54 protein-coding genes, 2 tRNA genes and 1 riboswitch (2 of these 57 running past the window's edge) are annotated in these 57,671 nt (G+C 56.9%); of the genes, 37 read left to right on the top strand and 19 right to left on the bottom strand.

Annotated features, from left to right (window positions below; translation table 11 throughout):
* A protein-coding gene (locus AB3X55_03005) for a cobalamin-independent methionine synthase II family protein (GenBank protein ID MEX0502546.1) crosses the window boundary here: on the top strand, positions 1-147 show its final stretch. It extends 984 nt beyond the left edge of the window; the window shows 147 of its 1,131 coding nt (coding positions 985-1,131); its start codon lies off the left edge, out of view; it ends in the stop codon at positions 145-147.
* 245 nt (positions 148-392) lie between these two features.
* Here the strand turns inward: AB3X55_03005 and AB3X55_03000 are convergent, their stop codons facing one another.
* From AB3X55_03000 to AB3X55_02990, 3 genes are read right to left on the bottom strand one after another with little or no spacing between them, the layout of a single operon-like run.
* A complete protein-coding gene (locus AB3X55_03000) occupies positions 393-1,418 on the bottom strand; it encodes an ABC transporter substrate-binding protein (protein ID MEX0502545.1) in 1,026 nt (341 codons plus the stop codon).
* The gene (locus AB3X55_02995; GenBank protein ID MEX0502544.1) at positions 1,388-2,776 is read right to left on the bottom strand and encodes a sensor histidine kinase N-terminal domain-containing protein; all 1,389 of its coding nucleotides are present in this window, start codon (positions 2,774-2,776) and stop codon (positions 1,388-1,390) included. Before AB3X55_02995 ends, AB3X55_03000 begins: the two co-directional genes overlap by 31 nt.
* Positions 2,773-3,438 (bottom strand): response regulator transcription factor, encoded by a 666-nt coding sequence (locus AB3X55_02990; GenBank protein MEX0502543.1) that lies wholly within the window; start codon positions 3,436-3,438, stop codon positions 2,773-2,775. Before AB3X55_02990 ends, AB3X55_02995 begins: the two co-directional genes overlap by 4 nt.
* A 116-nt stretch (positions 3,439-3,554) precedes the next feature.
* Here AB3X55_02990 and AB3X55_02985 point away from each other — a divergent pair, with 116 nt between their 5' ends.
* Genes AB3X55_02985 through AB3X55_02960 form a run of 6 tightly spaced genes read left to right on the top strand, consistent with a single transcriptional unit; the run spans position 3,555 to position 8,594 of the window.
* A complete protein-coding gene (locus AB3X55_02985; GenBank protein MEX0502542.1) occupies positions 3,555-4,517 on the top strand; it encodes a Bug family tripartite tricarboxylate transporter substrate binding protein in 963 nt (320 codons plus the stop codon).
* Complete coding sequence (locus AB3X55_02980) at positions 4,517-4,954, top strand: tripartite tricarboxylate transporter TctB family protein (GenBank protein ID MEX0502541.1); 438 nt, start codon at positions 4,517-4,519, stop codon at positions 4,952-4,954. Before AB3X55_02985 ends, AB3X55_02980 begins: the two co-directional genes overlap by 1 nt.
* Before the next feature lie 4 nt (positions 4,955-4,958).
* Complete coding sequence (locus AB3X55_02975; protein MEX0502540.1) at positions 4,959-6,491, top strand: tripartite tricarboxylate transporter permease; 1,533 nt, start codon at positions 4,959-4,961, stop codon at positions 6,489-6,491.
* Positions 6,488-7,855, top strand: a complete 1,368-nt coding sequence (locus tag AB3X55_02970) for an acyclic terpene utilization AtuA family protein (protein ID MEX0502539.1) — start codon at positions 6,488-6,490, stop codon at positions 7,853-7,855. The genes AB3X55_02975 and AB3X55_02970 overlap by 4 nt, the downstream gene beginning before the upstream one ends.
* A complete protein-coding gene (locus AB3X55_02965) occupies positions 7,848-8,147 on the top strand; it encodes a DUF4387 family protein (protein MEX0502538.1) in 300 nt (99 codons plus the stop codon). Before AB3X55_02970 ends, AB3X55_02965 begins: the two co-directional genes overlap by 8 nt.
* Positions 8,148-8,207: 60 nt before the next feature.
* A complete protein-coding gene (locus AB3X55_02960) occupies positions 8,208-8,594 on the top strand; it encodes a type II toxin-antitoxin system HicB family antitoxin (GenBank protein MEX0502537.1) in 387 nt (128 codons plus the stop codon).
* 367 nt (positions 8,595-8,961) lie between these two features.
* On the opposite strand, the gene AB3X55_02955 is transcribed toward AB3X55_02960, so the two are convergent.
* Positions 8,962-9,147: a helix-turn-helix domain-containing protein gene (locus AB3X55_02955; GenBank protein MEX0502536.1), complete on the bottom strand. Its 186-nt coding sequence runs from the start codon at positions 9,145-9,147 to the stop codon at positions 8,962-8,964.
* A gap of 308 nt (positions 9,148-9,455) precedes the next feature.
* Positions 9,456-10,793 (bottom strand): MmgE/PrpD family protein, encoded by a 1,338-nt coding sequence (locus AB3X55_02950; protein MEX0502535.1) that lies wholly within the window; start codon positions 10,791-10,793, stop codon positions 9,456-9,458.
* Positions 10,794-10,931: 138 nt separating this feature from the next.
* Here AB3X55_02950 and AB3X55_02945 point away from each other — a divergent pair, with 138 nt between their 5' ends.
* The 5 genes from AB3X55_02945 (at position 10,932) to AB3X55_02925 (ending at position 15,533) form a co-directional block, all read left to right on the top strand.
* The gene (locus AB3X55_02945; GenBank protein ID MEX0502534.1) at positions 10,932-12,161 is read left to right on the top strand and encodes an ABC transporter substrate-binding protein; all 1,230 of its coding nucleotides are present in this window, start codon (positions 10,932-10,934) and stop codon (positions 12,159-12,161) included.
* A gap of 79 nt (positions 12,162-12,240) precedes the next feature.
* Entirely contained in the window at positions 12,241-13,119 is an 879-nt protein-coding gene (locus tag AB3X55_02940; protein ID MEX0502533.1) for a branched-chain amino acid ABC transporter permease, read from the top strand.
* Positions 13,119-14,102, top strand: a complete 984-nt coding sequence (locus AB3X55_02935; GenBank protein MEX0502532.1) for a branched-chain amino acid ABC transporter permease — start codon at positions 13,119-13,121, stop codon at positions 14,100-14,102. The genes AB3X55_02940 and AB3X55_02935 overlap by 1 nt, the downstream gene beginning before the upstream one ends.
* Complete coding sequence (locus AB3X55_02930; protein MEX0502531.1) at positions 14,095-14,832, top strand: ABC transporter ATP-binding protein; 738 nt, start codon at positions 14,095-14,097, stop codon at positions 14,830-14,832. Before AB3X55_02935 ends, AB3X55_02930 begins: the two co-directional genes overlap by 8 nt.
* The gene (locus tag AB3X55_02925; protein ID MEX0502530.1) at positions 14,832-15,533 is read left to right on the top strand and encodes an ABC transporter ATP-binding protein; all 702 of its coding nucleotides are present in this window, start codon (positions 14,832-14,834) and stop codon (positions 15,531-15,533) included. The genes AB3X55_02930 and AB3X55_02925 overlap by 1 nt, the downstream gene beginning before the upstream one ends.
* An 8-nt stretch (positions 15,534-15,541) precedes the next feature.
* Here the strand turns inward: AB3X55_02925 and AB3X55_02920 are convergent, their stop codons facing one another.
* Entirely contained in the window at positions 15,542-16,282 is a 741-nt protein-coding gene (locus AB3X55_02920; protein ID MEX0502529.1) for an SDR family NAD(P)-dependent oxidoreductase, read from the bottom strand.
* A 56-nt stretch (positions 16,283-16,338) separates the two neighbouring features.
* Between AB3X55_02920 and AB3X55_02915 the strand changes: the two genes are divergently transcribed.
* On the top strand, positions 16,339-17,103 hold the full coding sequence (locus tag AB3X55_02915) for an aspartate/glutamate racemase family protein (GenBank protein ID MEX0502528.1): 765 nt from the start codon (positions 16,339-16,341) through the stop codon (positions 17,101-17,103).
* A 33-nt stretch (positions 17,104-17,136) separates the two neighbouring features.
* Here AB3X55_02915 and AB3X55_02910 read toward each other — a convergent pair whose 3' ends face one another.
* Both AB3X55_02910 and AB3X55_02905 read right to left on the bottom strand, forming a co-directional pair.
* Positions 17,137-17,517: a nuclear transport factor 2 family protein gene (locus AB3X55_02910; protein ID MEX0502527.1), complete on the bottom strand. Its 381-nt coding sequence runs from the start codon at positions 17,515-17,517 to the stop codon at positions 17,137-17,139.
* Positions 17,514-18,074, bottom strand: coding sequence for a tautomerase family protein (locus AB3X55_02905; protein ID MEX0502526.1), 561 nt, complete (start codon positions 18,072-18,074; stop codon positions 17,514-17,516). The genes AB3X55_02910 and AB3X55_02905 overlap by 4 nt, the downstream gene beginning before the upstream one ends.
* Before the next feature lie 116 nt (positions 18,075-18,190).
* On the opposite strand from AB3X55_02905, the gene AB3X55_02900 reads away from it, so the two are divergent.
* The 7 genes from AB3X55_02900 to AB3X55_02870 are packed head-to-tail and all read left to right on the top strand — an operon-like array spanning position 18,191 to position 26,606.
* Positions 18,191-19,459, top strand: coding sequence for a 3-isopropylmalate dehydratase large subunit (locus tag AB3X55_02900; protein MEX0502525.1), 1,269 nt, complete (start codon positions 18,191-18,193; stop codon positions 19,457-19,459).
* Positions 19,460-19,462: 3 nt separating this feature from the next.
* Positions 19,463-19,975 carry a 3-isopropylmalate dehydratase gene (locus AB3X55_02895; GenBank protein MEX0502524.1) on the top strand — a complete coding sequence of 171 codons (513 nt, stop codon included), beginning with the start codon at positions 19,463-19,465 and terminating at the stop codon, positions 19,973-19,975.
* Positions 19,975-20,847: an oxaloacetate decarboxylase gene (locus AB3X55_02890; GenBank protein ID MEX0502523.1), complete on the top strand. Its 873-nt coding sequence runs from the start codon at positions 19,975-19,977 to the stop codon at positions 20,845-20,847. Before AB3X55_02895 ends, AB3X55_02890 begins: the two co-directional genes overlap by 1 nt.
* Before the next feature lie 6 nt (positions 20,848-20,853).
* A complete protein-coding gene (locus tag AB3X55_02885; GenBank protein ID MEX0502522.1) occupies positions 20,854-22,539 on the top strand; it encodes a hydantoinase B/oxoprolinase family protein in 1,686 nt (561 codons plus the stop codon).
* Entirely contained in the window at positions 22,536-24,587 is a 2,052-nt protein-coding gene (locus AB3X55_02880) for a hydantoinase/oxoprolinase family protein (GenBank protein ID MEX0502521.1), read from the top strand. Before AB3X55_02885 ends, AB3X55_02880 begins: the two co-directional genes overlap by 4 nt.
* Before the next feature lie 2 nt (positions 24,588-24,589).
* Complete coding sequence (locus tag AB3X55_02875) at positions 24,590-25,204, top strand: cysteine hydrolase family protein (protein MEX0502520.1); 615 nt, start codon at positions 24,590-24,592, stop codon at positions 25,202-25,204.
* 7 nt (positions 25,205-25,211) lie between these two features.
* Positions 25,212-26,606 (top strand): FAD-dependent oxidoreductase, encoded by a 1,395-nt coding sequence (locus AB3X55_02870; protein MEX0502519.1) that lies wholly within the window; start codon positions 25,212-25,214, stop codon positions 26,604-26,606.
* A 571-nt stretch (positions 26,607-27,177) separates the two neighbouring features.
* On the opposite strand, the gene AB3X55_02865 is transcribed toward AB3X55_02870, so the two are convergent.
* The 3 genes from AB3X55_02865 to AB3X55_02855 all read right to left on the bottom strand — a co-directional run bounded on the left by AB3X55_02865 (position 27,178) and on the right by AB3X55_02855 (position 28,837).
* On the bottom strand, positions 27,178-27,390 hold the full coding sequence (locus tag AB3X55_02865; GenBank protein MEX0502518.1) for a helix-turn-helix transcriptional regulator: 213 nt from the start codon (positions 27,388-27,390) through the stop codon (positions 27,178-27,180).
* Positions 27,387-28,565, bottom strand: a complete 1,179-nt coding sequence (locus AB3X55_02860) for a tyrosine-type recombinase/integrase (protein ID MEX0502517.1) — start codon at positions 28,563-28,565, stop codon at positions 27,387-27,389. The genes AB3X55_02865 and AB3X55_02860 overlap by 4 nt, the downstream gene beginning before the upstream one ends.
* A 182-nt stretch (positions 28,566-28,747) precedes the next feature.
* Positions 28,748-28,837: transfer RNA gene (locus AB3X55_02855), tRNA-Ser, on the bottom strand.
* Between the two features lie 224 nt (positions 28,838-29,061).
* Here AB3X55_02855 and AB3X55_02850 point away from each other — a divergent pair.
* The 14 genes from AB3X55_02850 (at position 29,062) to AB3X55_02785 (ending at position 46,780) form a co-directional block, all read left to right on the top strand.
* Positions 29,062-30,597, top strand: a complete 1,536-nt coding sequence (locus AB3X55_02850) for an efflux RND transporter periplasmic adaptor subunit (GenBank protein ID MEX0502516.1) — start codon at positions 29,062-29,064, stop codon at positions 30,595-30,597.
* Positions 30,597-33,776, top strand: a complete 3,180-nt coding sequence (locus AB3X55_02845) for an efflux RND transporter permease subunit (protein ID MEX0502515.1) — start codon at positions 30,597-30,599, stop codon at positions 33,774-33,776. Before AB3X55_02850 ends, AB3X55_02845 begins: the two co-directional genes overlap by 1 nt.
* 91 nt (positions 33,777-33,867) lie before the next feature.
* On the top strand, positions 33,868-34,728 hold the full coding sequence (locus AB3X55_02840; protein MEX0502514.1) for a hypothetical protein: 861 nt from the start codon (positions 33,868-33,870) through the stop codon (positions 34,726-34,728).
* A gap of 242 nt (positions 34,729-34,970) precedes the next feature.
* Positions 34,971-35,918: a lytic transglycosylase domain-containing protein gene (locus AB3X55_02835; protein MEX0502513.1), complete on the top strand. Its 948-nt coding sequence runs from the start codon at positions 34,971-34,973 to the stop codon at positions 35,916-35,918.
* Between the two features lie 11 nt (positions 35,919-35,929).
* Entirely contained in the window at positions 35,930-36,922 is a 993-nt protein-coding gene (locus tag AB3X55_02830; protein MEX0502512.1) for a septal ring lytic transglycosylase RlpA family protein, read from the top strand.
* 71 nt (positions 36,923-36,993) lie between these two features.
* Positions 36,994-38,160 carry a D-alanyl-D-alanine carboxypeptidase family protein gene (locus AB3X55_02825; protein MEX0502511.1) on the top strand — a complete coding sequence of 389 codons (1,167 nt, stop codon included), beginning with the start codon at positions 36,994-36,996 and terminating at the stop codon, positions 38,158-38,160.
* Positions 38,161-38,166: 6 nt separating this feature from the next.
* Positions 38,167-38,814 (top strand): dTMP kinase, encoded by a 648-nt coding sequence (gene tmk / locus AB3X55_02820; GenBank protein ID MEX0502510.1) that lies wholly within the window; start codon positions 38,167-38,169, stop codon positions 38,812-38,814.
* A gap of 21 nt (positions 38,815-38,835) precedes the next feature.
* Entirely contained in the window at positions 38,836-39,885 is a 1,050-nt protein-coding gene (locus AB3X55_02815; protein ID MEX0502509.1) for a DNA polymerase III subunit delta', read from the top strand.
* A 72-nt stretch (positions 39,886-39,957) separates the two neighbouring features.
* The gene (gene metG, locus AB3X55_02810; GenBank protein MEX0502508.1) at positions 39,958-41,532 is read left to right on the top strand and encodes a methionine--tRNA ligase; all 1,575 of its coding nucleotides are present in this window, start codon (positions 39,958-39,960) and stop codon (positions 41,530-41,532) included.
* Entirely contained in the window at positions 41,532-42,314 is a 783-nt protein-coding gene (locus AB3X55_02805) for a TatD family hydrolase (GenBank protein ID MEX0502507.1), read from the top strand. Before metG ends, AB3X55_02805 begins: the two co-directional genes overlap by 1 nt.
* Positions 42,311-43,087, top strand: coding sequence for an MBL fold metallo-hydrolase (locus tag AB3X55_02800; protein MEX0502506.1), 777 nt, complete (start codon positions 42,311-42,313; stop codon positions 43,085-43,087). The genes AB3X55_02805 and AB3X55_02800 overlap by 4 nt, the downstream gene beginning before the upstream one ends.
* 306 nt (positions 43,088-43,393) lie before the next feature.
* Positions 43,394-43,494, top strand: a riboswitch (TPP riboswitch).
* 73 nt (positions 43,495-43,567) lie between these two features.
* Positions 43,568-44,575, top strand: coding sequence for a thiamine ABC transporter substrate binding subunit (thiB, locus tag AB3X55_02795; protein ID MEX0502505.1), 1,008 nt, complete (start codon positions 43,568-43,570; stop codon positions 44,573-44,575).
* A complete protein-coding gene (locus AB3X55_02790; GenBank protein MEX0502504.1) occupies positions 44,551-46,179 on the top strand; it encodes an ABC transporter permease subunit in 1,629 nt (542 codons plus the stop codon). The genes thiB and AB3X55_02790 overlap by 25 nt, the downstream gene beginning before the upstream one ends.
* Entirely contained in the window at positions 46,172-46,780 is a 609-nt protein-coding gene (locus AB3X55_02785) for an ATP-binding cassette domain-containing protein (protein MEX0502503.1), read from the top strand. Before AB3X55_02790 ends, AB3X55_02785 begins: the two co-directional genes overlap by 8 nt.
* Positions 46,781-46,799: 19 nt before the next feature.
* Here the strand turns inward: AB3X55_02785 and AB3X55_02780 are convergent, their stop codons facing one another.
* The gene (locus AB3X55_02780; GenBank protein MEX0502502.1) at positions 46,800-47,831 is read right to left on the bottom strand and encodes a M48 family metallopeptidase; all 1,032 of its coding nucleotides are present in this window, start codon (positions 47,829-47,831) and stop codon (positions 46,800-46,802) included.
* A gap of 109 nt (positions 47,832-47,940) precedes the next feature.
* Positions 47,941-49,017 carry a YjgN family protein gene (locus tag AB3X55_02775; GenBank protein MEX0502501.1) on the bottom strand — a complete coding sequence of 359 codons (1,077 nt, stop codon included), beginning with the start codon at positions 49,015-49,017 and terminating at the stop codon, positions 47,941-47,943.
* A 475-nt stretch (positions 49,018-49,492) separates the two neighbouring features.
* On the opposite strand from AB3X55_02775, the gene AB3X55_02770 reads away from it, so the two are divergent.
* Positions 49,493-49,696, top strand: coding sequence for a hypothetical protein (locus tag AB3X55_02770; protein MEX0502500.1), 204 nt, complete (start codon positions 49,493-49,495; stop codon positions 49,694-49,696).
* Between the two features lie 166 nt (positions 49,697-49,862).
* Here the strand turns inward: AB3X55_02770 and AB3X55_02765 are convergent.
* From AB3X55_02765 to nrtS, 3 genes are all read right to left on the bottom strand, one after another.
* Positions 49,863-49,938 (bottom strand) — tRNA-Lys (locus AB3X55_02765).
* Between the two features lie 218 nt (positions 49,939-50,156).
* Positions 50,157-50,831, bottom strand: coding sequence for a GNAT family N-acetyltransferase (locus AB3X55_02760; GenBank protein ID MEX0502499.1), 675 nt, complete (start codon positions 50,829-50,831; stop codon positions 50,157-50,159).
* Between the two features lie 94 nt (positions 50,832-50,925).
* Positions 50,926-51,186: a nitrate/nitrite transporter NrtS gene (gene nrtS, locus AB3X55_02755; protein ID MEX0502498.1), complete on the bottom strand. Its 261-nt coding sequence runs from the start codon at positions 51,184-51,186 to the stop codon at positions 50,926-50,928.
* A 20-nt stretch (positions 51,187-51,206) separates the two neighbouring features.
* On the opposite strand from nrtS, the gene AB3X55_02750 reads away from it, so the two are divergent.
* Complete coding sequence (locus AB3X55_02750) at positions 51,207-51,503, top strand: transcriptional regulator (protein ID MEX0502497.1); 297 nt, start codon at positions 51,207-51,209, stop codon at positions 51,501-51,503.
* An 80-nt stretch (positions 51,504-51,583) separates the two neighbouring features.
* On the opposite strand, the gene coaD is transcribed toward AB3X55_02750, so the two are convergent.
* The 3 genes from coaD to ssb all read right to left on the bottom strand — a co-directional run bounded on the left by coaD (position 51,584) and on the right by ssb (position 55,437).
* Positions 51,584-52,087, bottom strand: coding sequence for a pantetheine-phosphate adenylyltransferase (gene coaD, locus AB3X55_02745; protein ID MEX0502496.1), 504 nt, complete (start codon positions 52,085-52,087; stop codon positions 51,584-51,586).
* Positions 52,084-54,738: a DNA gyrase subunit A gene (gene gyrA, locus AB3X55_02740; GenBank protein MEX0502495.1), complete on the bottom strand. Its 2,655-nt coding sequence runs from the start codon at positions 54,736-54,738 to the stop codon at positions 52,084-52,086. Before gyrA ends, coaD begins: the two co-directional genes overlap by 4 nt.
* Positions 54,739-54,918: 180 nt before the next feature.
* A complete protein-coding gene (ssb, locus tag AB3X55_02735; protein MEX0502494.1) occupies positions 54,919-55,437 on the bottom strand; it encodes a single-stranded DNA-binding protein in 519 nt (172 codons plus the stop codon).
* 176 nt (positions 55,438-55,613) lie between these two features.
* On the opposite strand from ssb, the gene uvrA reads away from it, so the two are divergent.
* A protein-coding gene (gene uvrA / locus AB3X55_02730; GenBank protein MEX0502493.1) for an excinuclease ABC subunit UvrA crosses the window boundary here: on the top strand, positions 55,614-57,671 show its 5' portion. Its footprint extends 906 nt past the window's final position; only the first 2,058 of its 2,964 coding nucleotides appear in the window; it begins with the start codon at positions 55,614-55,616; its stop codon lies off the right edge, out of view.

Genomic DNA, 57,671 nt, shown 5'->3' with positions numbered 1-57,671 from the left:
ATTGTTGGCGTGGACAGGGTTATTGCCAGTACCGATTGCGGTTTTGGCACCTTTGCCGGCTATGGCAAGATCGATCCGGGTGTGACCTGGAAGAAGCTTGCGAACCTGCGACAGGGCGCGGATCTGGCGGAAAAAAACTGCAGGTGATCCCGGCCGCTGATCTCGGTGGATCGTTTGGCTGGCTGTCACCTTCATTTGCTTCAGGCCGGTGTATTGGAATTGCAATGCACCCGCGACCGATCTTTCATGTCACGCTTGTCAGGATGATGTGAAAACAGGAACGATGCTGACCTGAAGCATGGTTGATATCAACCAGAAATTGAGGCTCCATCAATTACGGAAACAGAAGAATACCGTTTGGTATCAACGAATTATTAGAGCCTTCTCACTTGTTACTGAACAAGCGCAGCGTTCCATTCACGAAGAAAGTTTTCCCGCTTTAACCTATCCAGATAGACCAGTAATCCGGTGTTGAGGCCAATCGGCTTTGCATTTGTGATTTCAACTATCGAACTGTTGAAAATCGACGGCAGGCCTCCCTGTTGTTCAAGGATGACCTGACCTCTGCGACTGAGCAGGAAGTCCAGGAACTCGCCAGCTTGACGGGATTTCGGGCTGCGGCGGGGAATGAAGGCGGTGCGAAGCAGGATGTTGGTGTAGTCCTCGAGATGCACCACCTTGATATTGCCGTGTTTGGCGGCGCGGGCCTGTGCATAGGATCCAACAACATTGTAGGCTGCGGCCATCTCGCCACTCTCGACGCGGGCCAGCATCTCTCCCGAGCAGCAGGACACTCTGGTTCCCATCGACCCCATGACCTCGGACAACCGCCAGAACGTGTCGGACTGCCGGGCATCCTGGGTGGCAAACAGAAATCCAGTGCCGGAAAGGTTGACATCATAGGTCATCAGCCGATCACGGAAGATCGCTGGATTTGACCTGATTATTTCGAGGAAATGGCGACGGCTGGAGGGCGTCGGTAGCGCGGCGAAATCCCGGCGTGACACAACCAGAACAATTGGTTCGACGGCGAACCCGAAAAGCTGGTTGCGCCATATGGCCCAGTCTGGAAGATCCGCCGTTACAGGGCTTTCAAAACTGCCAGCATGGCCATCATTGACCAGTTTCATCTGCAGGTCCATGGCAGAGGAAATGACCAAATCATACTGCGCACCGCCGGTACCGATCTCGGAATAGATGTCGCGGCTTGATGCCAGGACATACTGGATCGCGACATTCGGTCTTGCAGCTACGAATGCCTCGATGACGGGCGCGAACAGCTCGATATCCGTCGAGGACAGGATGGTGAAGTCTTCCTTCGCCTGTTCAGCGCCGAAGCGCCGTTCCAGCTCGATTGTCATGCCTGTCGCCGGTCCCCACCAGCAGATCAGGGCCGCAATAATGACAGTGAAGCGCATAGTTGTCCCCCTTTTTCGAACTCGATCTCCAATGTGCCTCCAAGCGCCATCATTACCTCGCGCACAATGGCCAGCCCTAGACCCGACCCGACAACATCGGTGGCGTTTGCGCCGCGGCTGAACCTTTTCATCATCAACTCTGGATCGATTCCAATCATCGTTGCTGGCCGGTTTCGAACAGAAATCCTGCAGCTGTCTGAAAAGGCATTCAGGCTGATCGAGACCGTTGTCTCGGCAGTGGAATATTTCAGCGCGTTGTCGAGCAGATTGCGCAATGCCGTTTCCAGAAGTGTCTGGTCAAGATACAGTTCCAGTCCCTGTGAAATGTCGCTGTCGACAATGATCTCGATGTCACGCAGCTCGGCCGAAGGTGCAAAGCTGGAAACCATGTCGTTGACACATTGAAGCAGGCCTACCTTGCGCCGCGCGGGCTGTTCCATCCGGTACAGCACCATGGCGTGATCAAGCAGTTGGGTTGCCGAACGATTGGCCTGTTCGACCGATCTGACAATATTGCGAAGATGCGCCCGGTTTTCCGGCGTCCGAGCTTTGCGCAGGGCGAGTTCACCTTCCGACTTCACCGTTGCAAGTGGGGTGCGGATATGGTGCGCTGCCTCCGCGATGAAGATTTCGGTCTGCTTGAGAGCGCCACTAAGCCGCGAAATGAAGTCATTGAGCGCTGTCATCAGGGGTGCCAGTTCCTGCGGCGTGGGATGCTCTACCTGGCGAAGGTCATTTGGCCCGCGTCTGCCAACAGCATCAGCAAGCCGTCGAATGGGATTGAGCATCGAATTCACCGTCAGCGCCGCCAGAAGCCAGGCAAAAAGACAGAAACTCACCACGATGATCAGCAGGTTTTCTGTCAGCCTTGAAAGCAGTTGAGCCTGGAAATTCGATGTCTGGCCGATAAGGACGCGGATACGAATACTTTGCCCTTCCACAAGCACGGGTTTTTCGATTGCCGCCACCCGCAATATCTCTCCCTTATAGTCAATCGACGCAAAGCTAGGTGTTCTTTCATCACCATAGGAATTCGATACCGGAAGATCCTCATAGCCGGTCAGAAATCCCGAATTGGCATCAATCCGGTAAAAGATGCGATCTTCACCGATCGAGCCGAGGATTGTGAAGGTGTCATAGGGAAGGTCAAAAAACAGAGCGCCATCGCTGATCCTGACCTTTTCCAGAATGCTGACCGCCGCGGCCTTCAGCAGGCCGTCCTGTGCCGCGCTCACCGCCTGGCCGGTAAGAGTTCGCATGGAGACGAACAGAACCAGCGAGAACATGGCCACCAGAATGGCGAAGATCACCAGCAACCGGTTGCGAAGCGACAGCTGTACTGTCGAGGGTCGGATCATGTCGAAACGAGCCTGTATCCGATGCCGCGAACGGTCTCGATCCGTGCGTCACTGCCGGCGAGTTTCTTCCTCAAGCGGCCGATATAGACCTCTATGGCGTTCTCGGTCACCGATTCCGAGATCGAGAAAAGCCGGTCGGTAAGCTGCTCCTTTGTGAAATAGATTTCCGGAGAATTGAAGAAGACCTCAAGCAGGCGAAGCTCACGGTTGCGAAGCGAATGCGTCGTGCCGCCATGTTCAAGCGTTGCCAGAAGCGGGTGCAGAACAACCTGTCCAAACGCCAGTTGCAGCTGGCTTTGTCCCTTGTGCCTCCGCAGGACGGCACGGCAGCGTGCTTCAAGTTCCGCGAATTCAAACGGTTTCACGATATAGTCGTCAGCACCAATATCAAGAAGGTCAATGCGGTCTGATACTTCCGAGCGGGCGGTCATCACAATGACCGGTGAATCATCATTGCGGGAACGCATTTCATTGAGAAACCTCCGGCCATCACCGTCCGGAAGCATGATATCGAGAAGGATCATGTCATAATGTGAGACATCCATGAACTCCCTGGCTTCACCAAGAGTGCAGGCATGATCATTGGTGTGCCCATCCAGGCTGAAGAAATTCTTCAGTGGCTGGGCAAAGTCGCGTGCATCTTCAATTATAAGTACCTTCATAACGGAGCTGTCTCGTGTCAGGATGGTGTCAGGTTAATGAGGAATGCTGACAGCGTAAAGAACAAGCAAAATCCTTAACGGGTCTTGATCATTTACTGTTCATGGGAGGAATTGACATGAAACATATCCTGAAACTGTCACTTGCCGCCGTCTTCAGCGTCGGCCTGAGTGCGCAGTCATTTGCTGCCGAGTGTATTGCACCGGCAAACCCCGGGGGTGGATGGGACTTTACCTGCCGGACAATCACCAAGATCATGTCTGACATCGGTGCCTATGACGGCTCGATTCAGGTTACCAACATGGCTGGTGGCGGCGGTGGACTCGCCTTCACCCATGTCGTTAACGAGCGTAACAGTGACGCCGACCTGATTGTCGCCGCCTCGACCGCAACGGCGACACGGCTCGCGCAAAACGCCTATTCCGGCATGACTGCCGATCAGGTGCGCTTCCTTGGTGCCATCGGTGCCGATCCCGGCGTCATCGTGGTGGCAAAAGATTCGCCCTACCAGAACCTGAACGATCTTCTTGACGCGGTGATCGCAGATCCGTCGAAGCATGCCTTCGCTGGTGGATCCGCTGCCGGTGGCTTTGACCATCTGAAGGTTCTGATGGCGCTGAAGCGCAAGGGCTTCACCGACATCAAGAAGGTAAAATATATCGGTGTTGATGGAGATGCCGACGCCATTACCCAGACTGTTGGTGGTTTCACCAGCGCGATGACCGGTGACATCTCGGGTGTTGTTGGTTTCATCAAGTCCGGTGACGTGCGGGTTCTGGCCTCTTTCACCGAAGAGCGGATCCCCGGTTTTGAGAACATCCCGACAGCACGAGAACAGGGCGTTGATGTGATCGCGGTGAACTGGCGCGGTCTTTACACCCCGAAAGGTGCGTCCGAAGCGTCCTACAAGCAGTGGACCGAAGCCCTTCGCAAGGTTGGTGCCTCTTCCGAGTGGAAGGAGGCCATGGTCGCCAATGGTCTGGCCCCGTTCAACATGGTTGGCGGTGACTTCCAGTCCTATGTCGACGGCGTGATCGGTGAGGTCCGCTCCATGTCGGTCGAACTTGGCGTTATGAAGTAATGTCAGACCGGATCACCGGGCTGATTGTGGCTGTTCTGGCGCTCGCCTTCGCAGCGGGCGCCAGTCAGCTTGAAGAGCCTTTCTTCGCCGACCCTTTGGGTCCGAAGGCATTTCCTTTGTTGATTTCCGCCGTCGCGTTTCTGGCTGGGGCCTCGATGGTGATGCGTCCTGACGCCGAGCCAGCCTGGCCGGGTTTGGCGACGCTCATGCGTCTGGCCGTCGCGATGGTCATTCTGGTGGCCTATGCCTACGCGCTGAAGCCGCTCGGCTTTCTGGTGCCGACCGCCATCGCCTCGGCGGCGCTGTCCTACCAGATCAGGCCGCGTGCTGTGCAGAGCGTTATCATCGGTCTGGCACTGGCTGGCGGATTGTTCGTGATTTTCAAATATGTGCTGGGGCTTGGTTTGTTCGCCCTGCCACGCTGGCTGATGGGGTAGGCGCATGGAACTGTTCGCCAATCTTGCCCTAGGTTTTTCCGTTGCGCTGACGCCAGAAACGCTGGCGCTGGCGGTGGTTGGGTGCATTCTCGGCACGATGATTGGCGCATTGCCGGGGCTTGGTCCCTCGAACGGTGTTGCCATCCTGATCCCGCTTGCCTTCAGCTTCGGGCTCGACGCCACACATTCTCTGGTGCTGATGACGGCTGTCTATTACGGCGCCATGTATGGTGGGCGGATCTCGTCAATTCTGCTCAACATCCCGGGGGATGAACCGGCGATGATGACGACACTCGACGGTTATCCGATGGCCAAGGCCGGGCGGGCTGGCGATGCGCTGGTGCTGTCGGGTGTGGCGTCATTTGTCGGCGCGTTTCTGGCCACCATCGGGTTGATGCTGCTGGCACCGGTGCTGGCGCGGGTGGCCTTCATGTTCGGGCCAGCTGAATATTTTGCACTCTATCTTCTGGCCTTCTGCACGCTTGGGGGTCTTGGTTCGAACAATCAGGCAAAGGCCGCGATCTCGGTCTGCCTTGGACTTGGTATCGCAATGATCGGGGTCGACAAGTCAACCGGACTGACACGCTTCACCGGCGGCAGCCTGCATCTGTTCGACGGGGTCGACTTCCTTGTCGCCATCGTCGGCCTGTTTGCGGTGGCCGAGGTGTTCGTCTTCATCGAGAGCCATGGCCGTGATTCGGCCATTGGTGTGAAGCTCGAGAAGATCCGCATCCCGGTAAAGGACATAATGAACAGTGGCTGGACCATGCTGCGCGGCACCGCCATTGGCTTTGTCGCTGGTTTGTTGCCTGGTGCCGGTGCCTCGCTTGGCAGTTTCCTTGCCTATATGCTGGAAAAATCGACCGCCCGCGACAAAAGCACCTTCGGCACCGGTGAGCCAAAGGGTGTCGCCGCGCCGGAGGCCGGCAATAACGCTGCGGCTGGTGGCGCGCTGGTGCCGATGCTCACGCTTGGCGTGCCAGGGTCGGGAACGACCGCGGTATTGCTGGCGCTGTTGATGACGCTGAATATCACGCCCGGGCCGCTGCTGTTCACAGAACGCCCCGAGGTTGTGTGGGGCCTGATTGCCTCGCTGCTGATCGCCAATGTCGTGCTGCTGATCCTGAATGTGCCGCTTGTGCGCGTATTCAGCCGGATCCTGCAAGTGCCCGCGGCGGTGCTGCTGCCCGGTGTCACGATGATTTCCTTTGTTGGCATCTATTCACTCTCGGGAAGCTATTTCGATCTGCTTCTGATGATCGGCTTTGGTGTTCTTGGCTATGCGCTTCGCAAGATGTCAATCCCGGCCGTACCGGTCATTCTTGGCATTCTTCTTGGCGGTCATATGGAAGTCAGCCTACGCCGCGCCATGGTACTGTCCGACGGGGACTGGACCTATCTGTTCGCCTCGCCGATATCGATCGGGCTGTGGATCGCCGCGGTCGCCGGTTTCATTCTGCCGCTGTTCCTTCGGCCCTATCTGCGTACGCCGGTTCAGGTGACGCCGGATGATGATTCCGGCCGGGACCGGGGATGATGCCAACACGGGTGCTGGTTCCTTCCGGTGTCCTTGGCCTTGGCTTTGACCCGGCCGCTTTGGCGCGCGGCGTTGCGGCCGGCCCCGATATTATTGCCATTGACGGGGGGTCAACCGACAGTGGACCCTTCTATCTTGGCACCGGCACGTCAAAATACAGCCGTTCCGTTTGCCGCGATGAATGGCGATATCTACTCGAGGCGCGTGCCGCCGCCGGCGTGCCTCTGGTGATAGGCAGTTGCGGCACATGCGGGAGCGCCAGCGCCGTTGACTGGATGTATGAGATCACCTGTGAGCTTGTCGCGGAGCTTGGCCAGAGCCTGCGTGTGGCACGTCTCTACAGCGATGTGCCGATCGATGAGTTTCGGCGCGCGCGTGATGCGGGCCGCCTCTCGCCACTTGATCCAGCGCCGGTGATTGATGATGCCGCTCTGGCGGGCATGACGAACATTGTTGCGCTGGCAGGGGCCGAGCAGATACAGGCAGCCATCGGTACCGGTGCCGATGTGGTGCTGGCCGGACGGACCACCGACACCGCGACGATTGCCGCACTGCCGTTGGCGCGCGGAATGCATGCTGGTGCCGCCTGGCATGGCGCGAAAATCGCTGAATGCGGGGCTTTCTGCACCACCCGTCCCGCAAGCGGTGTGATCATGGTGAGTTTCGATGAAACGGGATTTACCGTCACGCCAATGGGCGACGGTGCGCGATGTACGCCACAATCAGTGGCGGCGCATATGCTGTATGAGAACAGCGATCCCTGGATCCTGCATGAACCCGGCGGACATCTTGATGTCACAGCTGCCAGCTATACCGAGGCTACACAGGATGGCGTCAGGGTCGAGGGTGCCGTCTGGGTAGAGGCCCGCGATTACGGTGTAAAGCTGGAGGGTGCGCGCCTTGCCGGGTACCAGACAATGATGCTGGCGGTGATTCGTGATCCCCGCTATGTCGAGGCGGTGGCGGACTGGGCGGAACGGCTGCTTGCGCATTGCCGGGAATTGATTGCTGCCTCCCTTGGCCTGCTGGATGATACCTATAATATCGAGCTGCGCCTGATCGGAGTTGATTCGGCACTTGGCGGTCTGGAACGAGATCACGGTTCGCCTGTCGAGGTCGGTGTGATGCTTCTGATCACCGCCGCTAGCCAGGCGGTGGCAAGTGAGATTGCCGCGTTGATCAACCCGCATCTTCTGCATTATCCGCTGACCGATGACGAACCGATGCCAACATTTGCCTTTCCCGTTTCGCCTGTGCATTCCGACCGTGGCGCGGTATATGAATTCGCACTCAATCATGTTCTTAGCCTGAGTGATCCGATGGATGGGTTCCGGTTGCGCGTTGACGAGGTTGGTCATGGCTGAACTGCGCGAGATCGTGCATCGCATCAGGTCAAAGAATGCCGGTCCGTTCTGGATCACCATCGATATCTTCTGTGACAGCCCGGACGTGCTGGCGCGCGTGGCAGCAGCTTTGCCGGTGGAACGGGTGGCAGGTCATCTGCGGCTTGACGCCTCACATCTCAAACGCTTCGAAATGCCGACGCTGAATGTCCTGAAATTCAGCTTCCCACGTCCGCATCCGCAGGGCAGTCTTCGTGATCGTGACATGCATGGAGCACAGGTGGCACTTCTGCTGGAATCGCTCGAAGTATGACAAATACCAGCGCCGCTGCGCAGCATTTACAAGCAAGCCGGCTGGTTATAGGAGGCGACAATGAAACGATTTATTGCCTTGGTTCATCAAGAGGGCGACAGCGCTTTTGGCATCGAATTCCCGGATGTGCCGAGGTGTTTTTCTGCTGCTGATGATGCTGATGATATTATCGCAATGGCAAGCGAGGCGCTTTCCCTGCATCTGGAGGGCCAGGACATCCCAATGGCTCGTTCCCTTGACGAACTGCGCATTGAATGTGCGGACGACTTGGCAAATGGTGCCTATCTTGTGGCTATACCGTTGGTGAATCTTTCTGGCCGCTCGGTAAAGGCCAACATCACAATGTCGGCTGGGCTGCTTGACGCTGTTGATCAAACTGCCAAAGAGCGGGGCCTGACACGCTCTGCCTTTCTGTCCGAGCTTGCGCGAAGAGAGATTAACGCCTAAGCCGCATCAGAATGGCATGTCAGGAATTTCTTGAAAAAGGGCAGGTGGCGGAGAGGGTGGATTCCAAATTACTTCGCAAGTCTCTGTATGGAAACAGGTTTTGAAAGCCTGACGGCACCAGCCCCACATCTTTCCCCACATTCGAACGGGTGTTACTGGGACTGCTTGCGAGATCTGGATTGAATCGGGTAGATGGGGTGGGCGTGTATATTGGTGGTGCTTACGCCTCAAACCTGTGGTGGTGATAGATTGGTAGCGCCACTGACTAGCGGTTTGGTCAGGGCGTGCAACGAGGCCCAAGCGCTACACAAGTTACCAATCTGATTCACTTAATTGATTGTAGGTACTGAGGCGCCTTTAGTGAAGTTCAGGCTTCGCGCACAGGCTTGTAGACGGTATTGCGGGACACACCCAACCGCCGGGCAACAAGGCTTACTTTCCCGCCCGTTCCCTTCCAGCTCCGCTTGATCATCACGCAGCTTTCCTCGCGAGCCGGCGAGCCGTTGAATTGCGGGCAGGGTACCATGCCGTCACGGGCAAAGGATTGCACCACGTTCTGGATGTCCTGCCGAGCCCACCAACACTCTTCGTAACAGCCTAATCATGATGGCCGCGGCATGCGGTCATCGCAGTGATGCCATCAAGCTGAGCGATGCATCGATCCGGCGGGTCATCTCTGAATTGTTCAGGAAATACCCGGCGCATCAACGGCATCCTCCATATCCAAAACGAGGCCGACGAGAGCGGAGCTTACAAGGCTCAGAAGCTCAGTCTCGGAGTGGGTGGTCATTGTCATTGTCATTGTCATTGTCCGTTTCCTGCCTGTGTTATGCCTGGCCTCATGCCTGATAATTTTTGCTTTCAGGTATTCCAGAAAAGACCATTAATATCAGTTATATGTTCAAGGTTTTGAATGTGGTTTGCGATCTGGGTGCAAAGGGTTTCGGGCCAGAGCCTGCGGGCAAGGCTCTGATATTTTTCGAAGAGCTGATCTTGGTCGTATGGGTCCTGCCAGTCGCCACGGTTGGTCTCGACCGATGCCTGAAACCGGTTGCCGTCCTTCAAGAAGATAGTGACTAAAGCCGGACGCAGGTCAGGCAGTTTTGCCGTCATGGAGTGATCCTCCCGAACGGTGACACGTTTTGCCAACGCAAGGGTATGCGGGTCTGTGAGCGCGTTCCCAGAAAAACTTTCGACCCCGGTGCTGCCTGTCACTACTGTCGTGGCCACGGCAAAAGGAACTGAAAATTTTGCCGCAAGCATATTGCGCGGTGACTGATCGTCAAGTTCGGCTGCGAGGCTGTAGCTGTCGACCTCGATGCGATCAATGGCCGCATGGTCGGTAAGCTGTCTATGTTGCGCCATGAGTCCAACCAGGGCGTCCAGAGCGGCATGGTTGTAGCGGCAGCAGGCGTGCAATTTAAAATAGTTCCGCGTGATCTCGAACCGCTCACTTAGTTTTTCGCATGCCGCATCATGATCGAATTCCGTGCCGACGACAGCCCCGAAGACAGAACTGATTCCGTCACTTTCGCCTGACATGCCAGCTTGCCACAGCAGGTGAGCCAGATGTGCCATCTGGTTGCTGACCCCGGTATAGGCGTTTCTCACGGTGCCACCTTCAAGCATGGTCTTGCGGCTGGTCGCCAGTGTCAGGCTGCTTGAGATGTTCAGCAATTCGGTAATCTGTTCTTCCGTCAGCCGGTACAGGGCGGCGATTGCAGCGGCGGCGCCGAGCGTTCCCCATGTACCGTGCGGATGCATACTCATCCGCAGTTTGGTGCCGATACCGGCCCGTGCTGCCACGTCATAACCGATGATCAAGGCCCGGAGGAACTCAGTTCCGGAAACCTCTGTGGTCTGCGCAGCCGCCAGCAGCGCGGGGAAGACATGCATGCCGGGATGACCTCTTGCGAACTGGCTTCCCTCATCCATTTCCAGAACGGTGCCCGCCATTCCGTTCAGAAACGCGGCGGTCTGCGGATCGGTCGTCCTGCCTGTTCCCAGAATGGCGGCCCGCCCATCAGGTTGTCTTACGTTCACTAGCGCTTGCATTTCCGGCTCGGCCATGCCGCCGACAATCGCACCGACGCAGTCCACTACGGTAAGCTTAGCCCGAGCCACGGCCTCTTCGGGGATATTTTCCATCTCCGTTTTGCAAATGAAACGCGCTACGTTGGGCAGAAAGAGGGAGCTCATTGGATATCTCATGGCGTCAATGTTGCTGGTGCGACAATTTTCATCAAAAATTGCTTGCTGGTGAAGGCATTTATTCTGTTTGATGAAAAATGGAACAAAGGGTCGCCAATCAAGGACGGCCTGACTAGGAGGAAATGCATGTCAAAATTTATTCCGCATCTTGGCGGCTCTCGCCGTCGCTTCATCCGTAATGCCGGTGCAACCGTCGCGCTAGCCTCCACCGGACTGTCGATGCCACATATCGCGCAGGCCGCAGGTACGGTGAAGATCGGTCTGATCCACCCGGCGACTGGCTGGGCCGCTTATCCGGCAGCTCAGTTGCGCTATGGCGCGCAAATGGCGATTGCCGATATCAACGCTGCAGGGGGCATCAAGTCTATGGGTGGTGCACAGATCGAGGCACTTCTTGGTGACTCGCAGACAAAGCCGGAAATCGGCGCTGCTGAAGTTGAGAAGATGAACGAAGCTGGCGTCCACGCCCTTCAGGGTTGCTACCAGTCGGCTGTTGGCCTTGCTGCGTCAGCGGCCGCAGCCAAATACAACATTCCGTTCTCGGTCGATGTTGGTGTGTCGGACAAGCTTGTCGACAGGGGGCTCTCCAATGTGTTCCGAATGGCAGACGGCTATGGCCGCATCGCCCGCGATGCCTCGGCCTACCTTGGTGAGATCAACGCCGCCGCCGGCTCCCCGGCGAAAACCGTGGTCATTGTCCATGAGGAGTCCGAATTCGGCACTGGCACGGCAAAGCTGCTGACCCCTGCGCTGGCCGAGCGTGGCCTGACGGTTGTGGATACCATCAAGCACGCGAACCCGACACGCAACTTTGACAACATCGCGCTGCGTATCAAGTCTGCCAAGCCGGACATTATAATGCCGATTAACTACCCCGGCGAATATGTGCTTCTCGCGAAGACACTTCGCCAGCAGCGTGTTGATTTCATGACCAGCTACTCGGTTCTTGGTGGTGGATTTAACTTCAAGTTCATCGATGATATGCCTGAAATCGCTGAAAATATGATCGATGTGAACCACTGGTATGACCCGCGGTCGGCATCTGGTCAGGCAATGCGCAAGCGCACCGAGGCCGATGGTAAGTACTTCACCTTTGAAGTCTACTGCGCCTATATGTCGATCATGCTCCTCGCCGACGGTTTTGAACGTGCAGGCTCGACCGACAAGGACGCTGTCAACGCGGCGCTGGCATCCTCGACCCTCGAGGTTGATTTCATGCCTTACGACAAGACCGAAATGGTCAATGGCCAGAATATGGGTTCGCGCGCTGTGGCCATTCAGGCCCAGAACGGCGACTGCCAGGTCGTTGCGCCGTCCGCCTATGCCTCTGCAAAGGCCGTCTTCCCGCGCGCCTAATCGCCGGGTGCAAGTAGCCGGGCAACCAGCCAGCCATCTGTTTGGTTGCCCGGGTTTTCTCTTCTGAACTGAGCTGACCATGTTTTCTGCTTCATTGTCGATGTTGCCGGCCGCGATCACCAACGGCCTGATGTATGGTGCGATCTATGCGCTTGTCGCGCTTGGTCTGACACTGATCTATGGCGTTCTGCACATCATTAATTTTGCCCATGGCGCCATGCTTATGCTGGCGCTCTATGCGGCCTTTTTCCTGTTTCATCTGTTCGGCATTGATCCCTATCTGGCGATCCTCATTGTCACGCCGGCGGCGTTTGTCTTCGGCTATGTGATTTACCGCTGGGGTGTTGGCAAGCTTTCCGGTGGACGGGATCAGAATATCCTGCTGATTACACTCGGGTTGTCCATTATCATCGAGAATGGGGCGCTGTTCTTCTTCACTGGCGACCAGCAGACCGTCAGCCTGTCCTACAGTTACGAGGCTGTGGATCTCGGCTTCGTCTTCCTGTCCTATCCGAAGATAATCTCTTTCTTCGCGTCGCTGCTGATCTGCCTGTTGTTGTGGGCGTTGATGACAAAGACCGATCTTGGACGTGCCATCCGCGCCGTCGCCAAGCAGCGGGAAGGCGCGCGCCTTGTCGGCATTGATGTCGAGAATATCTTTGCCATCACATTTGGCATCGGCATCGCCTGCCTAGGCGCGGCGGGATGCATGTTGCTGCCGATCTTCTATGTTGATCCCTATACCGGGAACATTTTCGTCGTGATCGCCTTCACCATCGTTGTTCTTGGTGGGATGGGCAGTATCGTTGGTGCGCTTCTTGGCGGCTTTATCATTGGCATCACGGAATCGGTTGGCGGTCTGCTTCTTGGTGAGAGCCTTGGCCAGATCGGCATCTCGCTGATCTTCATCCTGATCCTGATCCTCAAGCCGACAGGCCTTTTCGGGAGTAAGGTTTGATGGCAACGCGCAACTCCACTCTGGTCCTATGTGCCATAGGTTTCGCATTGCTTGCCTTTGCGCCGCTTGGCATTTCCAGCAAGTTCTATCTCGATATCCTGACGCTGATCTTCTTCACCGCCTATATCGGCCAGTCATGGAACATACTTGGCGGCTATGCCGGGCAATTCTCCTTTGGTGGCGTGATGTTCTTCGGCACTGGCGCCTATGCGTCATCAATCCTTGTGAATTCCTTTGGTGTGCCGGCGATCATCGGTGTTGTGGTTGCGATCCTTGCCGGCGCGGTGCTTGCGCTCGGTGTCGGCTATCTCAGTTTCCGTTCGGGCCTTCGGGGGTCCTATTTCGCGCTGATCACACTCGCCTTTGCCGAATTACTGCGGGTGGTCGCCAACTCGCTCGAGATTACCGGCGGTGGTGTCGGGCTGTTTCTGACCTATGCGCCAGGGCTGCAAAACCTGCAGTTCAAGACGCCTGTTGGTTTCTACTATTTCGCGCTGATCCTCTTGGCGATCTCCATCGCCATCGTGATCTGGCTGGAAAACTCCCGCTTTGGCGCGCAGCTGGTTGCCATTCGCGAGAATGAGGATGCGGCAGAAGCGCTTGGCATCAACACGCTTCGCCGAAAATGCCAGGCGATCATGATCATGGGCGCCATGGGTGGTGCAGCTGGAACATTCTATTCGCAGAAATACCTGTATCTCGACCCGCCGATCGCCTACAGCGTACACCTGTCTGTTGAAATGCTGCTGGTAACCATTGTTGGCGGCATGGGAACAGTATTTGGCCCGCTGATAGGGTCGCTGGTTCTGCATACCGTCAACGAAGTTACCCGTAATTTCATCGACACGCCGGGGCTGAGCCTGATCGTCTACGGTATCATCCTAATCATGATCATCAGCTATCTTCCTAACGGTCTGATAGGGCTGTTCAAAGGACGTGGCTCGAAGAAGGCGGGTGCCGCGCAGGGAGACGGCGATGCTTGATGTACGCGGGGCGATAAAGCGGTTCGGCGGTCTCGTCGCGGTGTCCGAGGTCGATCTTCATGTTGATCAGGGAGAAATTGTTTCATTGATCGGCCCGAATGGTGCCGGCAAGACAACGCTTTTCGCAATGATTGCCGGGTTCTTGAAATCGGACGGCGGCGAGGTGAAGCTGAACGGCACATCAATCCTCAGGATGAAGCCGCACATGATCTGCCAGATGGGCATGGTCCGTACATTTCAGATCACCCAGCCATTTGCAGGCCTGACAACACGTCAGAACATCATGGTTGGCGCCTATTCGAGGACGTCTAGCCAACCCGATGCCGAACGAAAGGCAGAAGAGGTTGCCGAGATCGTGGGGATGACGGCACTTCTCGACCGGAATGCCGATAACCTGACAGTGGCTGGCCGCAAGCGGCTGGAACTAGCGAGGGCGCTTGCCACCGGGCCGAGCCTCCTGCTTTTGGACGAGGTAATGGCAGGCTTGAACCCGACCGAAATCGACGAAATCGTTGCTGTTATTAAGGGCATTCGCGATACGGGCGTAACCATTTTCCTGATCGAGCATGTGATGAAGGCGGTGATGAACCTGTCCGACCGGACCTATGTGCTGAACGACGGCAAGCTGATCGCTGCCGGAACGCCGGCGTCCGTGGCCGCGGATCCGCAGGTTATCGAGGCTTATCTTGGCCATGGCGCCGCGGAAGCGATGGCGGGGGGAGCAGCCTGATGATCAGCATTCGCAACCTCCATACAGGGTATGGCAGTGTCAGTGTCTTACGCGACGTTTCGATGGAAATCGGCGAGGGCGAGATCGTCGCCGTTCTTGGAAGCAACGGTGTCGGCAAGACGACGCTGAACAACACGCTTTCTGGGCTGATCCGGCCGAGCGCAGGTGAGGTGACTTTTGAGGGATCGGTGATTTCCGGTCTGCCGCCGGCAGAAATCGTGGAGCGTGGCCTTATCCATGTGCCAGAGGGCCGCAAGCTGTTCCCGAACCTATCCGTTCGGGACAATCTGGAACTTGGCAGCTACAAGCGCGGCCGTTCCAACCGGTCGCAAAATCTGGACAAGGTTCTGGAAGTGTTTCCGAAGCTGCGCGAGCGGATCGAACAGCTTGCCGGCACATTGTCTGGCGGCGAGCAGCAGATGGTTGCCATTGGCCGCGGCTTGATGAGCGAGCCGAAAGTGCTTCTCCTCGACGAGCCGTCACTTGGCCTGTCGCCGCTCCTAGTGGAGCAGATGTTCGCACTGATCAAGCAGATTAACAACACCGGACTGTCTCTGATCCTTGTGGAACAGAATGTGATCCAGTCGCTTGCCATCGCCGACCGTGCCTATGTGATCGAGGAGGGCCGCGTTACCCTTTCCGGGTCGGCGATCGAATTGCGGGAGAACAGCGACCTGAAAAAATCCTATCTCGGGCTGTAATCCACAAGTTATCTGGCGGTGAAGCCGCCATCGGCGACAACCACCTGGCCGGTGATGAAGCCCGCCTGTTCCGATAACAGGAAGACAACAAGAGTCGCGATCTCGTCCGCCGTGCCGAACCGGCCCATTGGTATGGCTGAGCGCAACGCTTCGAACCGGTCCGGATCGGCTCTGGTAGCTGCCGTCATGTCGGTCGCGATGGGGCCTGGCGCGACTGCGTTGACCCTGACATTCTGGTCTGCAAGTTCCAGCGCTAGTGATTTGGCAAGCCCGTTGACCCCGGCCTTTGACGCCGCATAGGCGGCGGCGCGCTGATGGCCGACGAGGCCGATCTGGCTGGAAATGAACACCATCGCGCCATGCTCTTCAGCCGTCAGGAACGGCGTGGCAGCGCGTGCAAGGTTGAAGCCTGCCGTCAGGTTTACATCGATAATGCGTGCCCAGTCGGCGCTGTTGGTATCAGCTGAGGTCAGCAGCTTGATGATGCCGGCGCAGGCCACGACGCCATCAAGGCCACCAATCCGGTCGGCTGCGTTTGCAACCGCGTCGTTTAGCGCCGTTTCATCGGTCACATCTGCCCGGAAACAGAGGTCTTGCGGCGTAATATCTTTAAGATTGGCAAGCTGGTCTTCGGTATGGATGGTGCCGCTGACGCGCGCACCTTCGGCAACAGCAAGTCGCGCAGTCGCCAGTCCGATGCCGGACCCCAAGCCGGTGATAAATAGGCGTCTATTGACAAGGGATGGCATTGGTGACCTCCTGAAAACCAAAGTGATACTGCAGCGTGACACAGGATCGGTCGGAGATGAAAGATGTTCTGGTGATTGTTCCCTTTCCGATGTCGGAAGAGAACCTGGCACAACGCCGTTCGCAGCTGGATGCAGTCGAACTCAGCGACCAGTTGCGGTTCACCTTCAAATCGACGAAGGCGGCGCCGCGTAATTATGTCAGCGAGGCTGATATGGTGCTTGCCGATCTTGGCATTCTAGAGGTCGGCCAGTCGGCACAGGAGGAGGGCTTCGATGCCGTCTGCATCGACACGATGAGTGATTCCGGCGTCGCCGCCCTTCGCTCGGTGCTGGATATTCCGGTGATTGGTCCCGGCCGTGCCTCGATGTTGACGGCGATGCTGCTGGGAAGCCGTTTCTCGGTCGTCACCATGTGGAAGCACTGGTTCCACCTCTATGAGAAGACAATTGGCGACCTTGGCATCAGGGACCATGTCGCCTCGATCCGCTCGATCAATGTCGCGCCGGACAATCAGACCCTTCTTGCCGGCAAGGAGGAGGATATTTTCCCCCTACTGTTGGCCGAGGCCGAGGCAGCCATCAATGAGGACGGCGCTGATGTTATTCTTCTCGGATCAACGACGATGCATCAGGCGCATCAGTTCCTGAGCGAGAGCCTTGATGTGCCGGTGATCAACCCCGGACCGCTGACCTATAAGCTTGTTGAGGCGATCCTTGGGCTTGACCTGTCACACAGCCGTGCCGCCTATCCTGTCTCTCCGGTACCGCGAACCGAGATGATTGCCGCAATGATGGCTGCAGCCGGCAGGTTCGACCAGTAGATCGGACGTGCGCCCGGCCCCAGTCACTTCTGATTACCCCTTTCGGTCGAGTGTGTTCTCGCCAGCCATATAGACACGGACTTCGGTGAACATACCGTCTTTAGCCGTGAAGAAATTGCAGTTGGATTTATAGACAAGGCTGCCGTCGGGGAGGGTGTTGGTCACCCGGAAGCGCACGGCTATGTCCGCACCGTTACCGGCATCAACAAAATAGAACTGGTCATGTCTGACAGCAGAGTGATGCGACCACAGCCTGTCGAACATGCCGCGGATCTCTTTATGTCCATGCAGTTCGACGCCATGCGTCTCGACATAGAACACGCAATCAGTGGCGAGCGTCGCGAAGATGAGGCTGGGATCCTGTTCGTCGACACCGCGAAAATAGGTCAGGACCAGCTGTTGAAGGCTATTCATACCGGTTTCATCTCTGCCATGTCGTTCCAGACCATCTGCGAGAAAATGGTCTCACCCTCCAACTCGAACCGGTCGAGGAAACGGATGCCGCTGAATCCGGTGCCGTCCAGCCAGCTGCCGGAAAGGGTGCCGAAGCAGAAGACCGTCGAACGGGTGCCGTGAAAGGCGGTATCGAATCCTTCATAGCTCTTGCTGACGGACTGATAGCGCTGGTGGGCCCACGCCACCAGTTCTTCAAGCTCTGCAAAGCGTGCATTACCGGGAAAAGTCATGGTGAAATCATCTGACAGGTGGGACTTCGCGGCATCAAGATCGCGCGCCTCCATCGCCGCAAGAAAGCCGCGGACAATATCTTCGGCCGGCGTCGGGGCAGATGCCGGCACCCGGCTTGTGCGGCCGCGCATATAGTTGTCGGGATCCACTTCCTTGATGGTTACGGTGACGAAATCCGACGCTGCACCGAGCGAGGAACAGGCCGCGTCGGTCACGCGTTCGGCAAGCCTTTTTCTGACCTGTCTGTCATATCCCTTGATCAGGGTGCATTCGATCAGCGGCATCTTGTCCCTCATTGCTGGGTGTTTTTTGAAATACAAGGCTTAGGATAGTCTAATGTAGAGATCGCAAGTCCGTCAAAAGTGATGGCCTGCCATCATTTTATGCTAAGGTTTTTATAATGGAAACTCTCGCCCGAAAACTGATTGCCCGCGCCGCCGGGCAGCCCGTCGTCTCGGCTGGTGATGTCGTGATTTGCAAGGTCGATCTTGCAATGATCCACGACAGCGGTGGGCCGCGCCGTGTTAAGCCCATGCTTGAACGACTTGGCCGTCACGTCTGGGACAAGGACCGTGTTGTGGTGGTCACTGATCACTATGTTCCAGCCGATACTGAAGAGACCCGCGCCATTCAGGCACTGACCCGCAAATGGGTCCATGATGAGGATATTGCCAATTTCTATGATCAGCAGGGCATCTGCCATGTCGTGCTGCCGGAACGTGGACATCTGTCCCCCGGTATGTTCTGTGTTGGAGGTGACAGCCATTCGCCGACCGGCGGTGCCTTCGGTGCCTACATGTTCGGCATCGGGGCGACCGAGATGGCAGGGGTTCTGGCAACTGGTGAAATCTGGCTTCGTGTTCCCGAAACCATATTGATCCAGTGGGACAATAGTCTTGGGTCCTGTGTCACAGCCAAGGACATGATGCTTGCCGTGTGCGGCAAGATCGGTATGGGCGGTGGTCGGTATCAGGCTATCCAGTATGCCGGCACGGCGATCAGTGATTTGTCGATGCAGGAACGCATGACCATGTCCAATATGGCGGCGGAGCTTGGCGCACAGGCAGGGCTTGTTGCGCCTGACCAGATAACTGCGGATTATGTGCTAGCTGCCGGAGGCTCGCTAGCTGATGACTGGGTGGACTACACCATCGAAGCCGCAGACAAGGCAGAAGACCATCTTACATTCGATGCGGCAGAACTTGCGCCGCAGATCGCTGCCCCGCATTCACCGGCAAATGCCGCTGATGCCGCAGAGTTCGAGAATACATCATTCGATGTTGCCTATATCGGGGCCTGTACCGGCGCGAAATATGTCGATCTGGCAGCTGCCGCTAGCGTGTTGAAGGGGCGGCGCGTCGCCAGCGGTATTACCCTGAAGGTTGCGCCGGCCAGCAAGCAGGATCAGGACCGTGCCGCTGACGAGGGCATCATGTCGATCCTCGAGGATGCAGGTGCACAGTTCCTTGCGAACAGTTGCGGTATCTGCGCCGGCTATGGCGATGACAGGCTTGCCAAAGACGAGGTCTGCCTGTCATCGACTGCGCGCAATTTCAAGGGCAGGATGGGCGCGCCCGGCTCGCAGGTCTATCTGGCGTCGCCCTACACGGTTGCCGCTTCGGCGGTTACCGGAACTATGCGCGATCCGCGTGAGATCATGGAGGGCTGACAGATGGCGCGTCTCTGGCGGTTCGACGAAATCATCGATACCGACGTACTTGCCCCTGGCAAATACATGAAATCTCCACTTGCCGAGCTGGCGCTACATTGTCTTGAGGCAGTCAGGCCCGAATTTTCCGGCAATGTGCGCCCTGGCGATGTGATTCTTGGTGCGCCGAACATGGGGGTCGGCTCGTCACGCGAACAGGCTGCCGAGGTGTTGAAACACCTTGGAATTGCATCTGTGATTGCCCCCAGCTTTGCCGGTATTTTTTATCGCAACGCAATCAATCTGGGCCTGCCGGTTTTCACCATAAATGGCGAAGCGTATGCACATCCCGGACTGACTGACGGAGCTGAGATCAGCTTCGATTTCGATGGCTCCTCTATAATACTCCTGGCGTTTGGCGAGGTTCTTTCGCTTGATCCGTTGCCTGATTTCCTGCGTGACATGATTCTGGATGGCGGTCTGATTCCTCATCTGGAAAAGCGCTTCCAGAAGACAGCAGCGATGGAGGGGGCCTGATGACTATACGGGAACTGATGGGGAAGGACGGCATCATACTTGCCCCTGGGATTTATGACGCGCTGTCAGGCCTGATCGCGACACAGACGGGGGCAAAGACCGTGTATCTCTCGGGCGCCAGCCTTGCCTATACCCGTTTCGGACGCTCCGACATCGGCCTTGTCAGCGTGTCCGAGGTGCAAGACACACTTGCGGCCATTACCGACCGTATCGAGACGCCGGTGATCGTCGATGCCGATAACGGGTTTGGCAATGCACTCAATGTTCAGCGGACCGTTCGGAGTTTTGAACGTGCCGGCGCTGGTGCCATCCAAATTGAGGACCAGTCCTTTCCGAAACGATGTGGTCATCTCGACGGCAAGAAGCTCGTATCCTGCAATGAGATGGTGGGCAAGGTCAAAGCAGCGCTCGATGCGCGCCAGAATGACGATACACTGATTATTGCGCGCACCGATGCCCGCGCTGTAGAAGGTCTGGAGGCGGCTATAGACAGGTCCGAAGCCTATCGAGAGGCTGGTGCCGATATTCTGTTCATCGAGGCGCCGCAGTCTATCGATGAGATGCAGGTTCTTTGCGACCGGTTCGCCGGGAGTGTGCCGCTTCTTGCTAATATGGTCGAGGGCGGCAAGACACCGATCAAAACTGCAGACGATCTTGCCACACTTGGCTACAGCGTTGCGATTTTTCCAGGTGGTGCGGTGCGGGCGATTTCACGGCATCTGCAGGCCTATTACGATGGTTTGCTCTCCGACGGGAGCAATGCCGGCTTTGCCGACCGGATGCATGATTTTCAGGGTCTGAACGAGATCATTGAAACCAGCGCTCTTATGGCACTTGGCAAAAAATATGAAGATATTGACTCAACGGACTGATTTTTTATGACTTCTATCAAAATGGACCCAGTGACGCTTGCCATTCTCAAAGGCCGTCTTGAACAGATTGCTGACGAGATGGACGCTACTCTCTTCCGATCTGCTTTCAATCCGATCATTGCCGAGGCGCATGATGCCAGTCACGGCATCTATGACGCGCAGACAGGTGAAACTCTTGTTCAAGGCAAATCAGGACTTCCTATTTTTGTCGGGGTGATGGCCTTTGCCGTGAAGGCGGTAATTGACCGAGTGCGTCGTGACGGCGGCGTTGCCGATGGCGATGTGTTCATTTTCAATGATCCCTATGACGGTGGCACCCACCTTTCGGATTTCCGGCTTGTGAAGCCGATCTTCAGGAACGGAGAGATCTTCTGCTATCTTGCCTCTGTTGGTCACTGGCATGATGTCGGGGGAAATGTACCTGGAAACTATAACCCGCAAGCCACTGAATCCTTTCAGGAAGGCGTGTTGATCCCGCCGGTGAAGTTGTTTGAGGCAGGGGTGCTGAGAAGAGATATCGTGGCGATCCTGTCCGCCAATTCACGTCTTCCAAATTCGCTCTATGGCGATATGAACGCCCAGATCAACGCCCTCGACATTGGCCACCAGCGCCTTGACGACCTGCTGGACGAATATGGCGAGACTGATGTGTCCGCGGCACTGGCACTTCTAAGGCAGCGCGCCGACCGCATGATGCGCGACCACCTTGCCGCGCTGCCGGACGGCACCATTTCTGTCGAGGACTATCTGGACAATGACGGTGTAACCGATGAAGTGCTGACCCTTGCCGTCGACATGACGATATCGGGTGACCGATTGACCATCGATTTCACCCGGTCGAGTCCCGCCTGCGCCGGCCCGGTAAATATTTCACGCTCAACGACTATCGCCGCCACCTATGTGGCGCTAAAACATATCTTTACTGATGTGCCAGCAAATGCAGGCGTGTTGCAGCCCGTGGAATTCATTATCCCGGAGGACAGTTTTCTTAGCGTCACCGCACCAAAGCCGGTGGGCGGCTATACGGAAACCATCCTTCGGCTAATTGATGTGATGTTTCAGGCCTTCCAGCATATATCGCCGGAACGTGTCAATGGCTGTGCCTATGGGACAATTAACGCGTTGTCACTTGCCGGACATCGTGGAGATGGCAGCCGCTGGGTGATGTTCTCGTTCTTTGGTGGCGGCCATGGCGGCCATCCCGAAGGGGACGGTTTGAACCACGGCAACGCGCCGATCAGCACGGCGACCATTCCACCGCTCGAGATTCTCGAGGCTGCCTATCCGGTTGCTTTCACGCAATGGGCGCTTCGTCCGGATTCTGGTGGTGAGGGACAGCATCGTGGCGGGCTGGGCGCGGTTTATGAAATTGAATTGCTGGAAGAATCTGCAACGGCATTTCTGTTTGGCGAACGTGGCAAAAACCCGCCTCCCGGTGTTGTTGGAGGTCGCGCCGGCGCGCCCAACAGGTTCTATTTCGACAGCGATGGCCCGGATGCCATCGACGGGCAGGAGTCTCCGCCACTCGTTTCGAAGATGACGGGCATCAAGTTGCAACGTGGCCAGCGTGTAAGGCTAGAGACCCCGGGGGGCGGTGGCTACGGCGATGCGGCAACGCGCACCAGTGAGAAGCAAGCGCATGATTTAGCTCAGGGTTATGTCACAGCTGGCGGCAAGGGAGCGGGATCATGAGCAAATCCATCGTGATAGGTGTCGATGTTGGCGGAACCTTTACCGATATCCTCGCACTTGACGAAAACACCGGCGAGGTGCGTGTCGCAAAGGTGCCCTCGACCCGTGGCGACCAGTCAGCAGGCTTCCTGAGTGGCATCAAAGCTGCCACCGACGATCTAGGTGCTGTCTCGACGATCATCCATGGCACGACTGTGGCGACGAATGCCCTGCTGGAGCGTAAGGGTGCTAAGGCGGGCATCATTACCACGGCAGGATTCCGTGATGTGCTTGAAATGCGGCGTCGCGACCGGCCGACTACATGGGGATTGTGGGGCCAGTTTACTCCGGTGATCGAACGGCAGAGCCGTCTCGAGGTCAACGAGCGCACACTTGCCAGCGGCGAGGTCACAACACCGGTGGCTCCGGACGAAATCCGAGCTGCAGCGGCAAGCCTGCTTGAACAGGGCTGTGAAGCGGTATGCCTGTTCTTCATCAATGGCTATGCGAATGGAGAAAACGAGGCACGCGCTGCCGAGATTTTGCGTGATGTATGGCCGAACGAGCATGTCAGCGTGGCGACTGAGATCCTGCCTGAAATCCGTGAGTTTGAGCGCTGCTCGACGGCGAGCCTGAATGCCTATCTGCAGCCGGTTGTCGCAAACTATCTGGCGCGCCTTGAAGAGCGGCTTGACGGCGAGGGGGCTCCAGCGGAAATCCTGATCGTACAATCCAATGGTGGTGTCATGTCGGTCGATACTGCCAAGGCGCTTCCGGTGCGCACGGCGCTGTCCGGGCCGGCAGCCGGCGTCGTGGCCGCTCGCCAGATCGCCAGTGCGGCAGGTTTTGAAAATGTCATCACCGGCGACATGGGCGGCACATCCTTCGATGTATCGCTGGTCGCCGACGGGCAGAACACCCTGACATCTCAGGCCAGCATCGATTTCGGCATGGTTGTCCGTACACCGATGATCGAGATGACGACCATCGGAGCAGGCGGCGGGTCGATTGCCCATATTGACGAGACAGGCCTTCTGGATATCGGGCCGCAGAGCGCGGGGTCGGATCCGGGACCTGTCTGTTATGGCCTTGGCAATGACCGACCGACCGTCACGGACGCCAATCTGGTTTTAGGTCGCATCGATGCCCGCAACCCGATAGGCGACAAGCTGACAAGGTTGGACAGTGAGGCCGCCGCCGCCGCCATCGACACGCATATTGCCGGCCCGCTCGGGATTTCGGTTGAAGAGGCCGCCGAGGCGATCATTCGCGTTGCCAACGCGAAAATGGCTGGCGCCATTCGCCTGATCTCGATCGAGCGGGGGCATGACCCGAAACGCTTTGCGGCGATGCCGTTCGGCGGGGGTGGTGCGCTTCATGCCGGGGCTCTGGTTCGAGAGATTGGTCTGGCAGCGGCGATTGTGCCGCGCTTCCCGGGCGTCAATTCGGCGCTTGGCTGTGTGATGTCGGACCTGCGTCATGACGAGGTCCGAACACTCAACAGGATGCTGGATACTCTTGATTGCAAGGCGCTAACAGAGATGGTTGGCGAGATTACTGCCTCCTCTGAAGAGGTCATAAGGCGTTCAAACGCGTCAATCGACGGCCTTGAAGCGGTGATTGAGCTCGACATGCTCTATCTTGGTCAGACGCATGCCGTGGCTGTTCCATTGTCTGTGTCGGAAAGAGGGCTGACGATCGATGTTATCCGCGCCGCTTTCGATGCGAGCTACAAGCGCGCTTATGGACGTCTGCTCGAAAACATCCCGGTGCGTGTGTTGAACCTTCGGCTTTCTGTGATCGGCAAACGTCCTGGAGTTGACATCGCCAGCCTGGCGCGTGGCGAGCGTGCTGCGTCGGCGGATGACTGCCATCTGGCCGACCAACAAATTTTCGCTGGCGGTCAGTGGCATGACGGGACCATCGTTGACCGGTTGCGTCTTCCTGCTGGTGCCGTGGTGAATGGGCCCTGTCTTCTGGTCCAGCCCGATGCCACCATTTATGTCGATCCGGGTCTTGCGGCCCGTGTGGACGATCTTGGCAATATCATCATTGAAGAACAGGGGTAGATATGTCCGACAACGCCTTCGACGCCGCTTCAACGGCGGTTCTGATCGTTGATCTGCAGAATGACTTCCTGCATCCGAAAGGTGCTTATGGCCGGTCCGGCACCAGCAGTCCCGAAATTGCTGCACTGCCGTCCCGGATCAAGCCGCTCCTGGATACCGTGCGGCAAACCGGTGGATGGGTTGTTTCGACCCAGTTCAGCCTGATCCCCGGACGTGATGCCGCCCCTTTCATCTCGCCACATCTGAAGACACTCAGGCCATTCCTGACAACTGGTGATTTCGTTCCCGGCGGCTGGGGCCATTCTCTTGTTGATGAACTTCAGCCGGCAGACCTGATTGTTGAAAAAGTCGCTTATTCAGCATTTTACCAGACGAGGATGGAGTTCGTGCTCAGCCGCGCCGGCATCAAGACATTGATGGTGTGCGGTATCGTCACCAATGGCGGTGTGGCCTCGACCGTTCGCGACGCGCATGTGCGGGATTTCAATACCATCACGCTTCATGACGGGTGTGCCGCCTTTTCTCCAGAGACACATGATACGGCGATCAACGCGCTGGCCACGGTCGGGAAGACAATGAGCATCGCCGAGGCACAGGCGTTGTTCAGCGGGAGCTGAAAGGCTTATGGCAGGCATAATTGTTAGTGACAGCATCGCAGCCGAAATTGAGGTCGACTGCCTGATCATCGGTGGCGGCGCTGCCGGTCTGACAGCGGCGCTTGCCGCCAGCGAGGCAGGGGAATCAGTACTGGTTGCCGAGCGTGATACCCAACTTTCCGGCTCGACAGCGTTGTCATCCGGATTGGTGCCTGCAGCGGGCACTAAGGCACAGGCAGCGCAGTCCATATCTGACAGCCAGGACGTCTTCGTCGGCGATATCATGGCAAAGAACAAGAACAGCGCCGATCCGAACTATGTGCGCACCATCGTGGCGCAGATTCCCAAGACCATCGACTGGCTGGCCGACAGCCACCAAATCCCGTTCCATGTGCTTGATGATTTTCTTTACCCAAGCCACAGCCACCACCGCATGCATGCCGTGCCAGAGGTCACCGGGCAGGGGTTGATCACAAGGCTTGAACAGGCAGTGGCGGCAACTGATACCATGATTGTGACGGGCGCGTGCGTAACGGACCTGTTCCTGTCGGAAGGCGGGCAGGTGATCGGCGCGCGTTGCGAGCGGCCGGATGGCGCGATTGAGGTGATCGCCGCAAAGCGGACGATTCTTGCCTGCAACGGCTATGGTGGCAATCCGGATCTCGTCGCGCGGCATATTCCGGAAATGAAGGATGCGCTCTATTTCGGGCATCCGGGAAACCAGGGCGAGGCCATTCTGTGGGGCGAGCAGATCGGTGCTGTCCCGACGCATCTGTCTGGATATCAGGGGCATGGTTCTGTCGCGCACCCGCACGGTATTCTCGTCACCTGGGCTCTGATGATGGAGGGCGGAATTCAGGTCAATCTTGAGGGCCGCCGTTTCTCGAACGAGCATCAGGGATATTCCGAACAGGCGGTGGCGGTACTGGCGCAGCCGGAACAGACGGCCTTCAACATTTTTGATGGCCGCCTGCAGCAGCTTGGCCGGAAATTTGAGGATTTCTGCAACGCTGAAAAGAGCGGCGCCGTCATTTTGGCAGACAGCCCAGCCGAGTTGGCAACGCGCATCGGGATAGACAGCGACGCGCTTGAGGCAACGCTGGTTGAAGCAGGCCTGCTTGCCGAGAGTGGCGAACCAGACCGATTTGGACGGCAGTTCTCTGCGGATACCTTGTTGCAGGCGCCCTATTGTGCGGTGCGGGTCACCGGAGCGCTGTTCCATACGCAGGGAGGCTTGTTGGTGGATGATAATGCTCGTGTGAAGCGGGTAGACGGTTCGGTGTTCAGCAACCTGTTCGCCTGTGGCGGGGCCGCCTGCGGCGTGTCAGGGCCGGATGTTTCCGGATATCTGTCGGGCAATGGTCTCTTGACAGCACTTGCGCTTGGCCATCTAGCAGGTGGGTTTCCGAAAATGAACAGTTGACCGGAATTGATGTCACTACGCTGTCAAAACATTTTCGGGAACGCAGCAAAAACGACAGGTGATATTGAAAAGGCTGGTTTCTGCGTTCTATCGCAAGCCAGTCAAACCTTCGCTAGCTATTTAACAATAACCTGACAAAAGCTGACCTTTACTGGTGACAGAGCTTCGAGTTTCGCGGCTCGTGGACCTTGGAACTTTGTTCGGTCATGTTTTTTGAGCCGTCTTTATTCGATGTAATCACGGATTAGATATGATGGCATCGGGTGGTGCTGGATCAGGTCAGATCGAAGTGGATGGCGTTATGTCCCGGCCATCTGATCCCATGTTATGCAATACAGAAAACGTATGTGTGTCGGCTCCTATAGCTTTTTCTGTACGAAAAAGTTTTTTGAAAAAATTTTTGGGAAATGGTGTAGCAAGTGTAGCGAGTGTAGCGAGTGTTGTTTTCATTAAGAAATTCCCGCTACACTTGGCTACACTTGCTACACTTTGTGGCGAGCAAAACCGCTCGCGCGACCCTTTGCTTTGCGAAAAACAAAAATCCCACAGAAAACCTATAGGGGGCTTACCCCTATAAGCTGTCGATCAGCTTGCGGATATCATCCTCGCGCCAGACGGTCGTGTTCTCGCCGAGCTTGATGGGCTTTGGGTATTTGCCTTTGCTGACGCCATCCCACCAGGATGACTTGCTGATGGGGATGATCGGCTCCACAGGAGGGTCTGCTTTTGGATCGCCAAGGATCTGCTTCAGACGAAGAAGGCGCGGGATCTGTGGCTCCATCATCTTGCATCTCCTGTCTCATGTAGCTGGATGACCTTGCGATCTTTACCGGTGAGAAAGGCATCCCAGTCAGCCATCATCTGGCGGCGCTTGGTGAGCAGGTTGCCGCGACGGTAGGCGGCCTCGACCTTGCTGCCGATTGAATGCGCCAGCGCCATCTCTGACACCTCATTCGGATAGGCTGTGGTCTCGGCTGCCCAGTCCTTGAAGGCAGAGCGCATGCCATGGACGGTGGCGTCCACACCAAGGCGCTTCTGCAAAGCAAGCCTCAGCGTATTGTTCGACATCGCTTTGCCATTGAGTGAGGACGGGAAGATCAGGCCGTTATCGAGCTTAAGCTCTGCTGCAGCTTGCAGGATCTCTATCATCCGCTCTGTCAGCGGCACTTCATGGTCCCGACTTGCCTTCATCCGCTCTGCAGGGATCACCCAGAGCTTCTTATCAAGATCGATCTCGCTCCAATGCGCTTCCAGCACCTCTGTGGTCCTGGAAGCCGTCAGGATCAGAAACTCCAGCGCAAGCCTTGTGGCAAGGCTCACAGAGCTTGCCTGAAGCCGTGTAATGATCTCTGGCAGGTCGTCATAGCTTACGGACTTGAAGTGCGCTCCTGAGGCTTTGACCTTCGGGAGAGCTTGTTCTGCCAACTCAACTGGATCATCGCCGGTAAAGTAGCCCTGCGCCCGCGCCCATTTGATAATCATGCGAAGGCGCTGCCGGATCTTCTTGGCTGTATCAGCCTTCTCGATCCAGATCGGTGCCAGCACCTTCAACACATCGGCAGATGTGATCTGTGAGACAGGCATTGATCCGATAATGGGGAATACATGTATCTCCAGCGAGGAGAGCCACTGGCTGGCATGCTTATCATTGCCCCATGACGGCACATTAAGCTCATGCACCTGAACAGCAGCCTCACGGAAGGATATAAGTTGGCCTCGCAGCGCCTGGCGGTCTAGCAACGGATCACCGCCTGATCTGGCGATACGTCGATACTGCCGTGCCAGATCACGCGCTTCTTCAAGGCTAACGAGTTCGACACTGCCAAGGCCCATATCACGCCTGCGGCCTCGCACAACGATGCGAAGAAGCCAGCTTCTGGATCCCGATTCTGAGATGGTGAGGTAGAGGCAGTTGCCGTCAGCATAGCGCCCAGGCGAAGACAGCTTCTTCACCTGCATGGCATTTAGCTTGTGCGCTTTACCTGACAACCAATCCAACCCCACATTTGACCCCACATAATACTGTGGACAGGGCTGGATGCCAATGGGCTGGAAACATCTTTTATTTGCATATTATCCCATGAAAACAGATGTAAAAATGGGATTAACTAGGCTTAAAGATGACCTGATGTGAAGGAGTATGGCGGAGAGGGTGGGATTCGAACCCACGAAGGGCGCAAACCCTTGCCGGTTTTCAAGACCGGTGCATTCAACCGCTCTGCCACCTCTCCGTAAGCAAGCACATATCGGACTAATGGCCGGTCTGTCAACAAGCAGCTTTGTGCCGTCTCTTCGTGACAATGGCAACTGCATGACTTTTGGCAAAACTGTTTTCTCTTTATTGCTGCTTTGTTGTGTTGCCGCTTTATCTAGAGACCTGTTATTCATCGATTTCCAAATCTCTATGGCGCTGACGTCCATGGATCTGGATTCGCCATTTTTTCAGGAGTGAAGGGTGAAATCTGCATCTGTTTCCGTGGCGCTTTTTCATGTGACACGTTTTTCCGGCCTCTGTCTGATCGCATTGTCTTCGCTGGTGCTGACAAGCGTGGCGCAGGCCCAGAATTATGGCAATCGCACCGCCACCGTCGCCGTCGCGGAGGCGGGTGAGGACACTCTGTCCATCTTTACGGACGTCCAGGGGCGTGTCGCGGCAGGGCAGGTGACTGCCATCACCGCATCGGCAAACGCCGTTACAACACTTCAATCCCTCAGGATTGGCGACATGGTCAAGGCCGGCCAACTTGTCGCCACTCAGGATGACACCGATCTTCGCAACAGACTGGACCTTCTGACGGCACAGCGTATCGAGGGGGAGCTTCGATTGACAGAGGTTGAGCAGACTATTGCGGCCGACCGAAAGGTTCTGGAGCTGCAACGCTCGCAGCTGGTGCTGCTTGAGGGGAAGGCGGCGCGGGCGCAAACACTCGTGTCGCGTAACGCGCTGGCTCTGGATGCGGCGGAAACGGCGCAGAATGCGGTGATCACCGCAAAGCAGCAGATCGCGCAACGCGAAGCTGGCCTGACTGGCCGCGAATATCAACGCCAGCTGGCCGAGGCCGCGCTGGCGCGACTTGACGTGGAGATGGCCCAGGTCAGGTCTGACATAGGCGCGTCTAAAATCACCGCACCAACCGACGGACAGATCGTCTATCTTCACCCGGCACGGCGCGGATATCTTCGCGAGGGTGATGTGCTGATCCGGACGCGCGCGCCGGATGATTATGAAGTTGAGGCAGAAATTCCATTGGAATATCTGAGCTTTATAGAGCGAAGCAAATCCATAAAGGCAGCAGATTTCACAGGCCGCGACATTTCATTGTCAGCCCGCGTGGTTCTTCCCATACAGAATATCCGCACAGGAACGCAGACTGTCAGGTTCGATGTTACCGGCAAGTTGCCGGCATCGCTGCAGGCCGAAAACGCACCTGTTACGCTGAAAGTGCCGACAACGTCACCTTCGCCTGTTGTCACGGTGGCCAAGGACGCTGTGATCCCGATTACGGGTGGTCATGTCGTGTTCGTTGCGGCAGACGGTGTCGCGTTGCAGCGACGGGTGAAACTGGGCAATGCAGCCGGTGACGCCTTCATCGTTCTTGAGGGGCTGAAGCCCGGCGAACTGGTGGTAACGCGTGGCAATGAGGGCCTTGTCGATGGCCGCAAGATCAAGATTGGTGATCCCGAAAAGCGGGCGCAGGGGCCGAAGGGGGAGAAATGGACCCTGAACTGGACAACGCGGCGTGGGCCGGCATCCGGTGATCTGGTGCTTGGGAAACAGAAATCATTCTTCAATGATGAACCTGTCGAAGTCACCCGGGTTGGAGACGATATCAACTTCATTGGCAAGCTCGTGCTTCCCTTCGGTGTTGTTGATCTTGAATTCATTGGCACGATCAAAGGGGCCGAGATGTCGGGCACCGTAACACTCAGGGGCCTGCCCGGCGGACGTGAACCAACGCTGGACTTCACAGGCACCAGGGACGCCGGCTGATGGGCGGGGTCATAAAACTGGCGATTGAACGCCCGGTCGCGGTTCTTGCGCTGATCCTGCTGACCGTCCTGTTTGGTGTCGTGGCGCTTCGCAATATCCCGATCCAGATGAGCCCCGACATTGAAAAGCCAATCCTCGAAGTGCGGGTCGGGTGGCCCGGCGCCTCGCCAGAGGATGTTGACCGTGAAATCGTTGCAAGGCTGGAAGCTGAATTATCCGGGTTGAATGGTGTCGAGGAACTTGTCTCTTCATCGCGGCGAGGGCGGGCAGCTGTCACCCTGACCTACAGTGTAACGCAGGATATGGACAAGGCGCTTGTGCTGCTGCTCAGCAAATTGTCGGCGGTCACGGGCCTTCCTTCCGACGCGCGCACGCCCGAGGTCCGGACATCGAATTCCGATGACAGTCCGATTGCCCGTCTGGCCCTCGTTGGCAAGACAGGCGAGCCTGTCGACCTTGAAGGGTTGGGGAATTTTCTGGAAACCCAGATTGTTGGACCGCTTGGCCGGGTCAACGGCATTTCCGAAGTCACCTTCAATGGTGGTGGAACACGGGAAATGCGGGTCTTTATCGATCCGGAAAAACTGACGCAGTACAGGATTACCCTGACCGAGGTGATCGACGCGCTGAGAACATCGTCATCAATGATGAGTGTCGGCACCGTCACCGAGGGCAAACGGACCTATGCGGTGCGGACCGAGGCTGTCAACTACACCCCGGATGCGGCGGGACGTATCGTGTTGCGGACCGACACATCATCTTCGGGAACCCTGGTGCCGCTGCTGTTGTCGGACATCGCGACAATCAAATTGCAATCGGCGTCACGTTCAAGCTATCGGCGTCTGAATGGCGAAGAGGCGGTGATTATCAATGCCCTGCGTGCGCCGGGAGTGAATGTTGTTGAAACCATGGCGCGGCTCCGCACCGCCATTGACGAGTTGAACAGCTCTGTCCTTGATGCCAAGGGACTGTCATTGCGCGTCGTCTATGACGAGACGAAATATATCGCCTCGGCCATTGATCTGGTGCAACAGAATATCTGGGTTGGCGGCATGCTGGCGCTTGGTGTTCTGCTGCTGTTTCTTCGCAGCGCGCTGCCAACCATCATCGTGTTTGCGGCCATTCCGGTATCAGTGATTGGCACCTTCGTCGCCATCGCCGGCCTTGGCCTGTCGATCAACGTCATTTCGCTTGCCGGACTGGCCTTTGCCGTTGGCATGGTTGTCGACGCTTCTATCGTCTCGCTGGAAAATATCTTCCGCCTTCGCCAGCGTGGTCTGCCGGCCGATACCGCGGCCTATCATGGCGCGCGCCAGGTCTGGGCACCTATTCTGGGATCCGCCCTGACGACAGTGATTGTTTTCATACCGGTGTTGTTGCTGACATTGCCTGTCGGACAGCTGTTCCGGGACATCGGGATTGCCATCTCGGTGGCTGTTCTGATTTCCGTGATCGTTTCTGTTACAGTGATCCCGTCGCTTGCCGCGCGGTTGCTTCGCGGTTCTTCCGAAAAATACGCCAATCTGATCCGCATTCCCGGACTGGACCATCTTGCGGGCGGCTTTGCACGGCTGGTGGTCAGCTATGCACGACTGACAGTGCGACGTTCACTCATCGGACTGCTTGCCGTGGCCGTGCTTGTTGCCGGCGCGGCGGGTTTTGCCGCCAAATTCATGCCCCAGCTTGATTACCTTCCGGATGGAAACGCGAATTTCGTCTTTGGGCGGATTTTCACCCCGCCCGGCTATTCCATGGATGAAACCTTGCGGATCGCCGAAAAGATGGAAGGCGCGGCACGCCCCCTGTGGGAGAACGAGCCTGCCGCCGACGGCCCTCCGGCGATCGAACGGTTCTTCTTTGTGGCTTTTTCGGGCGGTGCCTTTGCCGGTGCCTCGGCACGCGACGCGACGCGGGTCAGCGAACTGCAGATGGTACTTATGCGGCCGATTTTCTCGGAACCTGGAACAGGTGCCTTTGTCCGCCAGTCATCGCTGTTTGGCCGGTCGGTCGGGGGATCACGTTCGATCCGCATAGATGTGGCCGGCCCGAGCCGCGATGCGGTGCTGCCAATTGCCTTTCGGGTCAATGAAAAGCTTGCCGAATTGTTCCCGCGCACCGAGGGAAGCCAGGTACGGGCACTGCCAAATCTGGACAATGGCGCGCCACAGATCAGGATCACCCCGGACCTTGCCGCGCTGGCGCGGGCCGGCGTGTCGGTTCGCGACGTGACATCCGCTGTCGATGTTTTCAATGACGGTGCGAATGTCATCCAGATTCCGATCGCCGGCGAATTGATCGACATGGTTGTGTCGGGACGTGATGCCAGCAAACTGACCGCCGCCCAGCTTGGTGACATTCCTATCATCACACGGGGTGGGGCGGTCTTGCGGCTTGGTCAGCTGGCGCTGATCGAAATCATCAGCGCGCCCGAGCAGATCCGCCGTATCGGTGGCAGCCAGGCCATTTCGCTGCAGCTTCGTCCAACAGACAAACTGTCTCTTGAGGAAGCGGTGGCTATCATTGAAAGCCAGGTCATCGATGAAATCCGGCCAGTGGCAGGTGAATCGGGCGTCACCATTTCGCTGAGCGGGGCGGCCAGTGCGCTCAACGCCACCTGGCAGGCGATGCAGGTGAATGTGGCCATCGCGCTGGCGGTGATCTTCCTGTTGCTGGTCGTGCTGCTCCGCAATTTCGTGCTGCCGTTGATCATTCTGCTTGCGGTACCGGTTGCCGGTGCCGGTGGCATCGCCGGGCTGGCGCTTCTCAATATCTATATCCGTCAACCTCTGGACATGCTGACAATGCTCGGTTTTGTCATCCTGACCGGCGTTGTGGTGAACAATGCCATCCTGATGATTGAACAGGCGATGCTTCACATACGCGAAGAGGGGATGGAGATTGCCGATGCCGTCGTCGAGGCGACACGCAACCGGGTCCGCCCGATTTTCATGTCCACGCTGACCTCGCTGTTCGGTCTGGTACCGCTGGTGATCTTCCCTGGCGCGGGGGCGGAACTCTATCGAGGCCTTGGCGTGGTGGTGTTTGGCGGGCTTGGTCTGTCGACCCTTGCAACGCTGATCATTGTCCCGCCTCTGCTGGCGCTGGCGCTGCGCAGTCCGCTGGCGCGCGGGGCTGGTGCCAAATCGACGTTGAACACTGATCTGGTGCAGGGCGGCTGACCACCGCCCGGCAACCAATTTTGATGTTGCGTCAATTTGCATTTTGCAGTCACCATCTCAGAACAGACAGGGTTCTGCGAGGGTTGCAGACATGCCAAAACATCACACAGCCCGACCCGGCGATTACATCGATTTTGACGCCTATCCGCTTGATGGCCGTGATCCGCATGGATATGCGGCGGTAATCCGGTCGGCCCGCGAACAGCTTGCCGCCGACGGGTGCTGCGTGTTGCCGGGCTTTATCCGGACAGAATCATTGCCGTCACTTGTCGCGGAAGCGGACTCGGTTGCCGGTCTCGCGCACCGGTCTTTCAATCGAACCAACGCCTATTTTTCCGAAGATGACCCCGACTTGCCGCTGGCCGATCCGCGCCGCCGTTTCTACGACCGGTCAAATGCGTTTGTGCCTGCTGACAGTTTCGGCACTGACAGCGGTCTTCGCGCGATCTATGAATATGCACCATTTCAGGCATTCATACGCGAGGCGCTGGCCGCCCCCCGTTTCTATCGTTATGCCGACCCGCTCGCCGATGTGATTATCAATGTTGTCGAAGAGGGACAGGGGTTTCCCTGGCATTTCGATACCAACAATTTCACCGTCACCCTGGCCATCCAGAATGGTGAGGCCGGAGGCATGTTCGAATATGCGCCCGGCCTTCGCAGCGCCGAGGATGAATGTTTCGATGCTGTTGCCGAAGTGCTTGATGATCAGTCTGATCGGGTGAAGTCGATCAATCTTGTTCCGGGTGATCTTCAGATCTTCAAAGGTCGCTATTCACTTCACCGCGTTACGCCGGTCACTGGCACAAGACGGCGCTATGTCGGGATTTTTTCCTTCGTGGAAACCGAGGGAATGGTCGGCAGCGTTGAACGAACAAAGCAGCTATATGGCCGGGTTCTGCCAATTCACCTTGAGCGGGCCGGCATGCGGGGTGACAGTCTGAAGGACTGAACCCGGTCAAACATGCCTGAGTGCGGGAAATTGCTGTGGGTAGCGGCATTTCGATTCTTGCCAGAGATAGCGGTTGCGCGCTACTGTTACCACAAGATGATGTGTTCCATTTCCGGAGCACATAGACGGCCGCGTTGCCAGGCGGGGGTATTTTGTTTCACTCATTTTCAAATGCTGGTCTGTTGACTGGATCCGCAGTGCGCCGCTTTTTGCGATGGCCGCTATTGTTGCTTGCAGGTTTGGTGTTCTGGACCTCGAGCCAGTCCCTTGCTGCCACACAGTCGTTTGACGATTGGCTGGTTGAGCTTCGTGCCGAAGCGCGCAGTATTGGCATATCCGAACAAACGCTTGATGCTGCATTGGCAGGGGCCCAGCCGCTGCCGCGGGTGATTGAACTGGATCGCAACCAACCCGAATTCTCGCTGACCTTGGCCGAATATATGGACAGGTTTGTCAGCCCGTGGCGTCGCAAGACGGCTGCCAGAATGCTTGTCGAACATGCTGACATTCTCGACCGGCTGGAAAAGAAATACGGTGTGCAGAAACGCTATATCGTCACCTTCTGGGGCATGGAGACAAGCTTTGGCAAATATCTCGGCAGTTTCAACATTCCGCATTCGCTTGCCACATTGGCGCATGACGGGCGTCGCAGCGCCTATTTCCGCAAGGAATTGCTGAACGCACTGCGGATCATCGAACAGGGTCATATCAAGGCAGAAGACATGAAGGGGTCGTGGGCCGGCGCAATGGGGCAGAGCCAGTTCATGCCGTCCAGCTTCCTGAATTTTGCCGAGGACTGGAATGGCGACGGGCGGCGTGACATCTGGGCCACAACCGAGGATGTGTTCGCCTCGACCGCCAATTATCTCGCCAAGGCAGGATGGCGTGACGACATGACCTGGGGGCGCGAGGTCCGTATCCCGTCCAATCTTGTTATTGGCGGCAAGGGCGCGACAAAGCTGTTCGAGGACAAGACCCGTTACAAGCTTCCTGTCTGGCAGAAGGCCGGCGTTCGCAGCGCCGACGGGTCCGATCTGCCTGCGCGGCCGCTTTCGGCGCGGCTTGTTATGCCCGAGGGTGTCGGCGGGCCGGCCTATCTCGTCTACAGCAACTATGAATCGATTCTTCGCTGGAACCGCTCCAACTACTATGCGCTGGCGATCGGAACTCTTTCCGATACCCTGCGCTAGGGAGATATCGGATGTGGCGGGCAGTTGCTGACTGGATGCGGATTGTCACCGTACTGGGCATCGCCGGTATCGGGCTTGCCGGATGCACAACGGCCGAGCTTGCCATCGACATGGTCAAGAAATCCCAGAAAGAGAAAAGGGTGGTCAAGCAGACCGAGGAACTGGCTGCCGGCACCGTTGTCGCGCAGCCGAGATACAAGGTCGGTGAGCCGTATAATGTCGGCGGAGTCTGGTATTATCCCGCCCGCGACCTTGCCTATGACGAGACGGGGATCGGGTCCTGGTATGGTGATGAATTCGCCGGCAAGCTGACCGCCAACGGGGAAATATTCGATCCGCAGAAAATCACCGCGGCCCACAAGACCCTGCCGATGCCAAGCGTTGTCCGTGTGACAAATCTGGATAATGGCAGATCGCTTGTCGTCAGAGTGAATGACCGGGGACCGTTTGTTCCCGGCAGGATCATCGATCTGTCGCGTGAGTCAGCCAGATTGCTTGGTTTCAAGGATCAGGGGCTGGCAAAGGTACGGGTCAAGCTTCTGGCTGAACAGAGCCTCCGTCTTGAAGACCTCGCCAAACAGGGCAAGTTTCCCCAGGTCGACGGAAAGCCGGACACCCCGATGCCGGAATTCAATGCTGTCGGCGCCTCGGATGTGACCTTTTCCGCGACATCGAACAGTGGCCGGTCCAACTATAATGCCGAGGACGGCCAGTCGGCCATTGACCTGCTGTCAAACGCCCATGTTGGCGAAGTGATAAATGTGCCGCCAATCGAAACCAGTATCTGGGTTCAGGTTGGCGCCTTCCATTCCGAAACGAACGCCGTCAACGTGCTGAACCGCATCGAAACAGTCAGTGCCGGTCAGGTGTCGCGGATCAATCTTGATGGCCAGGTGCTGCACCGAGTCAGGCTGGGCCCGGTGAACGAGGTTGACGAGGCTGACAGACTGTTGTCGGCGGTGTTTGATCTGGGGTTCAAGGGTGCCAGGATCATTGTCGACTGAGCCGACATTTTTGTGCCGTTTTTTGTCGTTAGCACAGCCATAGTTAGGGTTCTGGCAGAAAGGAAAGTCCAGTGAAATGTTTGCGTGTGGTCCTTGCCGCAGTCATGTCATGCTGGCTGGTACAGTCGGTTGGTGCAGCGGAAATCGACACCTCTGCTGAATATGCGTTCGTGACCGATTTCGGGTCAGGCAAGGTGTTGATGGAAAGAAACCCCGACGCACTGATGAAGCCTGCCTCGATGGCAAAGATCATGACGGTCTATATCGCCTTTCAGCGCATTGCTGACGGCTCATTGTCGCTGGACGATACATTTCTGATTTCAACCAAAGCCTGGCGCAAGGGCGGCTCGAAAACATTTATCGAGGTTGGAAAGCAGGTGGCTGTTCGCGATCTTCTTTACGGTATTGTCGTGCAATCGGGCAATGATGCCGCGATCGCCGTGGCCGAGGGAATTTCCGGAACAGAGGACGGCTTTGCCGAGGAAATGAACTATGTCGCAAAGCGCCTTGGGATGGAGAATACAACCTTTCGCAATTCCACCGGCTGGCCTGATCCCGAGCAATTCACCACCGCGCGGGACCTGAATATTCTTGCTACGGCGATGATCCGGGATTTTCCGCTCGATACCTACCCCGAACTCTATTCGATGTTTGCGCAAAAGGACTTTACCTATAACGGCATCAAGCAGGGCAACAGGAATCCTCTTGTCTATGGTACGCAAGGCGCAGACGGGCTGAAAACCGGTCATACCGAGGAATCGGGCTATGGTCTTGTCGGATCGGCGATCCGTGACGGGCAGCGGGTGGTCATGGTTCTGAACGGTCTGGAGAGCATGAAGCAGCGGTCTTCGGAGTCCCGCCGTCTAATGGATCTGATGTTTCGCGAATTCAAACTCTATCGATTTTTTGATGCTGGCGAGCCTGTGGACCAGGCCAATATCTGGCTTGGCAAGGCACCGAAGCTCGATCTTGTGCTGAAAGAGCCGCTTCATCTTGTCCTGTCTCGAACCGACCGGCGCCGGATGAAGATGTCGGTCCAGTGGAACGATCCGGTGCCAGCGCCAATCAAGGCCGGCCAGTCGATTGGGACGCTGTTCCTGGAACTGCCCGAAGAAAAGCTTGTCTATCCCCTGGTTGCGGCCAGCGACGTGGGTCAGCTTGGAATGTTTGACAGGGTTGGCGAGGCGCTGAAATATCTGATTTTCGGAGCTGGCGCCGATTCAGTCCAGCTTCAGTAGTCAGGTCTGATGGGCGGTTTCTTTATCACCTTTGAAGGCGGCGAGGGGAGTGGAAAGACCACGCAGATACAGTTGCTTGCGCAGCATCTTGCGGAACGTCTCGATGCCGACACCCCCCTCCTTACGAGGGAGCCGGGCGGTACTGAGTCAGCAGAATCCATAAGGCAGCTGCTGGTCACGGGAAGTGCCGATCGGTGGCGGGCCGCGACCGAGGCGATGCTGATGTCGGCGTCGCGTCATGAACATGTCGTTCACGTTCTGCGGCCTGCGCTCGCCGATGGCAGGATTGTCATCTGCGACCGGTACAATGATTCGACACGGGTGTATCAAGGGGTCGTCGGTGGTGTGCCGCGCCGGGATATCGAGGCACTCAATCGGCTTGCCTGCGGCGATCTGGTTCCCGATCTGACAATTTTGCTGGATATGGATGTTGAAGAGGGGCTTCGCCGCGCCGGTGCGCGTGAGACAGACGAGTCACGCTTTGAAAGCAAGGGGTCCGATTTTCACCATCAGGTGCGCCAGGGATTTCTGGAACTGGCCGCTCAGGAACCCAACAGATTTGTTGTGGTTGATGCGGCGCGTGATGTTGAAGTGGTCGCCGCAGATATCATCGAGGCTGTCACGCCGCGCCTTGCCGTTGCAGGAATTTCCTGACATGCCGCAAGGGTCACCGGCATGAATGATGCGTCGCTGCTGATACCGGATGGGGATATTCTGGGGCATGCGGCCTTTACCGATGCGCTGTCACAATCCATGGCCAGTGGGCGCGTCGCGCATGGCTGGCTGCTGACGGGGCCACAGGGTATTGGAAAATCGATTATGGCGGCGATGGCCGCAGCCTGGCTGCTGAGCGAGAACAGACCGCAGGGTTCGGGTTCTTTCGCTTTTGACCGTGGTGATCCGGGGGCCAATCTGGTGATCCGGGGGTCGCATCCAGATCTGATGTTTGTTCGTCCACAGACCGAGGACAACAAATCAGGTCAGATCAAGATCGATCAGATACGCAAACTTTCCAGCTTCATGGCAACCAAGCCTGGCCGGGGTGGGTGGCGTGTTGCAGTCATTGATTCTATGGATGCCGTAAATCGCAATGGTGCCAATGCGTTGCTGAAACTTCTTGAGGAACCGCCTGAGCGTGCAATGGTCATTCTCGTGGCCTCAAAGCCTGGCCGTCTGCCACCGACAATCAGGTCGCGTTGCCGGCTTGTCAGACTGGCACCGCTGGATATCGGTTCCTGTCAGAGCATTCTTGCCGCCACGCTGGATGAAGAGGAGAGTGACCGGCTGGCAGCGCTGTCACACCTTGCGGAAGGCGCGCCGGGCAGGGGGGTGGCGTTGGCGGAAAGCCAGTCCGACGATCTGTATCGTGCGACTTGCTCGCTGATGGCACAGCCTCACCTTGACGAAGCTGCGCTGGCAACCCTGTGCGACAAATGGGGGCGGGGTGGCGCAGCCGGACAGGCAGCGCGCGACGGGGCGATCTGGCTTGTTGGCAGATTGCTTCGCCTTGCCGCATTAAAGGCCGGCAATGGTGTAACGGGGCCACAATGTGATTTTGAAACACCCGCCATCACGCGTCTGGCAGCGGGGCACACCGCCGCCGACCTTGCCGAAGCCCATTCCAAATTTCTGCATAGCGCCTCGATGATGGACGGCCTGTATCTGGATTTTGGTCATTTCCTGAGCCGTGAACTGATCGCAATTCACCGGAAATCCTTGCCCTGAAACGGCTATAGCGCTACATCCTGCAAGGCGGGCCGACAGGACGGCACGGCCATTTTACAGGTATTCAGGACAATCGGAATGACCGGTTCAGACAGCAGGCGCTTTTACGTAACGACGCCTATCTATTATGTGAATGACAAGCCGCATATCGGCCATGCCTACACCACGCTTGCCTGCGATGTACTGGCAAGGTTCAAGAGGCTGGACGGCTTTGATGTCATGTTCCTCACCGGTACTGACGAACATGGCCAGAAGGTTGAAAAGGCGGCGCATGACAATTCTGTCACACCGCAGGCATTCACAGACAGCGTCAGCCAGAATTTCCGCGATCTGACCGCGCGGATGAATTACTCCAATGACGATTTTATCCGGACCACCGAAGCCCGCCACAAGGCGGCCTGTCAGAAATTATGGACAATGCTTCTGGACCGCGGCCATATCAAGCTGGGAAGCTATGCTGGCTGGTATGCGGTGCGGGACGAGGCTTTCTACACCGAGACCGAAATTGTTGACGGCAAGGCGCCGACAGGGGCACCTGTCGAATGGGTTGAGGAGCCGTCATATTTCTTCAACCTGTCCGAATGGCAACAGCCGCTTCTGGAATTTTACGAGGCCAACCCGGACTTTGTCGGCCCTGCCTCGCGATTCAATGAAGTCAAAAGCTTTGTCAAAGGGGGGCTGCGTGATCTGTCTGTAAGCCGCGCCAGTTTTTCATGGGGCGTGCCGGTGCCGAATGATGATGCGCATGTGATGTATGTCTGGCTCGATGCGCTGACAAACTATATTACCGCAACTGGCTGGCCTACCGATGGGGCGTATGGTGATTCCGACCGCCATGCCAAATTCTGGCCCGCCGACCTGCACATGGTTGGCAAGGACATTCTGCGGTTTCACGCTGTGTACTGGCCGGCCTTTCTGATGGCGGCCGGTCTGCCGTTGCCGAGGCGTGTGTTTGCGCATGGCTGGTGGACGAATGAAGGCGAGAAGATTTCAAAATCGCTTGGCAATGTGATTGATCCGAACGAGCTTGCAGCAGAATTCGGGTTGGATCAGACGCGCTATTTCCTGATGCGCGAGGTGCCGTTCGGCAATGACGGCGACTTTTCCCGTCGTGCCATGATCCACCGGATGAATGGCGATCTTGCCAATGATCTTGGCAATCTGTCCCAGCGCGTTCTGTCGATGATCTTCAAGAACTGCGATGGGGTGATGCCCGGGCTTCCCGCCGCGCCGCAGGATCCGGATAAAACCCTGCTTGCGGCAACGGACTCTCTGATCGACGAGGTGCGTTCGCAGATGGACAGGCAGGCCTTCCATGAGGCCTTGCGGGCAATCTGGCAGGTGGTTTCCGATGCCAACCGCTATGTAGACGCGATGGCACCCTGGGGCCTTAAAAAGACAGACCCAGACAGGATGGGCGAGGTATTGGCGGTGCTGGCGGAAACAATCCGACAGGTGGCGATCCTTGTGCAACCGGTGATGCCCGATTCTGCCGGTCGCATTCTTGATCAACTTGGCATTGCGCCCGACGCCCGTGATTTCACGGTCATTGGCGGCGCTGGGCGTCTGCATGGTGGCACCAGTATCACCAAACCGGAACCTGTATTTCCACGCTATGTGGAAGACGAATCCGGGCAGGGCGACTGATGATCATCGACAGTCATGCACATCTGGACTATCCGCAGCTTGCCGATGACCTGCCGGCGGTGCTGGCCCGCGCCAATGAGGCGGGCGTCGACCGTGTCATTACAATCGGGGTGAAGCTGAGTACAGCTGACCGGCCGCGCCGTATTGCCGAGACCTATGACAATGTCTGGTTCAGTGCCGGGATCCATCCGCACGAAGCTGGAAATGAAGCGCAGGCCTGTGATGTCGACGCTATTCTGGCCGCTGCCGATCATCCGCGCTGTGTCGCCATCGGCGAGGCGGGGCTTGATTATCATTATGACTACGCGCCACGCGACAGGCAGGCGGCAAGCTTCCGGGCCCAGATCACGGCGGCGCGCGCGCTTGGGCTGCCAATCATCGTCCATGCGCGTGAAGCTGACGACGATATTGCCGATATCATCGAGGACGAGATGGCAAAAGGGGCCTTTACCGGCGTTCTGCATTGTTTCAGTTCAGGTGCCGAGCTGGCGCGCCGGGCCCTTGACGTCGGGTTCTATGTCAGTTTTTCCGGAATTCTGACGTTCAAATCCGCCGAAATCATCCAGCAGGTGGCCCGCACCGCACCGGAAGACAGGATACTCGTTGAAACCGACGCGCCGTTTCTGGCGCCAGTGCCAATGCGGGGAAAACCTAACGAGCCTGCTTATACAAGCCACACCCTTGCCAAACTGGCGGATCTTCGCGGAACATCGGTTGATGATATGACAAGCCGGACACGCGCCAACACGCTGCGGCTGTTCTCGCGCATGGAGGCATCATGAAGGTTACTCTTCTGGGGTGCGGCACATCCGTCGGCGTGCCGGCACTTGGTCATGCCGGCTGGGGTCGTTGCGATCCCAACGACCCGCGAAACCGCCGGCAGCGCTGTGCTGTTCTTGTCCAGACCGAGGAAACCACCATCCTTGTTGATGCCGGTCCGGATATCAGACAGCAGCTGTTACCCGCCGGTCTGAAGAAAATCGACGCGGTACTGATCACCCATACCCATTCGGATCATATTGCCGGTCTGGATGATTTGCGTGCCTATTACTGGCCAGACCGCATTGACCTTGAGGTTCATGCCACGAAATTCCACGGTGACTTCATTCGCGCGCGGTATCCGTATCTGTTCGAAAAACAGCCGGAGTCGCCAAGCTATTTTGTTCCACCGATGAAAATTGTTGAAATCGAGCCAGGTCAACGCCTGACATTCAACGACATTGCCGTCGATGTTTTCCGACAGGATCACGGTACGACCGAATCTCTGGGCTTCATGTTCAATGATCTGTTTGCCTATTCGACGGATGTTGTCAGGCTGGATGACGAGGTTCTGGATCAGATCGCCGGTGTCCCGTTATGGATTGTCGAAGCGCTGCGTGAAACACCGCATCAGTCACACAGCCATTACGAGCAGACTTTCGACTGGATCAAGCGGGTCAAACCGGACAGGGCGGTGCTGACGCATCTTGGCCTTGATGCCGATTACGCGACGCTGGCGGCATTGTGCCCGCCGCGGACAGAGCCAGGCATAGATGGTATGGTGTTTGATCTGTAACATCGTAATTACAAGGGATTATCGGAAATTCCTGCACAAAACGGTTAATTCAGGCTACCATCATTATTTTCCATAATATACATTATGCGACATTTAGATTGGTTGCATCCAGATCCTCTGTAATCCGGCCTCCTATGGCAATCTGACCAACCTGACCAAACTGAGCAAAGCTCATCCCCCTTTATCACCGCAGGTTATCATTTCGCCGGATGGTACTGCCTCCACCGGAATGATCCTGATCCGTGTAGGCCGATCACAGGCGCTGGTTTCCTGCTTTGATCTTTCAGTCACACACAGTATAAAGTGTGAACACGCTTGGGGTGCCTGCGCCGATACGGTCAGGCTGAGAAAAACCCATAGAACCTGAACCAGGTCATGCTGGCGGAGGAAAGCGAATACAGGACGGGTGTCTTCCCTGTCGATCCTGAAATTCCCTTCCTTACCGTTCGATATGGCTGACGCGGCCGCATTGGAGGTAACATGCGCACTATTCTTGGAACTGTCATGGCGGCGATCGCTATGGCGATGACAACCGTTCCCGCACAGGCGACCGATACGCCGGTGCTGACGATCTATACCTATGATTCCTTTGCCTCGGAATGGGGCCCGGGACCGGCCATTAAAGAAGCTTTTGAGGTCGACTGCAGCTGTGAAGTCCAGTTTGTCGCGCTGGACAGCTCCATTGGCATTCTGGGGCGGGTACAGCTTGAAGGGCCTTCATCCAAGGCCGATCTGGTCCTGGGCCTTGATACCAGCCTTATGGAAACCGCCCGCAACACAGGTCTGTTTGCCCCGCATGGCGTTCAGCTTGCCGGGCGCACCACCCTTCCCGTTGCGTTTGACGATGATCATTTTGTGCCGCTTGACTGGGGCTATTTTGCGTTCATCTATAACAGCGAGGAAATGGCGAACCCGCCGACATCACTGCAGGCGCTTGTCGATGCTCCGGACACTATGAGGATTGTCATTCAGGACCCCCGCACATCCACCCCCGGGCTTGGCCTGTTGCTGTGGGTTCGCTCGGTCTATGGCGATGAAGCTGGCGATGCGTGGGCTGGGCTGGCACCGAAAATCATCACTGTCACCAAGGGTTGGTGGGATGCCTATTCAATGTTTCTTGAGGGCGAGGCCGATATGGTTCTGTCCTATTCGACGTCTCCCGCCTATCACATCGTCGCCGAGGAAATCGATAAATACAAGGCAGCCGCCTTTGACGAAGGCCATTACATGCAGGTTGAGGTGGCAGCCATGCTGAAGAACGCGCCGCAGCCTGATCTGGCCCGCCGGTTCATGGATTTCATCCTGGCTCCAGACTTTCAGTCGGTGATTCCGACAACCAACTGGATGTATCCTGCCGGCAAGGCCGACCTGCCGGACGCCTTTGCCGGGCTGATCCAGCCCGGTGAATCGCGGCTCTATTCACCTCAAGAGGTTGCACAGAACAAATCTGTCTGGGTTGACGAGTGGCAACGCGCGCTCAGCCAATAGCCGACTGGCGACGCCCCGGACCGATATCGCCCCTTGGTCTGGGGATTGCCACGGGGCTGCTTGCGCTTGCTGCGGCGGCCATCGGCGCGTTGATATCCGTTGCCGGGCGTGGATCGACCGGGACAGGCGCTGATATCGTCCACGTCGCCATGTTCACGGCCATGCAGGCATGCCTGTCCGCCCTGCTCTCGCTGGCGCTCGGCCTGCCGGTGGCCCGCGCCTGCTGGCGACGCGCATCAAGCTGGCGCGCGGCATGGCTGGTGCCGTTTTCATTTCTTCCTGTTGTCATGCCGACGACGGTTGCTGCAGCCGGGCTCATTGCTGTTTGGGGGCAGCGCGGCTTTGTCTCTGAAGGGCTGACTTTTCTTGGCCTTGACGGTCTGCCGCCAATCTATGGTCTTGGGGCGGTGCTTCTGGCACATGTGTTTTTCAACGCACCCTTGATGCTGCGGGTACTATACGGAGCGCTGGCCAGCATACCGGCGGCGCAATGGCGGCTGTCGGCGCAATGGGGACTGTCCGAATGGGATCGGTTTCGCCTTGTTGAATGGCCAGTCTTGCGGCCGGTGATCCCGGGATTGCTGGCTTTGGTATTTCTGCTGTGCTTTACCTCGTTCTCGCTGATTCTGATGCTTGGCGGCGGACCCGCCGTAACGACGCTGGAGGTCAATATATACACGGCCCTGCGGTTTGATTTTGATATGGCGCTGGCTGGCAAACTGGCACTTGTCCAGCTTGTGATCTGTGGTCTGGTTGTCATCATGCTGACACGTCTGACCGGCCGATCATGGGCCGCAACACCGCGGTCTGTCAGCGCGGCACTCGAACAGAGTGGCGAGGCAACGTGGCGTTGCCGGATAACGGATGGGGGTGCGCTTGCGCTGTTTGTGATCATCACGATGCTGCCTGTCATCGCCATTCTGGCGCGCGGAGCCGGGCCGCATCTTTTCACGGTAACAAGCTGGCCTGCCTTCCACCAATCTGCCATCACCTCTGTTCTCATTGCCATTGCATCGGGGAGCGTGGCCACGGGACTTGCGCTGGTTCTGGCCAGTGCGCGAACCCGTCGCACCGCTGCCGCTCTATCAGTCTGGCCACTTGATCTGTCGATATCACTTTATCTGTCCGTGTCGGCGATCGTGCTTGGAACAGGTCTGTTCATCCTGCTGCGGTCGGTTGCGGATGTCTTCGTGCTTGCTCCCTTGCTGGTGATGCTTGGCAACATGTTGATCGCCCTTCCCTTCGCCTATCGGATTCTGACAGGTCGTCTTGCCGCTCTTGCCGCGACGCATGACAGGTTGTGCGCCGGGCTTGGGCTTCGTGGCTGGCGACGGTTGCGTCTGGTGACCCTTCCTGCGATCACGCAGGAACTTGGTTTCGCGGCTGGCCTGTCAGCAGCGCTGTCACTTGGTGACATGACGATTGTTGCGCTGTTTGGCAGCCAGCAGTTCCAGACCCTGCCATGGCTTTTGTATCAGACGATGGCACGCTATCGTGCCGGCGAGGCTGCAGCTCTGTCTTTGTGGCTTCTTGGCCTTACATTCCTGCTGTTCCTGGCATTCACACTGGCGGCCAGAATATTGAGGAGACGTCGTCATGCTTGAAGTGGACAAAGTGGCCTTTGAACGTGCAGGAGGTCTGAAATTTTTCTACGACTTTTCACTGAAGGCTTGCGACATCCTGGCTGTTCAGGGACCATCCGGAGTGGGCAAAACCACCCTTCTCGATCTGATTGCCGGATTTGAAACTGTCGCCAGCGGCAGATGTACCTGGAACGGTATGGACTTTTCGTCGCTGCCACCATGGGAACGCCCGGTTACCACAGTTTTTCAATCGGACAACCTGTTTGTTCATCTGTCCTGCCACGAAAATGTAACCGTGGCGCTTGAAGGCAGTGGGGTAACGCCGACGCAGGTGGACGAAGCCTTTATGAGGCTCGACATAGATGGTCTGCAGGATCGTCTGCCGGAAGACATTTCAGGAGGACAGCAACAGCGTGTGGCGCTTGTCCGGGCATTGCTTCGCGACCGTCCAATCCTGCTTCTTGATGAAAGTTTCAGCGCTCTTGACTGGCCAACCCGGCAGGGATGTTTTGACGCGCTCCGGGAAATCGCCACAGCGCGCCGGATGGCGGTTGTCGTTGTCAGCCATGATGACCGTGACGCGGCCTATCTTGGCTGTGATGTGCTGAAACTCGCCACCTAGCCCCAGATCTTCCAACCACCTATTCGGCCATCGCCTGAATACGGTCGCGAAAGGACGGGTGTGAGGCCAGCAATCCCCCGCCATCGCACATATTTCCGCATTTGGTCTGCAACTTCCGGAAAAAGCGGGGGAGCGCTTCTTCATCATGCCCAAGCCTGCTCATCCAGTCTGCCGACATCTGGTCAGCCTCAAGTTCAAAGTCTCGAGACTGGCCTGACAGCACAATATTTCCGCCAAAACCGACAATTTCCTCGAGGATGGTTTCCTCGGCACCAACAATCAGTCCGACGCCGATGGCCACAACGGCACTGCGCATCACCTGCCGCAGCGCATGACGCCCGGTGACATGTCCGAATTCATGGGCCACCACGGCAAGCACAACATCGTCATCATTGGCAAATGTCACCAGCTCATCCAACAGGACGATATCATTTCCCGGTAACGCGAAGGCGTTTGGCCCGATGGCCGACGCGCGTCTGAAATGCAGTCGGGTATCGGCAAATTCCGCAGGTGCCAACTGACGCATCCGTGCAAATTCCTCGCGCAGCCGGTCCTGTGTTGCGACCGGCAGCTGGCTGTCCTCAAGAAGGGTCATATCAAGCTGGGCCAGCACCAGGCCGGAGCCACGTTCAACAAGGGCATCCGGCACCAGCCGCACCAACACATCGCCAGCCGGCGCAATCGCCAGACGCAACCCGGCAAGTGCAACCAGAAACAGGACAGACAGCACCAGCATGCCGCGCCACCCCACCTTTTCGAGCCGTGAAAGTCTGGATCCAACCTTTGCCTGGTGCGGAAAAAATTGTTCCAGCGGCGCGACATCCGTGTCAGCGGAAAATCTGATGACATCGCCTGTTGATAAACGCAGACGAAGGTCACCGCCGCCAATCTTTGGCAGCACATGATCGATCGTTATCTGCTCAACATGCTGCTGATCCGCTCTGGCAAGAAACAGCGCGTCGATGCCGGAATCCCGACCCGGCCCAACAAGCAGCGCCGCCGGAACGGTCCGGGTCGTTCCCGCCCTTGTCAGACTTCCCTGAACCTGCATTGCGAGTTTTGTCCTTCGTTATGGTATCCGTGGCGTTATGGTATCCGTGGCGGTATGGTGTCCGTGGCGGTATGGTGTCCGTGGCGGTATGGTGTCCGTGGTCGTCGATCTAGAAATTGATTTCCAGACCACCAGCCTCGCCAACGGCATCACCGATCGAATTTCCCGCCCGCGTCTGGCGGTCCAGATATCCCTGCACATCGGCTGCTGGCCGGATTTCCGTATTCTGGGAAAGATAGCGATATTGCCTGACCTGCGCCCAGGGCAAAAGCAGACCCAGTGTCACCACCGACAGGATCAGATTGCTGACGATAATCCAACCAAGACCGAACCCTGAAATATGTGAACGGAACCTGATCCCCCCCTGAAGCCGCAGCGCGTTTACCATGATATTGCGGGTCAAGGCGCGGTAATAACCGCCAACCAGCGTAAATATCAGCACAAGCATTATCGGGACCAGATAGCCCATGCCAACGCCGAAACCACCAGCCAGAACCGATGCCAGATCGTCCTGCATGGGCGTGGCTGTGCCCAGATTGCCATAGATGGCAAGACCAACCACCACCGCACCAACACCAATCAGAACAAGGCTTAACAACAGACATTTAAGGCCGACACCGTAATAGCTGGCAAGCTGTCCCTTGCCGCCGAATCGCGCGGCTCCGAAACTGTAGTTGCGGGCCACATATTCCCGCATCCCCTTTGATGCGATGGGCAACAGGATGCCGAGACTGAGTACGCCAATGAACGGTAGCAGAAACAGATACCAGGCTGACCCGAAATAGGTGCCTGTAAAATCGAAACGAACGTCTCGCCACGCTAGATTGCGTGCGTTGAAGCGAAGTGATCGATTGATTGCCCAGGGATATATGGCAAGAAGGACAAGACTTGCACCCTCCTGAAGGAAAGGGATTCCGAGGAACGGCAGGGCGTAGAACAGCATCAAGAGGCCCACAACCACGATCCAGCCCTTGAACAGGTCAAGGCCGGTCGCAAGGTAATCGAGTCCCTCACCCAATATGCGCGTGTTGTTATAGAAGAACCGTCGTTTTCGTACACGCGCCCATGGCGTCCAGATGCCGACCGTCACCAGAATCAGCAGAATATTAACGAATTGCAGACCAAAAAGCGCACGCGCAGTGCCGCTGAACACAAGCGGCGTGAATCTTGCGACAGGACCGTCCATGTGGGGCGTCGAACCTCCATTTGACGCCGTGTCTTTTTCGACACCCTCTCCTTCTCCACCGTCTGCCGACCCGTGCTGAGACGCGTCCTGGCCTGTCCCGGATGGAGGTGCAACAAAAGGATTATGGGGTTTATCCGACATGAGACCGGTATTTCCTCGCTAACGGTGACGCCACATCTGTTTCATTTCGTGACAGCCAAATCGGCAATGATACAGGGATGTCGGCACCTCTATTCCGGGTATCGTAGCGTGGAATGGACCAATCTGACAAACCACTGACAAATCATCAACAAGTCACCTAAACCATGCCGTAACCATGCAATCGCGGCGACAGACGTTGAAGTCACATTCGTGTGATAAGTAATTTACGATTAATTAATACAGGTGAAGCTAACTTGTTACCAGACAGCGGCACCGGGCATTCCTCCAACCGGCGTCGCGGTCGACAAAGGCAGATGTAACAAGGAGTTTCCCAATGGCTGAAATAGCTGTTTCATTCTTCAGCAAACCGAATGCAGATAGCCGCACCCGTCGTGTTTCCTTCCCTCGCACGGCGCAAAGCAAGCTTCATTACGACATTCGAGCGGCCATGCAGGGTGACGAATTTTTCGCCTGCTATGTGGCTCCACAAGGCGGTGTTGTTGCACTCGACCGCCAGGGAGTCGCGATCACCATCTGACTGATCTTCTCCCGTCAGTTGGATGTTACCCCCTGGCCAATGCTGGTCAGGGGGTTTTTTCATGTCTGCGTAGCGGCAGGTTTGCCGCGCGATATTCTTGCAGAAAGGTCTGACTGGCAGAGACAAAAAAAGCCGGCATAATCCAGAGGATTACACCGGCTTTGAATGGTGAGCGCGACAGGATTCGAACCTGTGACCCAGTGATTAAAAGTCACTTGCTCTACCAACTGAGCTACGCGCCCGTCATGCCGTGAGAACACGGGAAGATGAAGCGGGAAAACCCCCGATCACACGAGGACGATATAGAGATTAGATGAAACCCTGTCCACCCCCTTTTTCCCATGCGTGGCCTGATGCTGTGACAGTTGGTGACAGGGCCGATACAGTACCCGCAGATTCACGCGACTGATGGCGCTTTCAACGATTCACGGCAATCTGTCATCCAGACGAATGCACATCATCATGCCCGCCGGAAGCAGACAGTCGTGACAAGTCGCTGTAGGGGGTTTGAAAAGATTTCATCATGGCCGTCTTCACTGAAACCGAGGGAACGAATCAGCCGTTGCGACCTGATATTGTCATGGTTTGCACTTGCAACAATCAAGGTGTTCGGTGCCTGCCGCGTCACCTCGTCAATCAGGGCGATCACCGCCCCGGGCATGATCCCCTGCCCCCAATATGGACGCGACAGCCAAAATCCCAGTTCCCTTGCTCCTTCATTACGTTTTGACGGCACGAGGCCCAGCCCGCCAATTCCGGATCCATCATGGGTTACCGCGACAGCAAGTATGGCGGTTGCATCACCGAGGGCAGCCTCTACAGCCAGATGTTCAGGCCGTGCAAGATAGTCCATTGCGTGGTCGAACCGATAGGGATGGGGAACACTCGCAAGCCAGCGCGCCACCTGCCAGTCATTCAGACCACAAACAAGATCCATTGCATCCAAATAGCGGAAGGGGCGCAACCGGACCCGTGCACATACTTGAATCAATATTTTCCACCCTGTCCATGTTGAGATTATTTGAGTTGGCGCCTTGCCCGTCGGAAATTTGCCCGTCGGAACCTGATATTGCGAGCCGACAGCATAGAGGGATGCCGCCGACAGGGTTTGTTTTGGAAATATAAGGGGATTCACACTTATGAATAGCGCGATTATTGGCGAATTCTGGCGATATATAGCTGCGCCGCAAGGATAAGACCTAGGCTCCTCCCGCAACCCTCTCTCGGTATCAGGCAGCCCCTGTTTCCTGAAGCGTCGCGTTGCGCTTTTCCAATGCGCCGAGAACCGAGGTGACGGAAGACACCGTGTAGGGAACGAGGCAGGTCGCAATCATCTTGATCCAACAGGTGGCCGTCAAATTGCCGGAAACAATCACTTCACCGTGGTTGATAAAGGCTAGAATTGTGCCGACAATGACAGCTACGATGAAAGACCGCTTTGCCACATTACGACTGAAAAAGACCGACGCCACGTATTTGAGATCGAACATGAAGTGGACCCGGAGACACAATGTTTACAAAGATATTCATCAGGACATTTCCATCTGCAGAAGAATGTGAACTATTTGAATCGATCTTACAAACGAAATGGCCCGATCTGCTTAAGGATCTGAAGGGTGTAAGCTTTCAGGCTTTTCGCAACGCACAGGCGCCCCATATTTCAACGGTGATCTGGGAATTTCCGGATGAGGCAACCCAGGCCAGGGTGGAACAGATGATCGAGGAGAATATCGTCAGGTTTACCAAGACGTTATCGCCGAAAACACTGACCTTTTCCGGCAAGAGGATCATGTTCCTGAAAACCTGACATCGTCAGTGTGCCTTGACAGGAAATCCATGTCCGGACCGACCGGACCAGACAGCGGGCGATTTCAGACGTGACGTGCCCTAGGATCGAAGAAGCTTCATCTTGCGGACAACACTGGCCGGGACAAAGCTTGAAATATCGCCGCCATAGCGGCTGACCTCTTTGACGAAACGGGATGCCACAAAATGCTGATGCTCGGCGGCCATCAAAAACACGGTCTCAAGATCGCCATGTAACCGTTTGTTTATACTTGCCATCTGAAACTCGATTTCAAAATCGGAAACGGCGCGAAGCCCCCTGACAATGACCGAGACACCCTGCTCCTGCGCAAAGTCCGTCAACAGGTTTGAAAAATTCAGAACCCGGATCGGCACGTTGACGGTGCCGTCTTCATTCAGGCGCTTGCACTCCGAGGTCACCAGCTCGGTCCGCTCTTCGACAGTGAGCAACGGGCCCTTGCCGGCATTCGCCGCAACCGCAACGATCAACTCGTCACCAAGCCGCGCTGCGCGCTGGATAATGTCCAGATGGCCGTATGTCAGCGGGTCGAAAGTCCCTGGATAGGCGATGATCCGGTGGCTCATTCGTCGGTTGCCGGCTGGTCGGAATCACCAGCCGTGCCTCCCTCTTGGCCGTCAGCCACTTCGCCGTCATTTTCAGTATCGGCGTCATTATCGCCGTCATCCGCATCACGGATCAGACCAGCCGAGACAACACGCTCGTCATCATCACCCGACACATCAAACAGGCGCACACCCTGTGTCTTTCGACCGGCAACCCTGATGGAATCGCCCTCGCCGCCATGAACACGGATCCGGATGATCTGCCCATGATTGGTCACAAGCATCAGCTGATCGTCTTCGACGACGGTAAAGCTGGCCATGACCCGGCCATTGCGGTCGCTGGTTTCGATATTGGCCACACCCTGGCCGCCGCGCCCGGCGCGCCGATAATCGGATACCTGTGTGCGCTTGCCATAGCCGTTCTCGGTCACCGACAGCACGAATTCATTGTCCTCGTCGGTAATGATGGACATCGACACCACGGAATCCTTGCCAAGAAGTTTGATCCCCCTGACACCGGTGCTGTCACGGCCACGAAACACCCGAACCGCATCGACGGCAAACCGGATCGCCTTGCCATCACGTGTCGCCAGCAACAGATCGTCACTTTCGTTGCATGGCGCAACGCCGACAAGCTCGTCACCATCGGCAAGCTTCATCGCGATCTTGCCATTGCGTTTGATGTTGGTGAAGTCGCTCAACCTGTTGCGCCTGATATTGCCGGTCGCGGTGGCAAACATGATGTGCAGATCATCCCAGCTGTCGGGATCGTCCGGCATCGGCATGACTGTATTGATGGTTTCACCTGTTTCGATCGGCAGTAGATTGACCATCGCCTTGCCAAGCGCCTGTGGCGCGGCTTCAGGAAGACGATAGCATTTCAGTTGATAGACCATGCCACTCGAGGTGAAAAACAGGATCGGGGTATGTGTGTTGGCAACAAACAGCCTGGTGACAAAATCCTCGTCACGGGTCTTCATGCCGGCGCGTCCCTTGCCGCCGCGGCGCTGTGCCCGGTAGACGGACAGAGGCACGCGCTTGATATAGCCACGGTGACTGACAGTCACGACCATATCTTCCTGCTGGATGAGATCCTCATCATCCTGATCGACAAGTTGGTCCGAAATTTCGGTCCGCCGTGGCCCACCCAACCGCTCTCTGGCGGCGGCAAGCTCGTCAAGAATGACCTCGTTGACCCGGTCAGCAGACCCAAGGATTTCAAGGTAATCCGCAATGCGTTGGGCAAGTTCGCCGGTTTCCTCGGCCAGCTTTTCGCGTTCCATCCCTGTCAAACGCTGCAGGCGAAGCTCAAGGATGGCCCGCGCCTGTGCCTCAGACAGCCGATAGGTGCCGTCAACCACTTCATGCCCCGGATCATCGATCAAGGCGATGAAGGCCTCGACCTCGGCGGCTGGCCAGGCTCGTTCACAGAGCTGGTTGCGGGCGGTTTCGGTGTCAGGCGCCCGCTTGATCAGTTCGATCACCTCGTCGATAGAGGCAAGCGCCACCATCAGGCCGGCCAGAAGATGTGCCCGTTCCCGTGCCTTGCCAAGCTGATAGACGGACCGTCTTGTCACCACCTCGCGGCGGAATTCGCAAAAAGCGGCAATAACGTCTTTCAGCCCCATCTGTTCGGGACGGCCGCCATTCATCGCCAGCATATTGACCGGGAAACTCGTCTGCAGCCTTGTGTGCCGCCACAGCTGGTTCAACACCACATCGCCGGCGGCATCCCGCTTGACCTCGACCACGATCCGCATGCCGGTCCGGTCCGACTCGTCCCGGATGTCGGAGATGCCTTCGATGGTCTTTTCGCGGACCAGTTCACCTATCCGCTCCAGCAGCTGGGCCTTGTTCACCTGATAGGGGATTTCGGTCACGATAATGGTTTCGCGATCCCTGGCGTCGGTAATGACCTCGGCGCGGGCCCGCATGATCACCGACCCGCGACCGGTGTGATAGGCATCACGAATGCCGGCCCGGCCCATGATCAGAGCGCCGGTGGGGAAGTCCGGCCCGGGAACGATTTCAATCAGCTCCTCGACAGTGATGTCCGGGTTGCGGATAAAGGCTTCACAGGCGGCGATGACTTCAGCCGGACTGTGCGGTGGCACATTCGTGGCCATGCCGACCGCGATGCCGTTGGCCCCATTGACCAGAAGATTGGGGTATTCAGCCGGCAGCACCGTAGGTTCAAGCTGGGTTTCATCATAGTTTTCAGTGAAATCGACCGTTTCCTTGTCGATATCGCGAAGCAGACTTTCGGCGGCCCTGGCAAGGCGTGATTCGGTGTAGCGCATCGCCGCCGGCGGATCACCATCGACAGAGCCGAAATTTCCCTGACCATCGACAAGTGGCAGACGCATGGAAAAATCCTGCGCCATCCGGACCATCGCCTCGTAGATCGAACTGTCGCCATGCGGGTGATAGTTACCCATCACGTCACCAACGATACGCGCAGATTTGCGTGGCGGTTTCGACCAGTCGTAATTGCCTTCCATCATCGCATACAGAATGCGGCGATGCACCGGCTTCAGCCCGTCACGAACATCCGGCAATGCGCGCGACACGATCACGCTCATCGCGTAATCGAGATAGGATTTCCGCATTTCCTCGGTAATCGAAATAGTCGGGTTTAGCGGGTCGGCAGGTGGCGTAGATGTGTCTGTCACTGCGGTCTCTTCGGGCCGATACGGCCATCATAGTCACCAGACGGTCAAACAAGCCGTCATCCACAACATCTATACCATATCTTGTGGTCAAACCTCAAAATATTGTTGATTTAAGACGTAAAAAAAGACCCGCCACCTGTATCAAGGTAACGGGTCAATTTTCATTCATATCGTTCTGTTTTAGAACGGAATATCATCATCCGGAGCGTCACCGCCATGCATTGGTGGCGGTGTAGCTGGCGAAGATGCTGCCGGTGCCTGACCGGACGACGGCGCTGAACCGCCGCCACCGCCATAGCCGCCGCCCATTGAATCGCCGTATCCACCACCTGACCCGGCTCCCTCCGACCTGCCGCCAAGAAGCGTCAATTCGCCCCTGAAGCGGCCAAGAACAACCTCGGTCGTATATTTTTCGACACCCTGCTGGTCGGTCCATTTGCGTGTCTGAAGCTGACCTTCGACATAGACGCTGGACCCTTTGCGAAGATACTGTTCGGCAACCCGTGCAAGATTCTCGTTGAAGATGACGACCCTATGCCATTCGGTCCGTTCGCGCGGCTCACCGCTCATCCGGTCTTTCCACCGTTCGGACGTCGCAACTGACAGGTTCACGATTTTGGCCCCGTCCTGGGTATTCCTGATTTCGGGATCGCGACCCAGATTACCCACCAGGATAACCTTGTTCACACTGCCTGCCATGGCTGACCAACTCCTTCGTATGAGTTTTTTTGGGGATATGGATAAAAAGCATCGATAAGGCCTTTAGATTACCCAGTTGGACGCATAAATGACAACAACAATGATGTAAATTTAGCCGCAGCCAGCTGTTCCGCTTTGGGGTGGTCGGGGCTGGTGGCCACGGGTATAGTCTCGCGATGCCGAATGAAACCAAATCCCCCCTTCCCGCCGATGGTGCGCTGCTTGCCAGCGGCATGAACCCACCAACCTCCGGCGATATCCATCCCCCCGAAGACGGGGCCACTGCGGCGCGTATCGAGCCGCGGGTGATTTCCGTGCGCGGCGCGCGCGAACACAATCTGGCCGATGTCAGCATTGACCTGCCGCGTGACCGGTTGGTGGTGCTGACAGGCCTGTCCGGCTCCGGCAAATCGTCGCTTGCGTTTGATACTATCTATGCCGAAGGCCAGAGACGGTATGTCGAATCGCTGTCTGCCTATGCCAGGCAGTTCCTGGAAATGATGCAGAAACCGGATGTTGATCTGATCGAGGGTCTGTCGCCGGCGATTTCGATCGAACAGAAGACGACATCACGCAATCCGCGCTCCACCGTCGGGACTGTTACCGAAATCTACGACTATATGCGGCTTCTCTGGGCGCGGATTGGTATCCCCTACTCACCGGCAACCGGCTTGCCGATCCGCAGCCAGACCGTCAGTCAGATGGTCGATATCCTGCTGGGCATGGACGAAGGCACCCGGCTTTACCTGCTGGCACCTGTCGTACGCGGTCGCAAGGGTGAATATCGCAAGGAGCTTGCCGAATATCATCGCAAAGGCTTTAGCCGGGTGCGAATCGACGGTGAAATCTATGACCTCGACGACACGCCGGAACTCGACAAGAAACGCAAGCATGACATCGAACTTGTTGTCGACAGGCTGATCATACGCGGTGATCCGGACGAGCTTTCCACACGGCTTGCCGATTCGCTGGAAACAGCCCTCTCACTGACTGACGGCCTTGCCTTTGCCGACCATGCCGACACCGGAGCGCGGACCGTTTTCTCGGCCAATTTCGCCTGTCCTGAATCCGGTTTCACCATTGATGAAATCGAACCGCGTCTGTTTTCCTTCAACAACCCGTTCGGGGCCTGTCCGGCCTGTGACGGACTTGGGGTCAGCAGCCATTTCGATGAACAGCTGGTTGTTCCCGATCACCGGCAGACATTGCGGGGCGGTGCCATCGCGCCATGGGCAAACAGCAGTTCCCGCTATTACGTCCAGACGCTGGAATCACTGGCACGGCAATTCGGGTTTTCGCTGGATATGCCATTTGGCGAATTGGATGAGGAAATCCAGACCCTGATCCTTCAGGGGTCCGGAAAACTTCCCGTCACCATGGAATTCGATGACGGTATGCGGTCCTACAAGACCAAGCGTCCCTTCGAAGGCCTGATGCCAAATCTGGCGCGCCGGTATCGCGAGACGGATTCATCATGGGTGCGCGAGGAACTGGAAAAATTCCGCGCCAATCATCCCTGCGAGTCGTGCAATGGCAAGCGGCTCAAGCCGGAGGCGCTGGCGGTGAAGGTCGACCAGAACGACATTTCTGATATTGCCAGGCTGTCGATAGGCGATGCCCGTGACTGGTTTGCCGGGTTGAATGACAAGCTTCACGGCCAGGACTCTGAAATTGCGGCGCGGATCCTCAAGGAAATCAACGAGCGGCTTGGCTTTCTTGTCAATGTCGGGCTTGGCTATCTGTCGATGGCACGTAATTCCGGCACCCTGTCTGGCGGAGAATCCCAGCGGATCAGGCTGGCATCGCAGATCGGATCCGGCCTGACCGGCGTTCTCTATGTGCTTGATGAACCGTCAATCGGCCTTCATCAACGCGACAATGACAGGCTGCTGGCCACGCTGGTGCGTCTTCGCGATCTTGGAAACACGGTTCTTGTTGTCGAGCATGACGAGGATTCCATCAGACTGGCCGATTATGTTGTCGATATGGGCCCCGGTGCCGGCGTTCATGGCGGCAGGATCGTTGCCGCAGGCACGCCCGACCAGATCATCGCCAGCAAGGATTCCCTGACTGGACAATATCTGGCGGGGATCAGGGAAATCAGTGTACCGGCGAACCGGCGCAAGGCGCGCAAAGGGCGGCTGGTCAGGGTCGAGAACGCCACCGGCAACAATCTGCGCGATGTGACTGTTGAATTTCCCCTTGGGGTGCTGACCTGTGTTACCGGTGTTTCC

It is taken from the genome of Alphaproteobacteria bacterium LSUCC0719 (genome assembly GCA_040839025.1).
Taxonomy (GTDB): Bacteria; Pseudomonadota; Alphaproteobacteria; order Puniceispirillales; family Puniceispirillaceae; genus UBA8309.
The sequence above is the reverse complement of the archived record's forward strand: the minus strand, read 5'-3'. Positions and strand labels throughout refer to the sequence as shown.

Excerpts from the sequence above, each read along its gene's own strand:
- AB3X55_02885 (MEX0502522.1), top strand. The coding sequence starts at position 20,854 with ATGACTTCTATCAAAATGGACCCAGTGACGCTTGCCATTCTCAAAGGC.
- nrtS (MEX0502498.1), bottom strand. The coding sequence starts at position 51,186 with ATGTTCGATCTCAAATACGTGGCGTCGGTCTTTTTCAGTCGTAATGTG.
- AB3X55_02975 (MEX0502540.1), top strand. The coding sequence starts at position 4,959 with ATGGAACTGTTCGCCAATCTTGCCCTAGGTTTTTCCGTTGCGCTGACG.
- AB3X55_02985 (MEX0502542.1), top strand. The coding sequence starts at position 3,555 with ATGAAACATATCCTGAAACTGTCACTTGCCGCCGTCTTCAGCGTCGGC.
- AB3X55_02970 (MEX0502539.1), top strand. The coding sequence starts at position 6,488 with ATGATGCCAACACGGGTGCTGGTTCCTTCCGGTGTCCTTGGCCTTGGC.
- AB3X55_02900 (MEX0502525.1), top strand. The coding sequence starts at position 18,191 with ATGGAAACTCTCGCCCGAAAACTGATTGCCCGCGCCGCCGGGCAGCCC.
- AB3X55_02750 (MEX0502497.1), top strand. The coding sequence starts at position 51,207 with ATGTTTACAAAGATATTCATCAGGACATTTCCATCTGCAGAAGAATGT.
- AB3X55_02805 (MEX0502507.1), top strand. The coding sequence starts at position 41,532 with ATGATCATCGACAGTCATGCACATCTGGACTATCCGCAGCTTGCCGAT.
- AB3X55_02990 (MEX0502543.1), bottom strand. The coding sequence starts at position 3,438 with ATGAAGGTACTTATAATTGAAGATGCACGCGACTTTGCCCAGCCACTG.
- AB3X55_02870 (MEX0502519.1), top strand. The coding sequence starts at position 25,212 with ATGGCAGGCATAATTGTTAGTGACAGCATCGCAGCCGAAATTGAGGTC.
- AB3X55_02915 (MEX0502528.1), top strand. The coding sequence starts at position 16,339 with ATGAAAGATGTTCTGGTGATTGTTCCCTTTCCGATGTCGGAAGAGAAC.
- AB3X55_02800 (MEX0502506.1), top strand. The coding sequence starts at position 42,311 with ATGAAGGTTACTCTTCTGGGGTGCGGCACATCCGTCGGCGTGCCGGCA.
- AB3X55_02890 (MEX0502523.1), top strand. The coding sequence starts at position 19,975 with ATGACTATACGGGAACTGATGGGGAAGGACGGCATCATACTTGCCCCT.
- thiB (MEX0502505.1), top strand. The coding sequence starts at position 43,568 with ATGCGCACTATTCTTGGAACTGTCATGGCGGCGATCGCTATGGCGATG.
- AB3X55_02950 (MEX0502535.1), bottom strand. The coding sequence starts at position 10,793 with ATGAGCTCCCTCTTTCTGCCCAACGTAGCGCGTTTCATTTGCAAAACG.
- AB3X55_02860 (MEX0502517.1), bottom strand. The coding sequence starts at position 28,565 with ATGCAGGTGAAGAAGCTGTCTTCGCCTGGGCGCTATGCTGACGGCAAC.
- AB3X55_02780 (MEX0502502.1), bottom strand. The coding sequence starts at position 47,831 with ATGCAGGTTCAGGGAAGTCTGACAAGGGCGGGAACGACCCGGACCGTT.
- AB3X55_02980 (MEX0502541.1), top strand. The coding sequence starts at position 4,517 with ATGTCAGACCGGATCACCGGGCTGATTGTGGCTGTTCTGGCGCTCGCC.
- ssb (MEX0502494.1), bottom strand. The coding sequence starts at position 55,437 with ATGGCAGGCAGTGTGAACAAGGTTATCCTGGTGGGTAATCTGGGTCGC.
- AB3X55_02935 (MEX0502532.1), top strand. The coding sequence starts at position 13,119 with ATGGCAACGCGCAACTCCACTCTGGTCCTATGTGCCATAGGTTTCGCA.
- AB3X55_02920 (MEX0502529.1), bottom strand. The coding sequence starts at position 16,282 with ATGCCATCCCTTGTCAATAGACGCCTATTTATCACCGGCTTGGGGTCC.
- AB3X55_02845 (MEX0502515.1), top strand. The coding sequence starts at position 30,597 with ATGGGCGGGGTCATAAAACTGGCGATTGAACGCCCGGTCGCGGTTCTT.
- AB3X55_02785 (MEX0502503.1), top strand. The coding sequence starts at position 46,172 with ATGCTTGAAGTGGACAAAGTGGCCTTTGAACGTGCAGGAGGTCTGAAA.
- AB3X55_02830 (MEX0502512.1), top strand. The coding sequence starts at position 35,930 with ATGTGGCGGGCAGTTGCTGACTGGATGCGGATTGTCACCGTACTGGGC.
- AB3X55_02940 (MEX0502533.1), top strand. The coding sequence starts at position 12,241 with ATGTTTTCTGCTTCATTGTCGATGTTGCCGGCCGCGATCACCAACGGC.
- AB3X55_02775 (MEX0502501.1), bottom strand. The coding sequence starts at position 49,017 with ATGGACGGTCCTGTCGCAAGATTCACGCCGCTTGTGTTCAGCGGCACT.
- AB3X55_02905 (MEX0502526.1), bottom strand. The coding sequence starts at position 18,074 with ATGCCGCTGATCGAATGCACCCTGATCAAGGGATATGACAGACAGGTC.
- AB3X55_02865 (MEX0502518.1), bottom strand. The coding sequence starts at position 27,390 with ATGATGGAGCCACAGATCCCGCGCCTTCTTCGTCTGAAGCAGATCCTT.
- AB3X55_02815 (MEX0502509.1), top strand. The coding sequence starts at position 38,836 with ATGAATGATGCGTCGCTGCTGATACCGGATGGGGATATTCTGGGGCAT.
- coaD (MEX0502496.1), bottom strand. The coding sequence starts at position 52,087 with ATGAGCCACCGGATCATCGCCTATCCAGGGACTTTCGACCCGCTGACA.
- AB3X55_03000 (MEX0502545.1), bottom strand. The coding sequence starts at position 1,418 with ATGCGCTTCACTGTCATTATTGCGGCCCTGATCTGCTGGTGGGGACCG.
- AB3X55_02995 (MEX0502544.1), bottom strand. The coding sequence starts at position 2,776 with ATGATCCGACCCTCGACAGTACAGCTGTCGCTTCGCAACCGGTTGCTG.
- AB3X55_02910 (MEX0502527.1), bottom strand. The coding sequence starts at position 17,517 with ATGAATAGCCTTCAACAGCTGGTCCTGACCTATTTTCGCGGTGTCGAC.
- AB3X55_02960 (MEX0502537.1), top strand. The coding sequence starts at position 8,208 with ATGAAACGATTTATTGCCTTGGTTCATCAAGAGGGCGACAGCGCTTTT.
- AB3X55_02880 (MEX0502521.1), top strand. The coding sequence starts at position 22,536 with ATGAGCAAATCCATCGTGATAGGTGTCGATGTTGGCGGAACCTTTACC.
- AB3X55_02895 (MEX0502524.1), top strand. The coding sequence starts at position 19,463 with ATGGCGCGTCTCTGGCGGTTCGACGAAATCATCGATACCGACGTACTT.
- AB3X55_02965 (MEX0502538.1), top strand. The coding sequence starts at position 7,848 with ATGGCTGAACTGCGCGAGATCGTGCATCGCATCAGGTCAAAGAATGCC.
- AB3X55_02840 (MEX0502514.1), top strand. The coding sequence starts at position 33,868 with ATGCCAAAACATCACACAGCCCGACCCGGCGATTACATCGATTTTGAC.
- AB3X55_02875 (MEX0502520.1), top strand. The coding sequence starts at position 24,590 with ATGTCCGACAACGCCTTCGACGCCGCTTCAACGGCGGTTCTGATCGTT.
- AB3X55_02925 (MEX0502530.1), top strand. The coding sequence starts at position 14,832 with ATGATCAGCATTCGCAACCTCCATACAGGGTATGGCAGTGTCAGTGTC.
- AB3X55_02945 (MEX0502534.1), top strand. The coding sequence starts at position 10,932 with ATGTCAAAATTTATTCCGCATCTTGGCGGCTCTCGCCGTCGCTTCATC.
- AB3X55_02770 (MEX0502500.1), top strand. The coding sequence starts at position 49,493 with ATGGCTGAAATAGCTGTTTCATTCTTCAGCAAACCGAATGCAGATAGC.
- AB3X55_02930 (MEX0502531.1), top strand. The coding sequence starts at position 14,095 with ATGCTTGATGTACGCGGGGCGATAAAGCGGTTCGGCGGTCTCGTCGCG.